Origin of the sequence: Pseudomonas sp. UBA6323, assembly GCF_002439135.1 — a bacterium.
Classification (GTDB): domain Bacteria; phylum Pseudomonadota; class Gammaproteobacteria; order Pseudomonadales; family Pseudomonadaceae; genus Aquipseudomonas.
This window is the reverse complement of sequence record NZ_DJSX01000007.1, coordinates 1-56262: the sequence shown is the minus strand read 5'-3', so window position 1 is coordinate 56262 and position 56262 is coordinate 1. Positions and strand designations below refer to the sequence as shown.

Below are 56262 nucleotides of genomic sequence, written 5' to 3'. Positions count from 1 at the left end.
ACACCTGGATACAGGCTAGAGCCGCTTTACGCATGGGGATTGTCGCTTGTCCCGGGGGATAAGTCTGCGTCGCGACTGGGCCGGCTTCGGGCCAGGCGTTTCCAGAGTTTGCCGAACTGCTGAGCAAGTTCGCCGTTCTCCAGATCGCCTAGCCCTTTGCGGGCGACCACCACGATATCCCAGCCCACCAGATTGTCTTGGTTGAGGCGGAAGGATTCGCGGATTTGACGCTTGATGCGGTTGCGCTCGACGGCGAGCTTGACGCTCTTCTTGCCGATCACCAGACCTAGGCGGGGATGATCAAGCTGGTTATCGCGCGCTAGCAGCAGGACACTTTTGCCCGGAGCTTTGCCGCTTGGGGAGTCGAAGACTGCCTTGAAATGCCGGGGAGTCAGCAGTCGCTTTTCCCGGCCGAAGCCTCGACTCACCACCTGTCTGGATGAATTAGACAGTCAGACGCTTGCGGCCCTTGGCGCGACGACGCGACAGGACGGCACGGCCGTTCTTGGTGGCCATGCGGGCACGGAAACCGTGGGTGCGAGCGCGCTTGATGGTGCTGGGTTGGAAAGTGCGTTTCATGGTGCGTTACCTGGGTGATCGACTAGGGTCGGAATGACCCCGGTTTAAAGAGACCGGCAATTCTAGAGAAAGCCGCGCGGTAGGTCAATTTCCAACCAACCTTATTCGCCAGATAGAAATAGAAAGAAAGAAAAGGGTTTAAAGCTCTTTTCTATGTTTATGTTGATTAGCCTTGCCATGGGTTGTGGACAACCCTCTGTTCGCAGCGTACTCCCTGATCCAGCGCCAAGGATAAGTCTGTCCAAAAGGCGTGCTTCTACTGTGCGCGTCCTGCCTACAAGCTGAGGATGGAATGCTGGTTTACCCACAGCCGGGTTATCCGCACGTTCATCCCCAGAGTTTTGCAGAAGCTTATCGGGCGCTTATCCACAAGGTTCATGACGTCGATTGATAAATCTGATGAATGAAACTAAGGCTTTGATTTTACTTGGCCATCTGCCGCATGTGGTGTGGATAACTTGAACGTTGGCCGCTACAATGACGGCTGTTTTTTTGCACCGCCGCTTGGATAGGGGATAGTCAGTGTCAGTGGAACTATGGCAGCAATGCGTCGAGCTTCTGCGCGATGAATTGCCAGCCCAGCAATTCAACACCTGGATCCGTCCTCTGCAGGTCGAAGCCGAAGGCGACGAGCTGCGTGTGTATGCGCCTAACCGTTTCGTACTCGACTGGGTCAACGAAAAGTACCTGAGCCGTTTGCTCGAGTTACTTGGCGAGCGAGCTGGTGGTCTGGTTCCTGCGCTCTCCTTATTAATAGGTAGCAAGCGTGCAGCCACCGCGCGGGTCGCGCCTACTGCACCGTTGCCTGCTGCCGCGCGTGCTGCTCAGGTTCAGGCTGCCGCTGCGGTAAGCAAGCCTGTTCCTCCGCCGGTGCAGGAGGAGCCCTCGCGAGCCAGTTTCGATTCGATGGCCGGCTCGGCGCCGCAACCACCAACACCTGCCGTGGCGCCTCGTACTGAACGTACCGTGCAGGTCGAAGGTGGGCTCAAGCACACCAGCTACCTCAATCGCACCTTTACCTTCGACAACTTCGTCGAGGGTAAATCGAACCAGTTGGCGCGCGCCGCCGCCTGGCAGGTGGCCGACAACCCCAAGCACGGCTACAACCCGCTGTTCCTGTATGGCGGCGTCGGTCTGGGCAAGACCCACCTGATGCACGCTGTGGGTAATCACCTGCTGGCGAAGAACCCAAACGCCAAGGTGGTGTACCTGCACTCCGAGCGCTTCGTCGCCGATATGGTCAAGGCGTTACAACTCAACGCCATCAACGAGTTCAAGCGTTTCTACCGTTCGGTGGATGCGCTGCTGATCGATGACATCCAGTTCTTCGCCAAGAAGGAGCGCTCCCAGGAGGAGTTCTTCCATACCTTCAACGCACTGCTCGAAGGCGGCCAGCAGGTAATTCTCACCAGCGACCGCTATCCGAAGGAGATCGAAGGCCTGGAAGAGCGGCTGAAGTCGCGCTTCGGCTGGGGCCTGACCGTGGCGGTGGAGCCGCCCGAGCTGGAAACTCGTGTTGCGATCCTGATGAAGAAGGCCGACCAGGCCAAGGTCGATCTGCCGCATGATGCTGCGTTCTTTATCGCTCAGCGTATTCGTTCCAACGTACGTGAGCTGGAAGGCGCATTGAAACGGGTCATCGCTCACTCGCATTTCATGGGCCGCGACATCACCATCGAGCTGATCCGCGAGTCACTCAAGGATCTGCTGGCCCTGCAGGACAAGCTGGTCAGCATCGACAACATTCAGCGCACGACTGCCGAGTACTACAAGATCAAGATCACCGATCTGCTTTCCAAGCGTCGTTCACGCTCGATCGCCCGGCCGCGTCAGGTGGCCATGGCGTTGTCCAAGGAATTGACCAATCACAGCCTGCCGGAAATCGGTGTGGCCTTCGGCGGTCGTGATCACACCACGGTGTTGCACGCTTGCCGTAAGATTGCTGAACTTAGGGGATCCGACGCGGACATCCGCGAGGACTACAAGAACCTGCTGCGTACGCTTACAACCTGATCGCAGCTCCACGAGGCAAGGGACTAGACCATGCATTTCACCATTCAACGCGAAGCCCTGTTGAAACCTCTGCAACTGGTCGCCGGTGTCGTGGAACGACGCCAGACGCTGCCGGTTCTGTCCAACGTCCTGCTGGTGGTCGAAGGCCAGCAGTTGTCGCTGACCGGTACCGATCTCGAAGTCGAGCTGGTTGGCCGCGTCACGCTGGAAGATGCTGCCGAGCCAGGCGAGATCACCGTGCCGGCGCGCAAGCTGATGGATATCTGCAAGAGCCTGCCATCCGATGCGCTGATCGACATCCGCGTCGATGACCAGAAGCTGCTGGTCAAGGCCGGTCGCAGCCGTTTCACCCTGTCGACGCTGCCGGCCAATGACTTCCCCACCGTGGAAGAAGGCCCGGGCTCGCTGACCTTCAACCTTCCGCAAGCCAAGCTGCGTCGCCTGATCGAGCGCACCAGCTTCGCCATGGCTCAGCAGGATGTACGTTACTACCTCAACGGCATGCTGCTGGAAGTACAAAGCGGTCTGCTGCGCGCGGTCGCCACCGATGGGCACCGTCTGGCCATGTGCTCCATGGAAGCGGCCATCCAGCAGGACGGCAAGCACCAGGTCATCGTGCCGCGTAAAGGTATCCTCGAGCTCGCTCGCCTGCTCACAGAGCAGGACGCCGAAGTGAGCATTGTGCTGGGGCAACACCACATCCGTGCCAACACTGGCGAATTCACATTCACCTCCAAGCTGGTGGACGGCAAGTTCCCGGACTACGAGCGTGTGCTGCCGCGTGGTGGAGACAAGCTGGTACTGGCGGATCGTCAGGGCCTGCGTGAAGCGTTCAGCCGTACCGCGATTCTCTCCAACGAAAAGTATCGTGGCATTCGTCTGACCCTGGCTGCCGGCTTGCTGAAAATCCAGGCCAACAACCCGGAGCAGGAAGAGGCCGAGGAAGAGATCGTTGTCGACTACAACGGCAGCGGCCTGGAAATCGGTTTCAACGTCAGCTACCTGCTGGACGTATTGGGTGTGATGGGTACCGAGCAGGTGCGTCTGATTCTCTCCGACTCCAACAGCAGTGCCCTGCTGCAGGAAGCCGATAATGACGATTCGGCTTACGTCGTTATGCCGATGCGTCTGTAATAGCTGTTCAACGGGTAATCGGCGTCAACACAATCAGCTTTGGCATGCTGCGGATTTCATTCCGTAGCATGCCAAGGCTGATTTCGTTTCAGGCAGACCATTTGCCCTCTTCGCCCCGGCTCCGCTCATGTCCCTGACTCGCATCACCCTAACCGCCGTACGCAATTTGCATTCTGCGTCATTGCAGCCTTCGCCACGCATCAACATTCTTTATGGCGCCAACGGCAGCGGCAAGACCAGCGTGCTGGAAGCGATCCATCTGCTCGGTCTCGCCCGCTCCTTCCGCAGCACTCGTCTGCAACCCGTCATCCATTACGAACAACCAGCCTGCACTGTATTTGGTCAGGTGCTGTTGGCCCAGGGCGGCTCGAGCAACCTAGGTATTTCACGTGATCGCCAGGGTGAGTTACAGATTCGTATCGATGGGCAGAATGCGCGTAGCGCTGCGCAGCTCGCTGATCTCTTGCCGTTGCAACTTATCAACCCGGACAGTTTCCGCTTGCTGGAAGGCGCGCCGAAGATTCGCAGGCAATTTCTCGACTGGGGTGTGTTCCACGTGGAACATCGCTTTCTCGGCGCCTGGCAGCGTCTGCAGAAAGCCCTGCGGCAGCGTAACTCGTGGCTGCGACATGGTACACTTGACGGTGCTTCGCAGGCCGCGTGGGACCGCGAATTGTGCAGCGCGAGCGAGGAAATCGATACTTATCGGCGAGCCTACATTCAGGCTCTGAAGCCGGTATTCGAGCGCACCCTTGGTGAGCTGCTGCAACTGGAAGGCTTGACGCTGAGTTATTACCGCGGCTGGGACAAGGACCGTGAGCTGAGCGAAGTGCTCGCCTCTACCCTGCTCCGCGATCAGCAACTGGGTCATACCCAGGCTGGACCGCAGCGTGCCGATTTGCGGCTGCGGCTGGCGGGGCATAACGCGGCGGAAATCCTGTCGCGAGGACAACAGAAGTTGGTGGTGTGTGCATTACGCATCGCCCAGGGCCACCTGGTGAATGAAGCCAAGCGTGGACAATGTATCTATCTGGTGGACGACCTACCGTCGGAGCTGGATGAACAGCATCGTCAGGCACTGTGCCGGTTGCTGGAAGATTTGCACTGCCAGGTATTCATCACCTGTGTGGACCATGAATTGTTGAGCGAAGTCTGGCAGACGGATACGCCGGTTGCCATGTTCCACGTGGAACATGGCCGTATCACCCAGACCATCGAGCATCGGGAGTGAAGGCATGAGCGAGAACCAAACGTACGATTCCTCCAGCATCAAGGTGCTGAAAGGACTGGACGCCGTACGCAAACGTCCCGGGATGTACATCGGTGACACTGACGATGGTAGCGGTCTGCACCACATGGTGTTTGAGGTGGTCGATAACTCGATCGACGAAGCGCTAGCGGGCTACTGCAGCGAAATCACCATCACTATTCACCCGGATGAGTCGATCAGCGTGCGTGACAACGGCCGTGGCATCCCGGTCGACATGCACAAGGAAGAAGGCGTCTCGGCAGCCGAGGTCATCATGACCGTGCTGCACGCCGGCGGTAAGTTCGATGACAACAGCTACAAGGTGTCCGGCGGCCTGCACGGCGTGGGTGTCTCGGTGGTTAACGCCCTCTCCAAGGAGCTGGTGCTGACCATTCGCCGTAGCGGCAAGATCTGGGAACAGACCTACGTTCATGGTGTACCGCAAGCGCCCCTGACCGCTGTCGGCGACACCGACGGCACCGGCACGCAGATCCACTTCAAGCCGTCCGAAGAGACCTTCGCCAATATCCACTTCAGCTGGGACATCCTGGCCAAGCGGCTGCGTGAGCTGTCCTTCCTCAACTCCGGCGTGGGCATCCTGCTGCGTGACGAGCGCACCGGCAAGGAAGAACTGTTCAAGTACGAGGGTGGTCTGAAGGCCTTCGTCGAGTTCCTCAACACCAACAAGACCGTGGTGAATCAGGTGTTCCACTTCAATATCCAGCGCGAGGAAGACGGCGTTGGCGTGGAAGTGGCCCTGCAGTGGAACGACAGCTTCAACGAAAACATCCTCTGCTTCACCAACAACATTCCCCAACGTGACGGTGGTACCCACCTGGCGGGCTTCCGCTCCGCCCTCACCCGCCACCTGAACAACTACATCGAGCAGGAAGGCCTTGCGAAGAAGTTCAAGGTCGCCACCACCGGTGACGATGCCCGTGAAGGCCTGACCGCGATCATCTCGGTGAAGGTGCCGGACCCGAAATTCAGCTCGCAGACCAAGGACAAGCTGGTTTCCAGCGAAGTGAAAACCGCGGTCGAGCAGGAAATGGGCAAGTATTTCGCCGACTTCCTGCTGGAAAACCCGAACGAAGCCAAGGCCGTTGTCGGCAAGATGATCGATGCCGCCCGCGCCCGGGAAGCAGCGCGCAAGGCGCGCGAGATGACCCGCCGCAAGGGTGCTCTGGACATCGCCGGCCTGCCCGGCAAACTGGCCGACTGCCAGGAAAAAGACCCGGCGCTGTCCGAACTCTACATAGTGGAGGGTGACTCCGCGGGCGGTTCTGCCAAGCAGGGCCGTAACCGCAAGACCCAGGCGATCCTGCCGCTCAAGGGCAAGATCCTCAACGTCGAGAAGGCGCGCTTCGACAAGATGCTCTCCTCCCAGGAAGTAGGCACGTTGATCACCGCGCTGGGCTGCGGCATCGGGCGTGAGGAGTACAACATCGACAAGCTGCGTTACCACAACATCATCATCATGACCGATGCTGACGTCGACGGTTCGCACATCCGTACCCTGCTGCTGACCTTCTTCTTCCGTCAGTTGCCGGAGTTGATCGAGCGTGGCTACGTCTACATCGCCCAGCCGCCGCTGTACAAGGTCAAGAAAGGCAAGCAGGAGCAGTACATCAAGGATGACGAGGCCATGGACGAATACATGACCCAGTCAGCCCTGGAAGACGCCAGCCTGCATGTCAACGAGAACGCTCCGGGCCTTTCCGGCGGCGCGCTGGAGAAGCTGGTCGGCGAATACCGCCGTGTGATGAAGACCCTGGATCGCCTGTCGCGCGTATACCCCAAGGAAATTACCGAGCACTTCGTCTACCTGCCAAGCATCGGCCTCGAGCAACTGGCCGACCATGCCGGCATGCAGGCCTGGCTGGAGCGCTTCAGCACGCGCCTGAAGGCGATGGAGAAGTCTGGCCAGACCTACACCGCCAGTCTTCGCGAAGACCGCGAACGCCATGTTTGGCTGCCCGAGGTTGAGGTCAAGGCGCACGGCCTGTCCAGCTACACCACCTTCAACCGCGACTTCTTCGCCAGCAATGATTACAAGACCGTCACTACGCTTGGCGATCAGCTGAACAACCTGCTGGAAGAAGGCGCCTACGTGCAGCGTGGCGAGCGCAAGAAGCCTGTGAGCACCTTCAAGGAAGCGCTGGACTGGCTGATGCACGAAAGCACCAAGCGTCACAGCGTGCAGCGATACAAAGGTCTCGGCGAAATGAATCCGGATCAACTGTGGGAAACCACCATGGACCCGGAAGTGCGCCGCATGCTCAAGGTGACCATCGAGGACGCCATCGCTGCAGACCAGATCTTCAACACTCTGATGGGCGATGCCGTGGAGCCGCGCCGCGACTTCATCGAGTCCAACGCTCTGGCGGTGTCGAATCTGGACTTCTGATGATCAATCGTTCGGTACTTATCGTCGTAGCGGCAGGAGAGGCGCAACCTGCGCGATTCGTGATCGATCTATGTGGCGTGTTTGTGGACGAGTAAAGCTGCCTTCTGATTAGCGTCAGGCTCAGATCATGGTTTTTCGCGAGTGCCGCTATGGCAAAAGGCTTACATGCCGAAGCGCAACGGACCTCTCCCGCCGCGTCCGTGGGCTGGTTAATCTACTCACACCTACCGGGAACTGGATGTCCCGAGTCACGGAAGACAGACCGCGCCAGGAAGGCAAACGACAGGATGTCGGAAGGTCTTAAAAAACCCGCTTCGGCGGGTTTTTTGTTGCCTGCAGAAAAGGCGGGCGACGTTGAACGCTGGTAGCCAGGCATGACTCAGGTCTGCTAGTAATCCGAGCCCCTCCTATCAGTCCGCCGTGGCCAGAACCTGTGTATTACGCCCGGCGTGCTTGGCGCGATAGAGCGCGGTGTCGGCCTTGAGCAGCATGGCGGTGATGTCCTCGGCGACGGAGCTGGTGCTGCCGTAAACACCGGCGCTAAAGCTCAAGGCGATGTGCCTGTCGTCAATCTGTGCCGGGTGCTGGGTCAGGGATTGGCGAAGCTGATCGACCAGCTCCAGCGCGCCGCTGGCGTCGGTGCCGGGCAGGATCAGCAGGAATTCCTCACCACCATAACGGCCGATGCTGTCATTACGCCGCAGCCGTTGCTGCAGATGGTCCGCGCAGTGCCTGAGCACGGCATCGCCGACAAGATGGCCGTGGCTGTCGTTGATCTGCTTGAAGTGATCCAGATCGAGCATGGCGATGGACAGCGGCGTGTGCTGGCGGCGGGCGCGCTCCAGCTCATCGGTGAGTTGTTCGAGTATCGCCAGGCGATTGGGCAATCCGGTAAGCGTGTCGCGCAGGGCGGTCTGGCGCAGCTCCGATTCGATGCGCTCGCGCGACAGCAGCACCAGGCCGAAGGAGAACATGATGATGGTGGCGGCGCCGAGGGCGACCGATACCGTCTGTTTCAGGTTGCTGACGTCGTAGTGCATCTCCGCCGGCGCGCCGCTGAGGATGACCACCACGCGAATACCCAGGCCGAACAGGCTGATGCCTGCACCGATCATCAGGATTCGGTGGGCGCGCCCGCCGAGCACGGCATGGAGGCGGCTCAGGTGCAGAATCACCAGACATTGGCTGAACAGCAGCAGGCAGGCCACCAGTTGTCGGGGTTCCTGGGTATCGATCAGCAGGCTGAGCAGGAAGCCCAGCAGCAGCGGGAAGGCGAAGGCCAGCCGCCAGGGCGGGCGCCTGCCGTGGATCAGCGGCAGGCTGACGGTGTAGAACGCCAGAGCCGTGGACAGCAGCGTGTTGGCCAGTACATAGGTCAGCCACATCGAAGCCAGCCCGAACAGGGTAAAGCCGATATAGGCCAGTGCATGGGATAGCATGCCCAACCCGGTGGTGAGCATGCCGTCGCGATGACGCAGCTGGCCGACCAGGATCAGACAGCTGCCCATGATCACTGCGACCAGTGCGACGGCTCCGAACAGTGTCTGGGTGTGGGCGATCATGTCAGCCTTCTTGTTTTCTGGTCTGAATTGACTCTAGTGCAATCCACAATCCCCGTGCTGGCCTAGGCTCAGGCCCACCAGTAACGCACCATATGGAAGAACACCGGGGCGGCGAAGCACACCGAGTCGAGACGGTCGAGCATACCGCCGTGGCCCTCGATCATATGGCCCCAGTCCTTCACGCCGCGGTCGCGCTTGATCGCCGACATCACCAGGCCGCCGGCGAAGCCGAGCAGGCACACCAGCAGGGCGAACAGCGCGGCCTGCCAGAAGGCGAAGGGGGTGATCCAGCACAGGGTGGCGCCGATCAGCGTTGCCAGGGCCACGCCGCCGATAAAGCCTTCCACGGTTTTCGACGGTGACAGGTTGGGCGCGATCTTATGCTTGCCGAACAGCTTGCCGCATACGTACTGCAGCACGTCGGAGAGCTGCACAACGATGATCAGCCAGGCGATCAGCAGCAGGTTGCGCCCCTCGTAGCCGGGGATGTCCAGGGTCAGCAGCGCCGGTACCGAGGAGATGCAGTACACGGCGATCATCAAGCCCCATTGCACCTTGGCCGCGCGTTCGAGGTAGCGCGTGGTATCACCGCCCAGCGAGGCGAGGATCGGCAGCAGGAGGAACAGGTAGACCGGGATGAAGATGGCGAACAGGCCGTACCAATCCAGGGCGATCAGCAGGTACTGCATCGGCAGGGCGAAATAGAAGGCCGCCACCAGCGCCGGATAGTCGCTGCGCCGGGTCGGTGTCAGCGTCATGAATTCGCGCAGGGCGTAGAAGGACACGAAGTAGAACAGCACGACTACGCCGATGTTGCCGAACAGGAAGGCGATGCCGATTACCAGCACCATCACCCACCAGGCGTTGATCCGCGCGTTGAGGTTGTCGATCACCGGGTTGGGGCGATCGCCACTGCGCCGCTTGAGAACGAAGCCGACCAGACTGGCCAGCAGGAGCAGGGCACCGATACCGGCGAACAGCAGCAGGGTATTGCGATCCATCTCAGGCCTCCTCGGGTGCCAGTGCCAGCAGGGCGTTACGTGCGCGTTCCAGGAAGGCGTCCTTGCCCTCCCCCTCGATGCGTTCCAGCGCGGCGCCGAAGCTCAGGGTGCACAGCAGCGGCAGCGGCAGCGCGCGGCCCTTGGGCATCACCCGATTCAGGTTGGCGATCCACACCGGTACCAGCTCCACGTCGGGGCGTGCCTGGGCCAGGTGATAGAGACCACTCTTGAACGGCAGCAGCGGTTCGTCGCCGAGGTTGCGCGTGCCCTCGGGGAAGATGATCAGCGAGTCGCCGCCATCCAGCGCATCGAGCATCGCCTGCAGTGGGTTGGCGCCTTCCTTGCGCTCGCGGTCGACCAGCACGCCGTTGAATACGTTATTGATCAGGAAGCTGCGCACGCCCGGCTTCTGCCAGTAGTCGGCGCCGGCCACCGGCCGGGTACGTTTGCGCAGTTCCGGCGGCAGCGACGCCCAGAGCAGGACGAAATCGCCATGGCTGCTGTGGTTGGCGTAGTACAGGCGTTGCGTCGCCTGCGCGGTGCTGCCAAGCCACAGGGCTCGGGCACCGGTCAGCAGGCGAGCTGCCGAGGTGATGGCGAAAGCGGTCAATGCAGCGAGCATGGCGACTCCTTAAGCGAAAACGATGAAGATTCCGAGCACAACGATTGCGACCTGCAGCAGCAGACACAGCGCCTGTTTGCGCAGCAGGCCGAGCGCACCCTGAGCGCGCAGGCTCCAGTCGCGGCCAGGCTGCTGCGCATTCTGCAGGCCCAGATTCTGTAGCGCCTGATCCAGGGCGTGAGTCTGGCTGTCGAGCTGTTCGCCGGATTCGGCCAGGCGCTGAAACAGTTCGGCATCCAGCGCTACGCGCAGCGCCCAGTATTTCTCGGCCAGGCCGGCAATCAGCAGCGCTGCGCAGATGAGCGCCAACATCAGACTTGGCGGGGAGCCGAGCCAAGGCGCCAGGCCGAAAGCCACGGCGACCAGACTCAGCGCGCTGGAAAAGTGATCGAGGCTGCGCCCACGGCGCAAAAAGGCCGCAACCAATAGCAGATCAGCCTGCATGGGCGACCTCCAGTTCAGCGCCCACGTCGAGCATGGCCTGCAGCGCAGCCAGATGCTGTGGCCCGAGCACGACCTGTGGCCGCGCCTGGCGGATCAGCTCTACGGCGGACTCGACGCTCTGGCAGCGGCCGCTATGTAGCAGCCAGGCGGCCACGGCTGTGGCACTGCGCGAATAACCCAGGGCGCAGCACACCAACAGCGGGCCGCTCTGGCGCAGGCGTTCGATGGCCTCGGCGGCGCGCTGGCAGGTCAGCGCATCGGGCGCCACCAGGTCCAGCGAGGGCAGGCTGCAGTAGGCGCTCGGTGTGTGCAGCAGCGGCAGTTCGGCGCACAGATCGACCACGGCGGCGTAGCCATCGAGATCACCCGGGCCCGGCAGGCGGCCGAGGTCGATGCCCTCCACGACCTGGCTCGGCGCTGGCTGGCGGTATGTCCATAGCCTTGAATTGATCCAGGCACCGAGCAGATAGGGTGCGAGCAACACCGTCGCGGCCGGGCTGAGGCGCCCGTCGGCCTGCTTCTGGAAGCCGCCAGCGCCGAACAGCAGGTAGTTGAGCGCGACCATGACCAGGGCAACGAACGGCCAGAACAGCCACAGCCAGGCGCCGCCCAGCTTGACTGCCAGCACGGCGCATAGCGTTGCGCCAAGCCCATAGCGCAGCGCCAGGCGCCAACGCCGGGGATCGCTGGCCAGGCGCATCTGCTTCAGCGGCGTATCGCCCTGCAGCGGCAGCAGCCACAGGCAGAAGAAGCCCGCCAGCGCCCCGGTGGGCAGGTCGATGAAGTGATGCTGCCAGGTGGTCAGCACGGAGATGCCGATCAGCGCCATCCACCCGTGCAGCAGGCCACGCCAGAACAGCCCGCGGGTGTGATTGGCGAACATCGCCCAGATGATCACCAGCAGGGTGATATGCAGCGAAGGCGCCTGGTTGAAGGGTTTGTCGAAGCCCATCAGTACGTCGAACATCAGGCCGAAGGTGCCGTCCAGCGGCGGCCGCTCGAAGGTGAAGCGCAGCGGCCAGAGCAGGAAGCAGGCCACGCAGATGACCTGCGCGGCGAGCAGGCGCAGGGCGTGGCGATCCATTTCGCGGCGGCAGGCTGGCAGCAGGAAGGACAGGCCGTAGAGCAGGTCGATCGACCAGTACGGCACGATGGTCCGAAGCGGGCAATGTCGCCCAGGCCCTTCTGCTCGATCAGCGCGTTGCCGTCACGCACGTTGATGTCGCTATAGTCGCGCAGCAGGATCGAATCGGGGCGCTGCTGCTGGCCCTCCAGCGATTCGAGGATGTAGCGGCCGTGGCCGGCGGCGATATCGACGATGCGCACCGCCCTGCCCGTCTCGCGCAGCCGGGCCATGGCCAGGCGCAACAACTCTTCGGCGTGCAGCTTGCGTTGGCGGATGCCACGCCAGCCGATGGAATCCAGGTAGTTCGCATCGATCAGCCGGCCCAGTGCGCCCTTGCCGGTCGGTTGGTTGCGGTAGACATAATCGAGCGTACTGCCGGAATCGAAGCCGGTGTCGAAGCCCAGTTTCACCCCGGCCGACAGCGTGCTGCCCAGGCGCATGCCGGCACGGGTGGCGCGCCAGTAGAGGTCGCGCAGCGAGTTTCTCGGCAGTGGCGCGGCCAGTTCCTCGGCTTCGGCGCAGGTGGCGCCCAGGCGATCAGCATCGAGCAGCGAGGGGCGCGTCACCGGCTCCTCGAAGTTGCGCAGGATGAAACGCCGCGCGCGGCTCAGGGCATGGGCGCGGTCGCGCTCGCCAAGAGTGTCGTGGAAGAAGCCGGGCAGCAGGTGCTTTTCCTTGCGCAGGCTGCCGAGGCGCTCGAAGAAGTCTTCCTGCGGTTTGCGATGGACGACGAAGTCGGCGCCGGAGATCAGCAGCTGGGTCGGAACCTGAATCGCCTGAGCGTCGGCGACGACGCGCTCGGCCGCCTCGTACAGGCCGAGCAGCATGGTCACCGAGATTGGCCGGGCGATCAGCGCGTCGTTTTCGAAAGAGGCGATGCGCTCGGGATCGTGGCTGAGGAACCTCGCCTTCACGTAGCTGTTGACGAAGAAATTGCCGCGCCAGGCATGCAGCAGTTTCAGGCCGGGTCGGGCGAAGGGCACGTAGAGCTTGACCTTGAAGGCCGGCGAGGCGAGCACCAGGCAGCGCACCTTGGGCGCGTAGTCATGGGCCCAGGTGGAGACGATCACCGCGCCGACGCTCTGCGCCACCACCGCCAGGTCCTCTTCGGCGATGCCGTGTTGCGCGCCGATATGCTCGATAAAGGTCTGCACGTCGCGCACGCTGGTGGCGAAGCTCGGGCTGTCGCCGCGCGCGCCAGGCGAGAGGCCATGGCCACGGGCATCCCAGGCGAAGAAGTCGCAGTGCGGCAGCTCCAGCTCGTCCACCAGATGGGCCATGCGCCCGCCATGCTCATGGCCGCGATGGAACAGCACCACCGCCTGGCGAGAGCCGTCTGCGGGCACCGTCGCCGGCCAGTGGCGATAGCTCAGCTCGACGCCGTCGTGGGTGGCAAAGGTATGCAGTTGGACGGGGCGCATGGAATCTCCTTATTCCTTGAATGGGTCAGGCCGTTTCGGCCAGCCCGAGGCGAACGCGGTTGTAGAGGGTATAGAGCAGCAGGGCGAGGATCAGCGCCAGCGCCAGGTTGATCCACAAGACAGGCAGCAGGCCCGTGGCGACGCCTGCACCGATCACACCGAAGCAGAAGGCGCGGTCGCTCTTGCCCATCGGCCCGTCATAGCGGCGGGAGGCGCCGACCATGGGCCCGAGCACGCCGGCGTATTCGCTGATCACGGCCATCACCACCACCAGGACCACCAGCAGCGGCGAGACGCCAGGCAGCAGGGCGAAGGGCAGATACAGGGCGCTGTCGGCAATCACGTCGCAGAGCTCGTTGAGGTAGGCGCCGAGCTTCGACTGCTGGCCGAACTCGCGCGCGAGCATGCCGTCGACGGCATTGAGCGCCATGCGCAGCAGCATCCACACAGGAATCAGTGCGAACAGCCAGATGATATGGCTAAAGGCGGCGAGCAGGGCGCCGAGCAGCACCGAGACGAGCGCGGCGGCCAGGGTCACCTGGTTGGCGGTGACGCCGCGCGCATACAAACGCTCGACACCGGGGCGCAGCAGGTTCTGGAAGGCGGGTTTGAGCTGGTAGATCGACGGCATGGCAGTGAATTCCCTTTACTGATCCAATCATCGGCCATCGTCGCGAGCGAGACTGTGCGCGCGTCGAGGCTTATATCAATGCGTGCCGGGGGCTGATGCGTTCTGGCATACGTACCTCGGCGGAGGTGAGCCCCGTTGGGTTCTCGACAGAAGCGCCACGCGACAACTTATACCCTGTTGAGGATTTTTCCTAGCACGGCTATTTCGCCTTAAAAATCAGCTAGATAAAATCAGTGATGGCGCTTTGATTGTATTTGATGCACAGCTTATCCACAGATCAGGCCATTTCGCCCAGGCGGCTCAGCTGAGGCTCTTCACCGCGCAGTTCGGTCTGCTGCTGGCAGACCCACTGGAAGGCGCGCTCGTTGAGTTCGGCAATGGCACGAGGCCCCTCGCCTTCGGCATACATCGGTGCGCCGATGATCACTTCGATGGTGCCCGAGCGCTTGCCCCAGCCGGCCTTGGGCCAGAATTCGCCGGCGTTGTGCGCGATGGGCAGCACTGGCAGGCCGGCATTCACCGCCAGTGCCGTGCCGCCACGGGAGAACTTGCCGATCTGCCCCGGTGGAATGCGCGTGCCTTCGGGAAACACCAGCACCCAGGCGCCCTGCTTGAGGCGCTCATCGCCCTGCTTGGCCAGTTGCTTGAGCGCAGCCTTGGGGTTGCTGCGGTCAATGGCGATGGGCTTGAGCAGCGCCATGCCCCAGCCAAAGAACGGCACGCGTAGCAACTCGCGCTTGACCACCTGGCTGAGTGGTTCGAAATAGGCGGAGAGGAAGAAGGTCTCCCAGGTGCTCTGGTGGTTGGCGAGGATCACGCAGGGGCGCTGCGGGATATTCTCCAACCCGCGCACTTCATAGCGGATGCCGACGATCACCCTGGCCAGCCACACCGCGCAGCTGCACCAGGCCTGGACGACGAAGCGGTAGCGTTGGCGGAACGGCAGCAAGGGGGCGACCACCAGGCTGATCAGGCACCAGAAGAACGAGCTGGACGACAGCAGCAGGTAGAAAAGCGTGACTCTTAAAGCCTGCAGGATCGCCATGAAGCTTCGCACCTTATGAGAGCAGTCGATCGGCGACAGCCGCCAGATCGTCGAATACCAGGGTTCCTGGCGGCAACGGCTTGGCCAGGGTACGTTCGCCCTTGCCGGTTTTTACCAGCACAGGCTGACAATCGACGGCCAGTGCAGCCTGCAGGTCACCGCTGCTGTCGCCGACGAACCAGATTCCTTTCAGATCCGTGGCGTAGTGCGCAGCGATCTGTTCGAGCATGCCAGCCTTTGGCTTGCGGCACTCGCAGCCGTCATCCGGCCCGTGCGGGCAGTGGACGATCAGGCCGATTTCGCCGCCCTGCTCGGCCACCAGCTGGCGCAGGCGCGCGTGCATCGACTCCAGGGTCGCCAGGTCGTAATAGCCACGTGCGATGCCGGACTGGTTGGTGGCCACGGCCACCGTCCAGCCTGCTTGCGACAGGCGTGCAATGGCGGCGATCGACGACGGGATCGGAATCCACTCGTCGAGCGCCTTGATATAGGCGTCGGAGTCTTCGTTGATGACACCGTCGCGGTCGAGGATGAGTAACTTCATAGCGGCAAGCTCCAAGCCGCAAGCTACAAGTCAACAGCGGCCTGCTTGCCGCTTGAAGCTTGTAGCTTGCCGCTGCTGTGCGTCAGCCCAGCACCGAGATATCCGCAACGCCGAGGAACAGCCCGCGCAGACGGGCCAGCAGGGCGTAACGGTTGGCGCGCACACGCGCGTCTTCGGCATTGACCAGCACCGCCTCGAAGAAGGCGTCCACCGGCTCGCGCAGGCTGGCCAGCTTGGCCAGCGCCTCGTCGTACTGACGGACGGCGGCCAGCGGTTGTACCGCATGGTCGGCCTGCTGGATGGCGGCGTGCAGGGCGAACTCGCTGGGGTTGTCGAAGTAGTGCGCCTCGACCTGGGCGGCGACGCCACCTTCGGCCTTGCTCAGCAGGTTCGACACGCGCTTGTTGGCGGCGGCCAGGGCAGCGGCCTGCGGCAGCTTGCGAAAGGCCTGTACGGCCTGCACGCGCTGGTCGAAGTCCAGCGGCGAGGTCGGATTGACCGCACGCACGGCCTGGTACACGGCGACTTCAATGCCTTCGTCCTCGTAGCGCGCACGCAGGCGATCGAAGATGAACTCCAGCACCTGGGCGGCCAGGCCGTCGGTCTTGATCTTGCCGGCGTACTGGGCGACGGCGAAGTCGACTGCAGCGGCCAGGTTCAGGTCCAGGCCCTTCTCGATCAGGATGCGCAGCACGCCGAGGGCGGCGCGGCGCAGGGCGTAGGGGTCCTTCGAGCCGGTCGGCAGCATGCCGATGCCGAAGATGCCGACCAGGGTGTCGAGCTTGTCGGCCACGGCCACTGCGGCACCGGTCAGGGTGCTCGGCAGCTCAGCGCCGGCACCGCGCGGCATGTACTGCTCGTTCAGGGCCAGGGCGACATCTTGCGGCTCACCGTCGTTGAGCGCGTAGTAGTAACCGGCGATGCCCTGCATCTCGGGGAATTCGCCGACCATCTCGGTGGCCAGGTCGCATTTGGACAGCAGGCCGGCACGGGCGGCGCGCTGGGCGTCGCCACCGACTTCGCGGGCGATGAAGCCGGCCAGGGCAGAGACGCGCTGGGCCTTGTCGAATACCGAACCGAGCTGGGCCTGAAACACCACGTTGGCCAGGCGCTGGTTGAAGCCTTCGAGCTTCTGCTTCTTGTCCTGCTTGAAGAAGAACTCGGCGTCGGTAAGGCGCGGACGCACGACCTTCTCGTTGCCGGAGACGATCTGCGCCGGGTCCTTGGACTCGACGTTGGCCACTGTGATGAAGCGCGGCAGCAGCTTGCCGTTCGCATCGAGCAGGCAGAAGTACTTCTGGTTGTCCTGCATGGTGCTGATCAGCGCCTCCTGCGGCACTTCGAGGAAACGTTCCTCGAACGAGCAGACCAGCGGCACCGGCCATTCGACCAGGGCGGTGACTTCATCCAGCAGCGCTGGCGGCACGATAGCCGTGCCCTGCTCGGCGGCGGCCAGTTCGTCGACGCGGCGGCTGATGATCTCGCGGCGCTCGGCGAAGTCGGCCAGCACATAGGCGCTGCGCAGGTCTTCGGCGTAGTTCGCCGGGCTGCTGATGCGCACTTCGCGGTTGGCATGGAAGCGATGGCCACGGGACACGCGATCGGCCTTCTGCGCGAGGATTTCGCAGTCGACCACAGCGTCGCCGAACAGCATCACCAGCCACTGGGTCGGGCGCACGAACTCGTCGCGCCGGGCGGCCCAGCGCATGCGCTTGGGAATCGGCAGGTCGTTCAGCGAGTCCTGCACGATGGTCGGCAGCAGCTTCACCGCTGGCTGGCCGGGGATGTGCTGGGCGAAGCGCAGTTTCGGGCCGCTGCGGTCAATCTCGGCGATATCCACCCCGCACTTGCGGGCGAAGCCCAAGGCGGCCTGGGTCGGGTTGCCGTCGGCATCGAAGGCGGCCTGCAGGGGCGGGCCGTCGAGGTTCATGCTGCGGTCGGCCTGTTGTTCTTCGAGTTGCTCGATCAGCACTGCCAGGCGGCGCGGCGCGGCGTATACGCGGCTGGCGGTGTAGCCCAGGCCGGCGGTCTTGAGACCTTTCTCGATGCCTTTGAGGAAGGCCTCACCGAGGCTTTTCAGGGCTTTGGGTGGCAGCTCTTCGGTGCCCAGTTCGACCAGGAAATCTTGTGCACTCATGCTTGCGCCTCCAGCTTGGCCAGTACTTCTTCACGCAGTTCGGGGGTGGCCATGGGGAAGCCGAGCTTGGCGCGTGCCTGCAGGTAGCTCTGCGCTACGGCGCGCGCCAGGGTGCGTACGCGCAGGATGTACTGCTGGCGCGCGGTCACCGAGATGGCGCGGCGGGCGTCGAGCAGGTTGAAGGTGTGCGAGGCCTTGAGCACCATCTCGTAGGTCGGCAGCGGCAGCTCCAACTCGATCAGGCGGTTGGCTTCGCTCTCGTAGAAGTCGAACAGTTCGAACAGCTTCTCGACGTTGGCGTGTTCGAAGTTGTAGGTGGACTGCTCCACCTCGTTCTGATGGAACACGTCGCCGTAGGTCACGGTGCCGAACGGGCCGTCGGTCCAGATCAGGTCGTAGACCGAATCAACGCCCTGCAGGTACATGGCCAGGCGCTCCAGGCCGTAGGTGATCTCGCCGGTCACCGGGTAGCACTCGATGCCACCAACCTGCTGGAAGTAGGTGAACTGGGTGACTTCCATGCCGTTGAGCCAGATTTCCCAGCCCAGGCCCCAGGCGCCGAGGGTCGGCGATTCCCAGTTGTCCTCGACGAAGCGGATGTCGTGCACTTCCGGGTCGAGGCCGATGGCCTTGAGCGAACCCAGGTACAGCTCCTGGAAGTTCTCCGGGTTGGGCTTGAGGACCACCTGGAACTGGTAATAGTGCTGCAGGCGGTTGGGGTTTTCGCCATAGCGGCCATCGGTCGGGCGACGCGAAGGCTGCACGTAGGCGGCGTTCCAGGTCTCCGGGCCGATGGCGCGCAGGAAGGTGGCGGTGTGGAAGGTGCCGGCGCCCACTTCCATGTCGTAGGGTTGCAGCACCACGCAGCCCTGCTCGGCCCAGTAGTTCTGCAGGGCCAGGATCAGGTCCTGGAAGGTGCGCACGGCAGGCTTGTTCTGGCTCACGAAAAAATCACCTGTGGAGGCTTGCGAGGGAAAGCCGGGGAGTATATCGAAACTCGGCGCAGGTCGCAGGGTACGGCTAGCGCGCGCGTGGCTGAGGCAGGAGCGAATTCATTCGCGATGGATAGCACCGCACCGTCCAGATTCGCGAATGAGTTCGCGCCTGCAAGGGCAGGCGGCATTCGTCATGGCTGTATTTATATACAGCCGTGGTTATAGTCACCGCTTCATCCTGACCGAGGCTTGCTGCCATGCCCCGCTGCTTCTGGTGTACCGACGATCCGCTGTACCAGGCCTACCACGACGAGGAATGGGGCGTGCCGCAACGCGATGCCCGCCAACTGTTCGAGATGCTGCTGCTCGAAGGCGCGCAGGCCGGTCTGTCGTGGATCACCGTACTGAAGAAGCGCGAGCGCTATCGGCAGGTATTGCACGGCTTCGATCCCGAGCGTCTGGCCCGTCTCACTGATGAAGAGATCGAGGTGCTGATGCAGGACCCCGGCATCATCCGCAATCGCCTCAAGCTCAAGGCCGTGCGGCAGAACGCCCAGGCCTGGCTGAAGTTGGAAGACCCGGTCACCTGGCTCTGGTCGTTCGTCGGTGGCGCGCCGAAGATCAACCATTTCAGCGACCGCAGCCAGATGCTGGCGGTGACGCCCGAAGCCGAGGCGATGAGCAAGGCATTGCGCAAGGCCGGCTTCAACTTCGTCGGGCCGACCATCTGCTATGCCTTCATGCAGGCCACGGGTATGGTGATGGACCACACCACCGACTGCGACCGCTACGCGCAACTGAAGGGCTCATGATCACCATCACCACCCTCGACGAACTGCAGGCCGTATACGGCGACAGCCACGAGCGCTCGCGGCGCAAGGAGCTGCCGCGACTGATCGAACCCTACCGCGCGCTGATCCAGGCCTCGCCCTTCGTGGTGCTGGCCAGCGCCGGGCCGGATGGCCTGGATTGTTCGCCGCGTGGCGATGCGCCGGGCTTCGTGCACATACTCGACGACCAGACCCTGCTGCTGCCGGATCGCCCCGGCAACAACCGCATCGACAGCCTACGCAACATCGTCCTGAACCCGCAGGTGGCGCTGTTGTTCCTGATTCCGGGCGTCGGCGAGAGTCTGCGGGTCAATGGTCGCGCCGAGATTTCCCTCGATTCCGAGCTGCTCGAATTGGGCCGTGCCCAGGGCAAGCTGCCGCGTAGCGTGCTGCGCATCCATATAGAGACGTGCTACTTCCAGTGCTCCAAGGCGGCGGCGCGCTCGGGGCTGTGGGATGCCTCGCGCCAGGTGGAGCGCGCCAGCCTGCCGAGTGCTGGCGATATTTTCCGCCACATCTACGACGAGTTCGATGTCGAAGCCTACGAGCGTGACCTGCAGCAGCGGCTTCGGACGAGCCTTTACTGACTGCGCGGTCGCCCAACGCTACAATTGGCGCTTTTGTGAGCGGTTGGAGTCTGTTGTGGAAAAACTCAAGGGCGCCCTGGTGGTGGGTTTTCTGCGCCTGTTCGCACTGCTGCCCTGGCGTGTCGTGCAGGCCGTGGGCAATGCCATTGGCTGGCTGATGTGGAAATTACCGAACGGCTCACGCGACGTAGTGCGCATCAACCTGAGCAAGTGCTTCCCTAAGCTGAATGAGTCAGAGTTGGACGAGCTGGTTGGGCAGAGCCTCAAGGACATCGGCAAGACCCTGACCGAAAGCGCCTGCGCCTGGATCTGGCCGGCACAGAAATCCCTCGCTCTGGTCCGCGAAGTGGAAGGCCTGGAGGTGCTGCAACAGGCGCTGGCCTCCGGCAAGGGCGTGGTCGGCATCACCAGCCATCTGGGCAACTGGGAAGTGCTCAACCACTTCTACTGCAACCAGTGCAAACCGATCATTTTCTACCGCCCGCCCAAGCTCAAGGCCGTTGATGAACTGCTGCAGCAGCAGCGCGTGCAGATGGGCAACCGCGTCGCGCCGTCGACCAAGGAAGGCATCCTCAGCGTCATCAAGGAAGTGCGCAAGGGCGGCGCCATGGGCATTCCGGCCGACCCTGAGCCGAGCCGTTCGTCGGGCATTTTCGTGCCGTTCCTTGGCACCACTGCGCTGACCAGCAAGTTCGTGCCCGGCATGCTGGCTGGCGGCAAGGCGGTCGGCGTGTTCCTGCATGCGCTGCGCCTGCCTGACGGCAGTGGCTACAAGGTGATCCTCGAGGCGGCGCCGGAAGGCATGTACAGCGAGAATGTCGAAGAAGGTGTGGCGGCCATGAGTGATGTGGTGGCGCGCTACGTGCGCACCTACCCGAGCCAGTACATGTGGAGCATGAAACGCTTCAAGAATCGTCCGGACGGCGAGGACAGATGGTACTGACGTGCCGTCACCGAGCATGATGAAGGAAGGCGCCTCGATGGCGCCTTTTTTCCGCCACGCGCTGGGCGCCTGCGCGCTAATGCGCTATTAAAGGCGAAATCGCTTGTCCAACCATGGAGCTGTCATGCCGAACCAGCGTCAGCAGGTGCGTACCCCGATGAAGTGCCGGATCAAGATCAGCCACCCCAGCTTCGGTGAGCTGCTGGCACAGACCCGTGACCTGTCCGATAGCGGCGTCTATGTGAAACACCCGGACATGGCCGCCCTGGCGGTCGGCACCGAGGTCACCGGTCAGGTGCAGGATCTGCCATTTCCCGCCCCAGTTCTGAAGATGGAAGTGATGCGCGTGGACGCCGAAGGGGCCGGCCTGCGCTTTCTCGGCGAGGCGTGAGCGACGGCAACTCTATTCTCTGTCTGCTTGACCGACATGAGATGAATCCAGGCGCGTCAGCAGAGAACGCCTTGGGTCGGGTTGCCGTTCGTCAGTCATCAACAGAAAAAATGAACTGGTGTTCGCTTCGGTAGTCCGTCACCGGGACGGGCAGGAAGCATCGTCTCCGATGCAAGGCCTTGATGGGGGTAAGGTTTCCGCTTGAAGGCCAGTTACCAAGGTCACTGGGTTTGAATAAGTTTTTCATGTCATTTTGCCTGGGAGGCGCTCTTTTACTGGGAATCTGTACCCAAGCCTCCGCCACCTTTCGCGTCTACACCGTTCCCGCCACTTCGCAAGCGGCCAAGCCCAAACCAGCCGGGGAAGTGATCGACCGCGCCCTCGGCGCGCTGGGCACTCCCTATCGCTGGGGCGGTACCAGCCTGAGCCACGGCTTCGACTGCAGCGGTCTGGTGCAGTACGCCTTCAAGACCCAGGATGACCTCGAACTGCCGCGCACCTCACGCGCCTTGTCGCGTGTGGATGCGCCCACGGTGAAACGCAGCGACCTGCAGCCGGGCGATCTGCTGTTCTTCCGTATCCGCAGCCGCTCGGTGGATCACGTCGCCATCTACATCGGTGAGGGTCGCTTCGTCCACGCGCCACGCCGCGGCACCAAGGTGCGTATCGACCGCCTCAACAATGCCTACTGGCAGCGTCATTTCCAGTCGGCCAAGCGCGTGGTGCCGACCGCCTGATCAGGCCCTGAAGGTTTCCAGGCGCTGTTTCTGCTGGCCGTCTGCGGCGAAGTTGTTGGCTGCCAGCCAGCGCTCGAAGGCCTCTCGGCGCGCGGGCCATTCGCCGTCGATGATGGCGAACCAGGCGGTGTCGCGGTTTCTGCCCTTGCGCACCATGTGCTGGCGAAAGAGCCCTTCATGGACGAAGCCGAAGCGCTCGGCGGCGCGCCTGGAACGCGTGTTGGCGTTGTCGCACTTCCACTCCAGGCGGCGATAGCCGAGATCGTCGAAGGCGTGGCGAGCCAGCAGGTAAACCGCCTCGGTAGCGCCTGGCGTGCGCTGCATCGACGCGCCGAAGACCACGTGGCCGATCTCGATGCTACCGTCCTGCGGGGTGATGCGCAGGTAGCTGAACAGCCCCAGGGCGCGACCCGAGCCCTGCTCCAGCACCGTGTAGAACAGCGGATCGCGACTGCCGGCATTTGCGGTGAGCCAGGCATCGAAAGCGCTGCGTTCGTTGAACGGGCCGTAAGGCAGATAGTCCCACAGTGCCGGGTCCGGTCCCTGCAGAGCGGCCCACAGGTCATCGCCGTGGCGTGTGGCGTCGAGGGCCTCCAGGCGTACGAAACGGCCCTGAAGCGTGCGCTGATCCGGCGTCGGGCGAGGTTGCCAGTGGCTGAGGTCCTGTGTCATCAAAACAGCTTCCTGTACTGGATGAAGCCGGTGCGGTCGGCGATGCGGTCGTAGAGCTGGCGTGCGCGGTAGTTGGTTTCCTGAGTCAGCCAGTGTACGCGGCTGGCGCCGGCTGACCGAGCCTGCGCGTAGACATGCTCGATCAGCGCCCGACCGATGCCGCTGCCGCGGATGTTCTCGGCCACGTACAGGTCCTGCAGGTAGCAGTAGTCGCCCTCGGTCCAGCAACTGCGATGGTAGATGAAGTGCACCAGGCCGACGGCTGCGCCATCGACCCAGGCAAGCGCGGCATGCATGGGTTCGGTCGGGTCGAGGAAACGCTGCCAGGTCAGTGCGCTGGTCGCGCTGGCAATTTCGGCCTGGTAGAAGCGCTGGTAGCCGTGCCACAGCGGCAGCCAGGCGGCGTGGTCGTCGGCGGTGATCGGGCGGATTTCGAGCATGGCGGTGTTCCTGTCAGTCGAGGGTGGACATACGGGCGGCGAGTTCGTGGCTGCGTGCGTCGCGCAAGGCGCTCAGCCCTGCGCGTACGCCAGCCTGATCGGCAGCCGAACGGTTCTGGCTGAGCTTCCATTTGCCCTCCAGTCGGCGAATCGGCAGAGCGAAGCCAACGATGGCGCGCAGCATGGCGTCGAGGTACTCGCGGGGGGCATCGCTTGTCGCCCAGGGCTGCGCCTGCTGGCGTTCATGGCGATCGCTCAGACGGCTGACCAGTTGCAGCAGACGTTCGGGGTCTTCGAACACCTCGGCCTGGCCCCAGGCGTGCACGGCGATATAGTTCCAGGTTGGCACCACCTTGCCGTGCTCGGCTTTGGCCGGATACCAGCCCGGGTGGATGTAGGCGTCCGGGCCGCTGAACACCAACAGCGCCTCGGCGCCGCTGGCGAGGTCGCGCCAGTGCGGGTTGGCACGGGCGAAGTGGCCGTACAGCGTGCCGAACTCACCTTCGCCCGGCTCCAGCAACACTGGCAGGTGGCTGGCTTGCAGACCCTGTTCGCCAGCGCTGGTCAGTACGGCCAGGCCACTGGAATCGATCTGTGCATGCAGGGTGGCCAGGTCGTCCTGGCGGAAGGCGGCGGGGCGGTACATGGTGCGTCTCCTGGCGTGATGGGCTCATGCTAGGCAGGATATTGGTTCCCTGTAAGATCCATTTTCAGGCAGTTTCATGGAGCCAATCATGCCCGCTACGCCACCTCTGCCAGTCGACCTTTCCGGCATTCGCCTCGACCCTGCCGCCGGCCTGGCGCGCCAGCTCTACCAGTCGCTGCGCGAGCGTATTCTCGATGGTCGCCTGCCAGGCAATACGCGTCTGCCGGCCAGCCGCGATCTGGCGAGTCTGCTGTCTATCTCGCGCAATACGGTGACCCGCGCCTTCGACCAGCTCTACGCGGAGGGCTATATCGAAGGTCGGGTGGGCGATGGCACTTATGTGGCGGACCTGGCCCTGGCGCGGCCGGCAATGCCAGCACCTCATTGCGCTCCGGCTGCGAGCGCTGCGCTGCAGCGCCAGGCTTTGCCCATGCCGGTGGCGGGTGCGCCGCGAGCCTTTCGCATCGGCGTGCCGGCTTTCGACCTGTTTCCCTTCGAGACCTGGGCACGCTTGCAGGCGCGCTTCTGGCGCCGTCCGTCGCCGGCCCGGCTGGGTTATGGTGACCCGGCCGGCGACCGCACATTGCGCGAACTGGTCGCCGCTTACCTGCGTAACGGCCGGGGGCTGGCCTGTGATCCGCGGCAGATCGTCATCACTTGCGGCGCGCAGCAGGCCATCAGCCTCTGCGCGCAGTTGCTGGTGCGGCCCGGTGAGCGGGTGGCGGTGGAGAACCCCGGCTATCGCGCCGCTGCCCATGCCTTTGCCGCCGCCGGGGCCGATTTGCGTGGCGTACCGCTCGATGGCGAGGGCCTGGATACCAGAGCGCTGTCTGCCATCGAGGGCTGTCGCCTGGCCTACGTGACGCCGTCGCACCAGTACCCGACCGGCGTGACTCTGTCGCTGGCGCGACGCCTGGAGCTGCTGGAATGGGCCGAGCGCCAGGCCGGCTGGATCGTCGAGGACGACTACGATGGCGAGTATCGCTACAGCGGCACGCCGTTGGCGCCTTTGGCCGCGCTGGATCGACAGGGTCGTGTGCTGTACGTCGGCACCTTCTGCAAGATCGCCTTTCCGGCGTTGCGCCTGGGCTACCTGGTGCTGCCGCCCGCTCTGGCGGAAGCCTTCGCCCAGCGCCAGGCGGTGGAGATGCGCCATTCGGAGATCGGCAATCAGGCGGTGATGGCTGAGTTCATCGCTGCCGGGCATTTTCAGCGTCATGTACGACGCATGCGCCAGGCGGCGCGGCAGCGTCGCGATGCCCTGGTAGAGGCTTGGCCACAGGCGATACCAGGCTGCGCGCCATTGCCGTGCGTGGAAGCCGGGCTGCACCTGAGCGTGCGGGTCGACAGCCTGGCCCGCGAGCGCGAACTGGTCAGCGCCGCGCGGGCTGCCGGGGTGGAGATGAACGCGCTCAGTGATTACTGGCTGGAGCACAGCACCGAACCGGGCGATGCACGCGCCGGCCTGGTGCTGGGCTTCGCAGCGGTGCCCGAAGCGCAGATCGTCGAAGCGGTGCAGGTCCTGCGGCGGGCCTGGCGTCTGCTCAATGAGCGATAGGGCCGGTTGCTGTGACCTTCATCTGTATGACAATGCACGCCCTTATTTCCCCTCCGCGAGCCGCGCATGACTGACAGATACACCGATCAGGGTTTTCACCTTCTGCATTGGGCGGAGCAAATCGAGGCGTTGTGTCCACAATGCAGCCAGCCTGGACTGATCATCGGTAATCCGCATTGGCGGAACTGGAGCGCGGCGTTTCATTGCCCAAGCTGCACGCACGCGATGATGACCGCCGATGATTCCTGGCGTGGCCCCGTGTTGGGGAGCGGGCGCAGGCCGTGCGGTGCCTGCGGGCAGCAATGGGTGACCTTCTGCAGCATTTTCCACGAGGCCAGCCAGGCGCCGAGCGTCGGCCGAACCAACTGCCAACACTGCGCTGCCGAGAACGAGGTCACACTGACCTTCAGCCGTGCCGAGCCGGTGGACCATGCCATCGATCCCTTCTTCGGCCTGGAGCTGGCGCTCAAGGAAGAGACCCGGCATGGCACGATCTGGGCCTATAACGCCGAGCATCTGTACGAGCAGGAGCAGTTCATCGCTGCCCGGCTGCGTGAGAACAGCACCAGCAAGTGGTCCTACTTCGCCCGGTTGCCGAGCTGGGTGAAGTCGGCAAAAAACCGCGAAATGGTGCTCAAAGCCATCGCCCGGCTGCAAAGACGCTCGATCACGAAACCGGCAGCTTCGTCGGAAAACCTATCCCGGAAGTCAACAACAGGCTAGAATGCGCGCCGCTCGCGGCCATGTCGGCTGCGGCAGTGGGTTCCCTCACCCCACTCTATGAAAAAGGACATAGACATGACCCTGATTCCCGCGTCGGTCAGTCGGCCCGTGCTGGCCGGCCTGATCGCCTTCCACATTCTCATCATCATCGCCAGCAACTACCTGGTGCAGCTGCCGATCACCCTGTTCGGCTGGCATACCACCTGGGGCGCGTTCAGCTTTCCGTTCATTTTTCTGGCCACCGACCTTACCGTGCGCCTGATCGGCAAACAGGCTGCGCGCGTGGTGATCGCCCGTGTCATGCTGCCGGCGCTGGTGGCTTCGTACGTGGTGTCGGTGCTGTTCCATCAGGGCGTGTTCGGCGGTCTGGCAACGCTGGGCGAATTCAATCTGTTCGTCTTTCGCATCGCTGTGGCTAGTTTCCTCGCCTATGCCTTCGGCCAGTTGCTGGATATCCAGGTGTTCGACCGCCTGCGCAAGATGCGTCAGTGGTGGGTCGCGCCGACGGCCTCGACCATCTTTGGCAACCTGCTCGATACCTTCCTGTTCTTCTCGGTGGCCTTCTGGCACAGCGACGATCCGTTCATGGCCGCCAACTGGGTGGAGATCGCCACGGTGGACTACGTAATCAAACTGGCGATCAGCCTGATCCTCTTCGTGCCGCTGTACGGCATGCTGCTCAGCGCGATTGTCCGCGCCCTGCCGCAGCGTACTGCCACCGCCTGAGTCGGCCGCAAAAAGCTCGCCGCTGAAGCGCCTCCCACGGGGTCGCACTGAACTTGTGGGAGGGGCTTTAGCCGCGATTGCTCCCCTGCTTGTCCAGCTTGCGCAGAAACACCGACATTTCCTTCTCGGCCTGCTTGTCGCCCTTGGCCTGGGCTGCAGCGACCCCCTGCTGCCAGGCCTGGCGTGCACTTTCGGCGTCGCCCTTGGCCTGCAGCGCCTTGCCCAGCAGCTTCCAGGCGGCGGAATAGCTCGGGTCGAACTCGACGCAGCGTTGCAGGTGTTCGGCGGCCTGCGCCGCGTCGCCGCCATCGAGATGGGCCTTGCCCAGGCCGAAGCGCAGCAGGGCGTTGTCCATGCCCTTGGCCAGCATCTTTTCCAGTGCTTCGGTACTCATGAGGTCTCCTTCGTCGCCACGCTCGTGTCGATTGTAGGAGCGAGCTCTGCTCGCGAATCTCAGACGCGCGAAAAGCTTCGCGAGCAGAGCTCGCTCCTACGAGATTTGTCTTCTCCGGCTTAGAAGAACGTCAGGCCGGCCTGGAACAGGCGTTCGACGTCGCGGATGTGCTTCTTGTCGACGAGGAACAGGATCACGTGGTCGCCAGACTCGATCACCGTGTTGTCGTGGGCGATCAGCACCTGCTCGTCGCGGATGATGGCGCCGATGGTGGTGCTCGGCGGCAGGGCGATGCCTTCGATGGCGCGACCGATGACCTTGCTCGACTTGGCATCGCCATGGGCGATCACTTCCAGCGCTTCCGCCGCGCCACGGCGCAGGCTGTGCACGCTTTCGATATCGCCGCGGCGCACGTGGGTCAGCAGGGTGCCGATGGTGGCCAGCTGCGGGCTGATGGCGATGTCGATCTCGCCACCCTGGACCAAATCGACATAGGCCGGATTGTTGATGATGGTCATCACCTTGCGCGCGCCCAGGCGTTTGGCCAGCAGCGACGACATGATGTTAGCCTCGTCGTCGTTGGTCAGGGCGAGGAAGATGTCGGCATCGTTGATGTTCTCTTCCACCAGCAGGTCGCGATCCGAGGCACTGCCCTGCAGCACGATGGTGCTGTCGAGGTTCTCCGACAGGTAGCGGCAGCGCGCCGGGTTCATCTCGATGATCTTCACCTGGTAGCGGCTTTCGATGGCCTCGGCCAGGCGTTCGCCGATGTTGCCGCCGCCAGCGATCACCACGCGTTTGTAGCTGTCCTCGAGGCGACGCATCTCGCTCATCACCGCACGAATATGCGCCTTGGCGGCGATGAAGAACACCTCGTCATCGGCCTCGATGACGGTATCGCCCTTGGGCATGATCGGCCGGTTGCGGCGGAAGATGGCCGCCACGCGGGTGTCGACGTTGGGCATGTGCTGGCGCAGCTGGCGCAGTTGCTGGCCCACCAGCGGGCCGCCGTAGTAGGCCTTGACCGCCACCAGCTGGGCCTTGCCCTCGGCGAAGTCGATTACCTGCAGGGCGCCGGGGTACTCGATCAGGCGCTTGATGTAATTGGTCACCACCTGCTCGGGGCTTATCAGCACGTCGACCGGGATCGCTTCGTTGTCGAACAGCGCCTCGCGGGTCAGGTAGGCCGCTTCGCGCACGCGGGCGATCTTGGTCGGCGTGTGGAACAGGGTATAAGCCACCTGACAGGCGATCATGTTGACTTCATCGCTGTTGGTCACTGCCACCAGCATGTCGGCATCATCGGCGCCGGCCTGGCGCAGCACGGTGGGGAAGGAACCCTTGCCCTGCACGGTGCGAATGTCCAGGCGGTCGCCAAGGTCGCGCAGGCGATCACCGTCGGTGTCGACCACGGTGATGTCGTTGGCCTCGCTGGCCAGGTGTTCCGCCAGGGTGCCGCCCACCTGGCCGGCGCCGAGAATGATGATTTTCACTGATCGCTCCGTTAGCTGTGGCTGGTCACAGCGGTCTTTATCAGCTTGGCATAGTAGAAGCCGTCATGGCCGTCCAGCTGCGGCAGCAACTGGCGACCGTGGGCGGTCTGCAGGCCGAAATCGCCCTCGATGGCGACTTCCCGCGCTTCGGGCGTGCGCGCCAGGAACGCGGCGATGGTGTCGCTGTTTTCCGTCGGCAGTACTGAGCAGGTGGCATAAAGCAGGATGCCGCCGGGCGCGAGGGTCGGCCACAGGGCATCGAGCAGTTCGCCTTGAAGTTGCGCCAGGGCGGGAATGTCTTCGGGCTTGCGCGTTAGCTTGATGTCCGGGTGGCGGCGAATCACGCCGGTGGCCGAACAGGGCGCATCGAGCAGAATGCGCTGGAACGGCTGGCCGTCCCACCAGGCCGCGGTGTCGCGGCCATCGGCGGCGATCAGCGTGGCTTCCAGCTGCAAGCGCTCGAGGTTCTCGCGCACGCGTGCCAGGCGCTTGGCTTCCAGATCGACGGCGACCACTTCGCTGAGGCCCGGCTCGACTTCCAGCAGGTGGCAGGTCTTGCCACCCGGTGCCGCGCAGGCATCCAGCACGCGCTGGTCCGGCGCCAGTTCGAGCAGGTCGGCGGCGAGTTGCGCGGCCTCGTCCTGCACGCTGACGCGGCCGCCCCTGAAACCGGGCAGTGTGGTCACGTCGCAGGGCTGCAGCAGACGCACACCGTCACGGCTGAAGGTGCATGGCTCGGCGGCGATGCCGGCTTCGTGCAGCTCATTGAGGTAGGCGTCGCGACTGCCGTGACGGCGATTGACCCGCAGGATCAACGGCGGATGCGCATTGTTGGCGGCGCAGATGGCCTGCCAGTGCTCGGGCCAGTGCGCCTTGAGCGCCTTCTGTAGCCAGCGTGGATGCGCGGTGTGCAGTACCGGGTCGCGATCAAGTTCAGCGTACAGCGCCTCGTGCTCGCGCTGGGCGCGGCGCAGTATGGCATTGAGCAGACCCTTGGCCCAGGGCTTTTTCAGCGCGCCGGCGCAGCCCACCGTCTCGCCGATGGCGGCGTGCTCGGGAATGCGGCTGTGCAGCAACTGGTAGAGGCCGATTAGCAGGAGCGCTTCCACGTCCTTGTCGGCGGCCTTGAAGGGTTTCTCCAGCAGCTTCTCGGCCAGCAATTGCAGGCGCGGCTGCCAGCGCGCGGCGCCGAATGCCAGGTCCTGCGCCAGGGCGCGGTCGTGGTGCTCGACCTTATCCAGCTGCGGCGGCAGGCTGCTGCCCAGCGAAGCCTTGCCCGAGAGCACGGCCGTCAGGGCGCGCGCGGCCGCCAGGCGAGGGTTCATTGGCCGAGCACCAGGCCGGGCGCGAACTGCTCGCGGCGGCTGTTATAAAGGTCGGCGAAGGCCAGCGGCTTGCCGCCGGGCAACTGCAGGCGAGTCAGACGCAGCGCACCTTCGCCACAGGCGACGGTCAGGCCGTGCTTGTCGGCGGCGAGAATGCTGCCCGGTGTGCCACTGCCTTCGCCGATCTCGGCTGCATGCACTTTCAGCGCCTCGCCAGCCAGCGTGCTGTGGCAGATCGGCCAGGGATGGAAGGCGCGGATCAGGCGTTCCAGCTCCACGGCCGGGCGGCTGAAGTCCAGGCGCGCCTCGTCCTTGTTCAGCTTGTGTGCATAGTTGGCCAGAGCGTCGTCCTGCACCTCACCGACGAGCGTGCCGGCAGCCAGGCCGTCGATGGCCTGCAGCACTGCCTGTGGGCCAAGCTGGGCGAGGCGGTCGTGCAGGCTGCCGCCGGTGTCGCTAGCGCTGATCGGCGTGCTCACCTTGAGCAGCATGGGGCCGGTGTCGAGGCCGGCTTCCATCTGCATCACGGTGACGCCACTCTCGGCATCGCCGGCCTGTACAGCGCGCTGAATCGGCGCGGCACCGCGCCAGCGCGGTAGCAAGGAGGCGTGGCTGTTGATGCAGCCCAGGCGCGGAGTGTCGAGCACCACTTGCGGCAGGATCAGGCCATAGGCGACCACCACCATCAGGTCCGGCTGCAGTGCGGCCAATTCGGCCTGCGCCTCTTCATTGCGCAAGCTGGCCGGCTGAAAGACCGGGATGCCGTGCTCGACGGCGAGTTGCTTGACCGGGCTCGGCATCAGCTTCTGGCCGCGACCGGCCGGGCGATCCGGCTGGGTGTAGACGGCCACGATCTCGTGCTGGCTGGCCAGCAGGGCCTTGAGGTGTTCGGCGGCGAATTCCGGGGTGCCGGCAAAGACGATACGCATAGGGCAGTCACCAAAGAAAAAGGCTTGCCGTGGCAAGCCTTTCGGGTAGTCGGAGGTCAGGCGCGCTGGCGATGCTGTTTTTCCAGCTTCTTCTTGATCCGGTCGCGCTTGAGGTTGGACAGGTAATCGACGAACAGCTTGCCGTTGAGGTGATCGCACTCGTGCTGAATGCACACGGCGAGCAAGCCTTCGGCGATCAGCTCATAAGGCTGGCCATCGCGGTCCAGAGCCTTGATCTTCACCTTCTGCGGACGGTCGACGTTCTCGTAGAAGCCGGGCACCGACAGGCAGCCTTCCTGATACTGGTCCATCTCGTCGGTCAGCGACTCGAACTCGGGATTGATGAAAACGCGCGGCTCGGACTTGTCCTCGGACAGGTCCATGACCACCACGCGCTTGTGCACGTTGACCTGCGTCGCGGCCAGGCCGATACCGGGTGCGTCATACATGGTCTCGAACATGTCGTCGACCAGTTGACGGATGGAGTCGTCCACGACGTCCACCGGTTTGGCGATGGTACGCAGGCGTGGATCAGGAAATTCGAGGATATTCAGGATCGCCATATGCGTTTGTGATGCACTTGTGGAATAAAGTCAAAATCCGCTGCTAAGATGATGAACAGCATTGAAAAACGGCTTCACGCCGCGTATTCAGCGGGTTTGGACGCGGCGCTAGGGCGCTTCACGTGAAGGCACATAATAAAGGGATTCACCGCATGAGGAAATCACTACTCGCCCTGCTCGCAGCCGGCGGAATGGCCCTGACCTGTCTGGCTCAGGCCGCAGTGCAACTCAAGGACGGTCATCCGGACCGTTACACCGTGGTCAAAGGCGATACGCTCTGGGATATCTCCGGTAAATTCCTCAGCCAGCCGTGGAAGTGGCCGGAAATCTGGCACGCCAATCCACAGGTCGCCAACCCGCACCTGATCTACCCCGGTGACACCCTCAATCTGGTCTATGTCGACGGTCAACCACGCCTGATGCTCAACCGCGGTGAATCGCGCGGCACCATCAAGCTGTCGCCGCAGGTGCGCAGCACGCCGATGGCCGAGGCGATCCCGACCATCCCGCTGGAGGCGATCAACAGCTTCCTGCTGAGCAACCGCATCGTCGACACCCCGGAAGAATTCAACGGCAAGCCCTATATCGTCGCCGGCAACGCCGAGCGCGTGGTCAGCGGCGCCGGTGATCGTATCTACGCGCGTGGCCAGTTCGACGAGCAACATCCTATCTACGGCGTATTCCGCCAGGGCAAGACGTATACCGACCCCGAAACCAAGGAGTTCCTTGGTATCAACGCCGACGATATCGGTACCGGCGAGATCGTCGCCGAGGAAGGCGATATCGGTACCCTGTTGCTCAGCCGCTCGACTCAAGAGGTTCGTCTGGGTGACCGCCTGTTCCCCACCGAGGAGCGTGCGATCAACTCCACCTTCATGCCCAGCGAGCCAGCCGGTGAGATCAAGGGCGTTATTCTCGACGTGCCGCGTGGCGTGAATCAGATTGGCCAGTTCGACGTGGTCACCCTGAACAAGGGCGCCCGCGACGGCCTGGAGATTGGCAACGTGCTGGCGGTGTACAAGACCGGCGAAACCGTGCGCGACCGTGTCACCGGCGAGAGCGTGAAGATCCCGGACGAGCGCTCCGGCCTGCTGATGGTGTTCCGCACCTACGACAAGCTCAGCTACGGCCTGGTGTTGCAGGCCAGCCGCCAACTGGCCGTGATGGACAAGGTCCGCAACCCGTAATGCCCAACGAGCCCCGCAAATGCGGGGCTCGTGCTTTCTGGTCGCCAGGATGGCGGCGCAACGCATCAGGGAAGAATCGTCATGCCTACATCCTCCTCGCTGTTCCCCGCAATTTCTCCTGCCGAGCTTGAAGCCCGTCTGCGCCTGCACCTGCTGCCGGAGCTGGGGCCGCGACGTTTTCGCAAGCTGCTGAGTGCCTTCGAGACCGCCTCGGCTGCGCTGAGCGCGCCGGCCAGTGCCTGGCGGGCTCTGGGGCTGCCGGCCGCCTGCGCCGAGCCGCGGCGCAGTGAAGATATTCGCGAGCGAGCGCGTGCTGCACTGCAGTGGCTGGAGCAGCCCGGTCAGCAGGTGCTGATGTGGGACGATCCAAGCTACCCGGCGCTGCTGGCCGAACTGGCGGATGCGCCGCCGCTGTTGTTCGTGGCGGGCGAGCCGAGTGTGCTGGAGTCGCCACAACTGGCCATGGTCGGCAGCCGGCGCGCCTCGCAGCCCGGCCTGGACAATGCACGGGTCTTCGCCCGCAGCCTGGCTGGTGGTGGCTTCGTCATCACCAGCGGGCTGGCGTTGGGCATCGATGGCGCCGCGCATCTGGGCGCGCTGGAGGGCGATGGTAAAACGATAGCCGTGCTGGGTACCGGCTTGCAGTGCCTGTATCCGCGGCGACATGTGGGGCTGGCGGCACGGATCATCGAGCAGGGCGGCGCGCTGGTTTCCGAACTGCCGCTGGACTGCCCGCCGCAGGCCAGCAACTTCCCGCGGCGCAACAGAATCATCAGCGGCCTGTCGCTGGGTGTGCTGGTGGTCGAGGCCAGCCCTTCGAGCGGTTCGCTGATCACCGCGCGGCTGGCCGCCGAACAGGGGCGTGAGGTCTACGCCATTCCCGGTTCCATCCATCATCCCGGCGCGCGCGGCTGTCACCAGCTGATTCGCGATGGCGCCACGCTGGTGGAGAGCATCGAGCACATCCTCGAAGCCCTGCGCGGTTGGCAGACGCAGGCTGTAGCACCCGTGCCCAAGGCAACGTCGGAACAGGCCGAGCATCCGCTACTGGCCTTGCTGCATGCCGCGCCGCACAGTACCGAGGCACTGGTGCAGACCAGTGGCTGGCCATTGGCGCAGGTGCTGGCGGCCTTGACCGAGCTGGAGCTCGATGGCCAGGTGTGCAACGAGGCCGGGCGCTGGCTGGCGCGACCTCGCTGAACGCTTGTCTGCCCTCTCCCGCAAATGGGAGAGAGTAGGCCGTGCCTCCCTATGCACATAGGCTCTACAGTCGTATGGCCGTCTTGGATAGACTGCCGCCCATTGATTCACTGGGAGACGGTCGATGGCCAGCAACTGGCAGATACAGCAAACGGCGCGAGTGGTGCGTGAGGGGGGCGTGATCGCCTATCCGACCGAGGCGGTCTGGGGTCTTGGCTGCGACCCGTGGAACGAAGAGGCGGTGGATCGCCTGCTGGCGCTCAAGGAGCGGCCGATGCGCAAGGGCCTGATCGTGGTCGCCGACGACATCGAGCAGTTCGACTTCCTCCTCGAAGACCTGCCCGAAGTCTGGCAGGAGCGCCTGGCCGGCAGCTGGCCAGGCCCGAATACCTGGCTGGTGCCGCACCAGAATCGTCTGCCCGAGTGGGTCACCGGCGAGCACGACAGCGTCGCCCTGCGCGTCAGCGATCACCCGCTGGTGCGTGCACTATGCCGTTACACCGGCCCGCTGATCTCCACCTCGGCCAACCCGGCCGGGCGCCCGTCGGCACGTTCGCGTCTGCGCGTCGAGCAGTACTTTCCGGGGGAGTTGGACAAGGTTCTGGGTGGGGCACTGGGCGGACGCAAGAACCCCAGCCTGATTCGTGATCTGCGTACGGGCGATGTGATTCGCCCGTCCTGACGCGCTTGAACGCTCGCGGCTAAAGCCCCTCCCACGATTGTGGCGGCTGTGGGAGGGGCTTTAGCCGCGACTGTTTTACGGCAGCAAGATGGTCGAGCCGGTGGTCTGCCGCGAGCTCAGCGCGTCCTGGGCGGCGGCGGCGTCCTTGAGCGCGTAGCGGTTGCTGATTTCCACCTGCAGCTTGCCGCTGCTGATCATCGCGAACAGCTCGTCGGCCATGGTCTGCAGGCGCTGCGCGCTGGTGGCGTAGCCGGCCAGGGTCGGGCGGGTGACGTACAGCGAACCCTTCTGCGCCAGGATGCCCAGATTGACTCCGGTAACCGCGCCCGAGGCGTTGCCGAAGCTGACCAGCAGGCCGCGCGGTGCCACGCAGTCCAGCGAGGTTTCCCAGGTGTCCTTGCCGACGCCGTCGTAGACCACCGGGCACTTGGCGCCGTCGGTCAGCTCCAGCACGCGCTGCACCACGTTCTCATGGCTGTAGTCGATGGTCGCCCAGGCGCCCTGCTCCCTGGCGCGCGCGGCCTTTTCCGCCGAGCTGACGGTGCCGATCAGCTTGACGCCCAACGCCCTCGCCCATTGGCAGGCAAAGGAGCCGACGCCGCCAGCCGCAGCGTGGAACAGGATGGTTTCGCCGCCCTTTAGCTCATAGGTCTGGCGCAGCAGGTACTGCACCGTCAGGCCCTTGAGCATTACCGCGGCGGCCTGCTCGAAGCTGATGCTGTCCGGCAGTTTCACCAGCTTGTCGGCTGGCAGCACGTGCAGTTCGCTGTAGGAGCCCAGCGGGCCGGTGGCGTAGGCGACGCGATCACCCACGGCAAAGCCTTCGACCTCGCTGCCGACTGCCTCGACCACGCCGGCACCTTCGGTGCCCAGGCTCGAAGGCAGCGCGGGCGGCTGGTACAGGCCACTGCGGAAATAGGTGTCGATGAAGTTCAGGCCGATGGCGTGGTTGGCCACGCGAACCTCGCGCGGGCCCGGTACTGCCGGCTGGTAATCGCGGTATTGCAGCACGTCGCTGCCGCCGTGCTGGCTGAACTCAATACGCTTGGCCATCTCGGATTCCTTCTGCTCGAGCCGTCGAAGCGGCGAAAAAGGGTCTATCCAATCCTCTCGATTGACCGACGTCAACTGCGGATGTGCCTGGGTGAATGCTATGCTGCCCGCCGATTCCGCCCTGCTCTCTGTTCAAGGTGCCGCCGTGACTGACCGTACCGAGGCCGTGAAGGCCTATCTGCTCGACCTGCAAGATCGCATCTGTTCCGCCCTGCAAGCCGAAGACGGCCAGGCCGTGTTCGCCGAGGACGCCTGGCAGCGCCCGGCCGGTGGTGGCGGTCGCACGCGGGTGATCGAGAACGGCGCACTGATCGAAAAGGGCGGGGTGAATTTCTCCCACGTATTCGGCGACAGCCTGCCGCCGTCGGCCAGTGCCCATCGCCCCGAGCTGGCCGGGCGCGGTTTCCAGGCCCTCGGCGTGTCGCTGGTGATTCACCCGGAAAACCCCTACGTGCCCACCTCGCACGCCAACGTGCGCTTCTTCAGCGCCGAGAAGGAAGGCGAGGAGCCGGTGTGGTGGTTCGGCGGCGGCTTCGACCTCACGCCCTACTACGCCAATGAAGAGGACTGCGTGCACTGGCACCAGGTCGCCCATGATGCCTGCGCGCCGTTCGGCCCCGAGGTCTATGCGAAGTTCAAGGCCTGGTGCGACCGCTACTTCCACCTCAAGCACCGCGGCGAGCCGCGGGGTATCGGCGGGCTGTTCTTCGACGACCTCAACGAGTGGGACTTCAACACCAGCTTCGCCTTCATACGCGCCATCGGTGACGCCTACATCGACGCCTACCTGCCCATCGTCCAGCGCCGCAAGGCCATGCCCTTCGGCGAGCGCGAACGTGAGTTCCAGGCTTTCCGTCGTGGGCGCTACGTGGAATTCAACCTGGTGTTCGACCGCGGCACCCTGTTCGGCCTGCAGTCCGGCGGGCGTACCGAGTCGATCCTCATGTCGCTGCCGCCGCAGGTGCGCTGGGGCTACGACTGGAAGCCGGAGCCGGGCAGCGAGGAAGCGCGCCTGACCGAGTACTTCCTTACCGATCGCGACTGGCTCCAGGCGGCGCCGTGACCCCGTAGCCCGGATGCAATCCGGGGCATTGACCAGACATCCCCGGATCTCATCCGGGCTACGATCTGTTGCTCACCACCGAGAAATTCCATGGACCGCTACTGCGTCTTCGGCAACCCCATCGGCCACAGCAAATCACCGCTGATCCATCGTCTGTTCGCCGAGCAGACCGGCCAGGCATTGACCTACGACGCGCGTCTGGCGCCGCTGGATGACTTCGTGGGCGACGCCCGCGCCTTTTTCGCCGACGGTCTGGGCGGCAACGTTACCGTGCCGTTCAAGGAAGAGGCCTTTCGCCTGACCGATGAACTGACCGAGCGCGCCCGCCGCGCCGGTGCGGTGAATACCCTGAAGAAGCTGGCCGACGGCCGCCTGCTCGGCGACAACACCGACGGCGCCGGCCTGACCCGCGACCTGCAGAACAACGCCGGTTTCAGCCTGGCCGGCAAGCGCATCCTTATTCTCGGAGCCGGCGGTGCCGTGCGCGGCGTGCTCGAACCCTTCCTGGCGCAGAAGCCGGCCGTGCTGGTGATCGCCAACCGCACCGTGGCCAAGGCCGAGCAACTGGTGCGCGAATTCGCCGATCTCGGCCCACTGGTCGCCGCCGGTTTCGACTGGATCGATGCGCCAGTCGACCTGATCGTCAACGGCACCTCGGCCAGCCTCGGCGGCGAGTTGCCGCCGATTGCGCCAAGCCTGATCCAGCCTGGGCATACGGTCTGCTACGACATGATGTACGGCCGCGAGGCGACCGCCTTCAATCGCTGGGCCGCCGAGCACGGGGCAGCGCGTTGCCTGGATGGGTTGGGCATGCTGGTCGAGCAGGCGGCCGAGGCATTCGAGCTCTGGCGTGGGGTGCGCCCAGATACGGCGCCGGTGCTGGCCGAGCTGCGCCGTCAGCTGGCAGGCTAGCGCATGGACGAGCAAGTGCTGCCTCGTATCAGCGGCTACCACGCCCACGTCTATTTCGACGCCGGCAGCGTCGATCAGGCGCGTACGTTGTGCGAAGAAGCCGCGCGGCGTTTTCCGCTGAAGATGGGCCGGGTGCACGAGCGTCCGGTCGGTCCGCATCCATGCTGGAGTTGCCAGCTGGCCTTCCGCGCCGAACTGTTCGCCGACGTCGTGCCCTGGCTGATGCTCCGCCGCGGTGGCCTGGACGTCTTGCTGCACCCGATCACCGGTAACGAACTGCGTGACCATCGCGACTGTGCGATGTGGATCGGTCGCTCGCACGTGCTGGATCTGAGCGTGCTCGATGACGCCGAGGACTGAAATCCAGCTGCGTAGGGTGATTAGGCGCATATCGCCAATTCAGATGCCCAGCGCATGTTTAGCCGCGCCGTAACCCACCATTGGTGTCACGCGGGAAGATCGCCCGGTGGATTACGCGGCGCGCTATCGCCGCGCGGTCAGGTCGTTCGTGGATTGTGCCGCCCACCCTACGGGTTCGACGCCGCCTCGCTCAGTCTTCGAACTGCACCGGGCAATGCTCGGCGCCTTCCAGCTTGAGAATCTCCTCCACCACCTGTGGTCGTGCCTGGCGTAGCACCAGGCTGCGCTGCAACGCCTGCAGGCGGCGTGCTTCCTGATGCAGCATCTCCACACCGGCATAGTCGATGAAGTTGATGTGCCGTGCATCGATTATCAGGCGCTGGCCGCGGCTGCGCTGCAGCAGTTGCTGGATGTACTGGCAGGCACCGAAGAAGATCGAGCCGTCGATGCGCAGCACCTCGTCGTCGCCGTCGTGCCACAGGCGTACGCGCGGCTGCGAGGTGCGCTTGAGGTAGAAGAACAGCGAAGCCAGCACGCCGGCATAGATCGCCGTCTGCAGCTCCAGCACCAGAGTGGCGGTGAAAGTCAGTAGCATCACCACGAACTCGGAGCGGCTCACCTTGCGCAGCGCGCGGATCGCCGGCAGATCCACCAGACCCCAGCAGATCAGCAGGATGCCGGCGGCCATCACCGGCAGCGGAATATGCGTCAGCAGCGCCGTGCCGAACACCGCGAACAGCGCCACCAGCAGCGCCGAGAACACCCCGGCCAGCGGCGTGCGCGCGCCGGCCTGCAGGTTCAGCGCCGAGCGGGTGAACGACCCGGCCGACAGCGAGCCGGAGAACCACGGCCCGATCATGTTCGACAGGCCCTGAGCGCGCACCTCCTGGTTGGCGTCGAGGAACTGGTGCGATTTCACCGCCAGGGCGCGGGCGATGGACAGGCTGGTGACCAGTCCGAGCATGCCGCAGGCCACCGCTGCCGGTAGCAGGCGCAACACGTCGTCGAGGTCGAAACTCAGCAGGGTCAGAGGCGGCAGGCCGCCGTCGAACGGTGCCACCAGGGCGATGTCAGCGGTGAAACGTGCCGGTAGCAGCCACGCCAGCAGGCTGCCGCAGACCAGGCCGATCAACAGTGCGGGCGCCTTTGGCCAGAGTTTGCGCACGGCCACGCTGAGCAGCAGGGTAACGGCGGCCAGGGTCAGGCTGGGCCAGTGCGCCTCGGGCAGGTGTTGGCCGATCTGCAGCAGGCTGGTCAGGGCCGTGGGTTGGCTGGCGACCTCGACGCCGAGCAGGTTGGGCATCTGGCCGATGGCGATCACCAGGGCCGCGCCGAGGGTGAAGCCGAGCACCACCGACTGCGAGACGAAGTTCACCAGCGCGCCGAAGCGCAGCAGGCCGAGCAGCCATTGGAACAGCCCGGCGAGAAAGGTCAGCAGCAGGATCAGGGCGATGAACTCATCGCTGCCCAAGCGCGCCATGGGCGTGACGCTGGTGAACAGGACGATGGAAATGGCAGCGGTCGGCCCGCAGATCAGGTGCCAGGACGAGCCCCACAGGCAGGCGATGATCACCGGGACGATGGCCGCGTACAGACCGTATTCGGCAGGCAGGCCGGCGATCAGCGCGTAGGCCAGCGATTGCGGCAGAGCCAGGATAGCCCCCGACAGGCCCACCAGCAGATCGTTGCCGAGGGTGCCGCGGCGAGTGCCGGGCAGCCAGCGCAGGAAAGGCAACAGGGTCTGAAGATTGGGTAACGGCATCGTCTGCTGGTTTGCTTCGTCCAGGAAAGTGAAGTGTAAACGACGTGCCAGTTGGCCGCTGGCGGAGCAGCTCGTGTTCCGCCTGCGGTCGCTGCAGGCCGCGCCCGGTAGGCGCAGATTTATCCGCGATCAGGGTCGGGCCCCGCGCCAAGCCCTGTCGCGAATAAATTCGCTTCTACCGGATGAAAGCGCTCACAGCCGTGCCTTCACCGCCGCCAGACCGTCGCCACCGTCGCGCGTGGTGACGCCCTGCAACCAGCCATCGAGCACCTGCGGGTTGGCCTTGAGCCAGGCCTTGATCGCCTCGTCGTTGCTGGCCTGCTTGCTCAGCACCTGATCCATGATGCTGTTCTCCATGTCCTGAGTGAAGCGCAGGTTGCTAAGCAGCTTGCCGACGTTCGGGCACTGCGCGGCATAGCCTTTGCGCGCCAGCGTGTTGACCTGGCCGCTGTCGCCGAAATACTTCTCGCCGCCCTTGAGGTACTTCATGTCGTACTGCACGTTCATCGGGTGCGGCGTCCAGCCGAGGAAGACGACGAACTGATCGCGCTTCACCGCACGCCCCACTTGCACCAGCATCGCCTGCTCGCTGGACTCCACCAGTTTCCAGTCGCCCAGGCCGAACTCGTCGGCGTCGATCATCTGCTTTATCGAATCGTTACCCGGCGAGCCGGAAGCGATGCCGTAGAGCTTGTTGCCGAACTTGTCGGCGTGCTTGTCGAGGTCGGCAAAGGTCTTTACCCCTGCCTCGTAGGCATAGGCTGGCACCGCAAGGGTGTATTCGGTGCCTTCGAGGTTCTGCGCCAGCTTGTCCACCTCGCCGCTGGCGACGAACTTGTCGTAGTTGCTCTGCTGCGCCGGCATCCAGTTGCCGAGGAACACGTCGACCTGCCCTTTCTGCAGCCCGGCAAAAATGATCGGCACGGCCAGGGTCTGGCTTTGCGTCTTGTAGCCCAGGCCGTCGAGCAGGAAGCTGGCGATGCCGTTGGTCACGGCGATGTCGCTCCAGCCGGGGTCACCCAACTTGACCGTGGCACAGGCGGCATCTTCGGCCCAGACATTGCCGGCGCTGGTGAGCGCGGTGGCGAGTAACAGCACACTGAATCGGTTCATGGCGTCTCTCCTTTTTTCTTCTGGTTTTCGCGATTGGCAGCTTGCAAGGCTCAGGCCCGTGGCGCGGAGCAAAGGTTCAACCGACGACCGGAAAACGCGCGCGGCGCTCCAGGTCGTCGAGGTCGATATGGTTGCGCATGTATTGCTGGCTGGCGTCGACCATTGGCTGATGGTCCCAACTGGTCAGTTTGCCCTGGCTCAGGGCTTCGGCCACCAGCCGGCGGCGGCGCTGGCTGGCCAGGGTGGCGGTGTGAATGGCCGGGACGTCCCATCGCTCGCGGGCCTCGGCGACGAAGCCTGCTACCGTAGTGCGGTGCTCGGCGGACCCGGCCAGGTTGCGCTGCTCCAGCGGGTCATCGTGCAGATTGAACAGCAGCAACGGGTCCTGCTCGGAATAGACGAATTTCCAAGGCCCGCGGCGGATCATCATCAGCGGGCTGAGCGTGCCTTCGGCCATGTATTCGCCGAGCACTTCGTCATGCCCGCCTTCACTCTTGAGGTGCGGCAGCAGTGAGTGACCATCCAACTCCAGGCCCTGCTCGACCTGGCCGCCGGCCAGTTCCACCAGGGTCGGCAGCAGATCGAGCGTGGAGACCGACTGGCTGACCCGATGCGCGGCGAAGCGACTCGGCGCGTGCACCAGCAGCGGCACGCGGGCGGACATCTCGAACCAGTGCATCTTGTACCAGAGGCCACGCTCGCCGAGCATGTCACCGTGGTCGCCGGAGAAGACGATCAGGGTGTCGCCTGCCAGGCCGCATTCTTCCAGGGTCTTCAGCAACTTACCGATGTTGTCGTCGATATAGCTGCAGGCGCCGAAGTAGGCGCGTCGCGCATCGCGGACCTTGTCCTCGGGCAATGGCTTGTCCCACAGGTCGATGACCTTGAGCAGGCGCTGCGAGTGCGGGTCCTGCTCGGTCTGCTCGACGTGCTGGCGCGGCATGGGGATGTCCACGCCCTCATAGCGGTCCCAGTATTCGCGGGGAATGGTGTAGGGGTCGTGCGGGTGGGTCATCGACACGGTCAGGCAGAACGGCTGCTCGGGCGTCAGGCGCACGTGGTCGTAGAGGTACTGGCGCGCCTTGAACACCACCTCCTCGTCGAAATCCAGCTGGTTGCTGCGCACGCAGGGGCCGGCCTGCAGCACCGAGGACATGTTGTGGTACCAGCTGGCGCGCACGTCCGGCTCGTCCCAGTTCACCGCCCAGCCGTAGTCGGCCGGATAGATATCGCTGGTCAGGCGTTCCTCGTAGCCGTGCAGCTGGTCCGGGCCGCAGAAGTGCATCTTGCCCGACAGCGCGGTGCGATAGCCGAGGCGGCGCAGGTAGTGGGCGTAGGTCGGCACGTCGGCGGGAAAATCCGCGGCGTTGTCGTAGGCGCCGATCTTCGACGGCAGCCGCCCGCTGACCAGGGTGAAGCGCGACGGCGCACAGAGCGGGCTGTTGCAGTAGGCTGAGTCGAACACCACGGCCTGTTCGGCCAGCTTCATCAGGTTGGGCATCTGCACCGGCGAGGCGGCATCGTGCAGCGGCATGATCGGCGCGGCCATCTGGTCGGCCATGATGAAGAGGATGTTCGGGCGCTTCATGGTGGCGATATTCCATACTGTGGGTTTATGCGACAGTGCAGTGCCATAATTCCGGCTGAACGCTGGTAGGGTAAACCCGGCTGCGACACATGCCTCGGATAAGTAAAGCTTATGTTTAAAGTTATCGATGGGCTGTCGCTCGACGCGCTGCGGGTGTTCGAGTCGGCGGCACGCCAGCTCAGTTTCACCGCTGCCGCCAATGAGCTGGGCAGCAGCCAGCCGGCCGTCAGCCAGCAGATCAAGCGCCTCGAACAGCAACTGGCTACGCGTCTGTTCGACCGCGTCTATCGCGGCATTGTGCTGACCGAAGCCGGCGAGTTGCTGCTGGCCCATGTGCAGGAAGGGCTGGCGGCCCTCGATGCGGGGCTGGCTGCTGTCACCGCGCGGCAGCAGCACGAAGTGCTGCAGGTGGCCACCGACTTCGCATTCGCCGCCTACTGGCTGATGCCGCGTCTGCAGCGTTTCAATCGCCTGTACCCGGAGGTCGATGTCAGCCTGATCACCAGCGAGCGTGACCCGGCCACGGTACCCAGTGACATCGACGTGGCGATCCGCTTCGGCGATGGTCGTTTCAAGCACGGCGAAGCACACCTGCTGTTTCGCGAAGAGGTGTTCCCGGTGTGCAGCCCGCGCCTGCTCGGCACACGTCAGCCTCCGCTGCCGACCGAGGCGCTGACCGAACTGCCGCTGCTGCACCTGCGCCCGGAACACCGCTCGCGCTGGTTCGACTGGGAAGGGTTGTTCCGCGCCCTCGGCATCGCCAGCCAGCCGACGCCCGGCGCCCTGCGCTTCGACAACTACACCCTGCTGATCCAGGCCGCCATCGCCGGCCAGGGCGTGGCCATCGGCTGGCGCCATCTGGTGGACGAACTGCTCGCTCAGGGCCTGCTCTGCCGCCTGGGTGAAGCCGAGGCGCAGTCGGCGCTCGGTTATTACCTGGTGCTGCCCGAGCGCAAGCGCCGCCAGCGCCTGACCGCGCGTTTCGTCGACTGGCTGCAGGCCGAGCTGGATTTGCCAGCAGCGAGCGTTTGATCGGGCCATACTGCAAGCGCAAGCGCTGAGTCCTATACTGAGCGCCACCGCACACCGCGACCCTCGTGAAATGTGCTTGCGGTCCCTCCACTCCAACCGGTGAAGTGAATCTTGAAACTCCGTCATTCGATTTTGGGCCTGCTGCTGTGCGGCAGCCTTGTTGTTTCGGACCTCCAGGCCGCGCCGGTCCAGCCCAAGCAGCAGCTGGCCGCCGGCAGCGCATTGCTTATCGACCTGAATACCGACCAGGAGCGGTATTCCAGCAACCCGGACCTGCGCCTGCCGGTCGCCTCGGTCACCAAGCTGATGACCGCCATGGTGGTGCTCGATGCCAAGCTGCCGCTGGACGAGGTGCTGCCGATCACCATCCGCGATACCCAGGAAATGCAGGGCGTGTTCTCCCGCGTGCGCATCGGCAGCGAGATCACCCGCCGCGAGATGCTGCACCTGGCGCTGATGTCCTCGGAGAACCGTGCCGCCGCCAGCCTCGCCCACCATTACCCGGGTGGCCACGCCGCCTTCATCGCGGCCATGAACGCCAAGGCCAAGGCGCTGGGCATGCACCACAGCCATTTCGTCGAGCCTACCGGCCTGTCCGAGCACAACGTCGCCACCGCCCGTGACCTGGCGCTGATGGTCAAGGCGGCCAACCAGTATCCGCTGATCCACCAGTTCAGCACCGACTCCGAGGCCACCGTAGCCTTCCGCAAGCCCAACTACACCCTGGGCTTTCGCAATACCAACGCGCTGGTGCGCAAGGCGGACTGGAACATCAACCTGAGCAAGACCGGCTTCACCAATGCCGCCGGCCGCTGCCTGGTGATGGCCACCACCATCGCCAACCGTCCGGTGGCCTTCGTGGTGCTCGGCGCCTTCGGCAAGTACACCCACATGGCCGATGCCAACCGCCTCAAGCGCTGGATGGAGACCGGCAAGGTCACCCCGGTGCCGGCAGCCGCGCTCAGCTACAAGCAGCAGAAGCTGGCCGAATGGAGCCTGCAGGCCGCGCAGTGATCTGCAGCGACATGCAAAAAAGGGCGACTCCATGAGTCGCCCTTTTTCGTTTTACCTGCCGTAGCCCGAATGCAATCCGGGGAAACCACGGCTCAGGCCCCGGATTGCATCCGGGCTACGGTTGTTGCGTCTCAGGCCGGGCAGCCGAGTCGCTCGCTGAGGAAATCGAGAAAGCAGGTGATGCGCGATGCCAGCGCGGTGTTGCGGTAGTACACCGCGTTGATTGGCTGGCGCACCTCCACGCGCTGCTCGGCCAGCACCTCCACCAGCGCGCCGCTGGCGCGGGCGGCATCGGTCATGAAGTCGGACAGGCACACCAGGCCCTCGCCGGCCAGGGCCAGTGCGAGGATGGTGTCGCCGCTGGAGGCGCGCAGGCTCGGCGTGATGCGCCAGCGCTCGCCAAGGGCATGACGCAGCGGCCAGTCGTTGAGGCTGTCGGGCTCGGTGAAGCCGATCAGGCTGTGGCCGGGCAAATCCTCGGTGCGCGCCGGTGTGCCATGCCGGCGCAGGTATTCGGGGCTGGCCAGCACGCGGCGATAGCTGTGGCACAGCGGCCGGGCGTACAGGCTGGAGTCCGGCAGGTTGCCGATGCGGATGGCCAGGTCGGTACGCCGCTCCAGCAGGTCGATGATGCGGTCGTCGCTGTTCAGCTCCAACTCGATCTGCGGGTAAAGCGCGCGAAACTCGCCGATCAGCGGCACGATCGCGTGCAGCATAAAGGGCGAGGCGGTGTTGATCCGCAAACGTCCGGCCGGTGCCTGGCGGCGCAGGGTCATCTGCTCCTCGGCTTGCTCGACGCTGGCCAGGATGCGCCGCGCCTGAGCCAGGAACACCTCGCCCTCCTCGGTCAGCTCCAGGCGCCGAGTGGTGCGGCGCAGCAGGGTGACGCCGAGCTTTTCCTCCAGTCGACTCAGCGCGCGGCTGACGCCCGACGCGGTTTGCTCCAGTTGCTCGGCCGCGGCGCTGATCGAACCGCTGTCGACCACGCTGACGAAAGCGAGCATTTCTTCCAGGCTGGTCTTCATCGTTGACCTTCAGTCAAAAGTGTTTGTTAGGTTGACCGCTATTTCCGCATGAGTCTGACGCGGATACTGCTTCCTCTCCACCCGGCCCGCCAAGGGCCTGCAACTTTTGCGCGATCAATGGGGCCGAAACTTCCGTACCCGTTCCGGCCCGATACTCGGCCAGCGCTGCGTAACCCATGAGGAATTCTGTATGAAATTCATTCCACCCTTCGGTCTTGGCACCTTCCGCCTCAAGGATCAGATCGCCATCGACTCGGTGCGCACCGGCCTCGAGCTGGGCTACCGGCATATCGACACGGCGCAGATCTACGGCAACGAGGCCGAGGTTGGCCAGGCCATCGCCGACAGCAGCGTGGCGCGTGACGAGTTGTTCGTCACCACCAAGATCTGGACCGAGAACCTCGGCAGTGGCCAGGTCATCGCCAGCTTGCAGGAGAGCCTGCAGCGCCTGGGCCTGGAGCGGGTCGACCTGACCCTGATCCACTGGCCGTCGCCGAATGACGAGATTCCCGTGGCGCAGTACCTGGGCGAACTGCTCGAGGCCAAGCGCCAGGGTCTGACCGCGGCCATCGGTGTGTCCAACTTCACTATCGCCCATTTGCGCCAGGCCATCGAGGCCGTTGGTGTGGAGGAGATCGCAACCAACCAGGTGGAAATCCATCCGCTGTTGCAGAACCGCAAGCTGGTGGATTTCGCCCGGCAGCAGGGCATCCATCTGACCGCCTACATGCCGCTGGCCTACGGCAAGGTGCTGGCCGAGCCGGAAATCCAGCGCATCGCCGCTGCTCATGGCGTCAGCCCGGCGCAAGTCGCCCTGGCCTGGTCGCTGCAGCAGGGCTATACGGTGATCCCCTCCTCGACCAAGCGCGAGAATCTGGCCGCCAACCTGGCTGCTGCCGAGCTGCGCCTGAGCACCGAAGACATGACAGCCATCGAGGCGCTGGATCGTGGCGAACGCGTTGCCAATCCAGGCTTCGCGCCGCGCTGGGATTGAGCCCGGCGCTGATCACGGACACCCGGCAGATCCGGGCCAGTGACGGCATGACCGCTACTGCTCAGAATCTCGCGCTCAGGGTCAGTTGCAGGTTGCGCGGCTCGCCATACCAGAGCTGGCTGTAGAAACCGATCTGCTCCAGGTACTTCTTGTCGAAAGCGTTGTTGAGGTTGGCGGTCGCCGCGATATTTTCGCTGATCTGGTACTTGGCCATCAGGTCGACCAGGGCGTAGCTGCCGGCGCTTACGTCCACCGGGCCGTTGGGGCTGCCGGTGTTGGCGCGTGAGATACCGCTGCGCCAGGTGGTGCCTGCGCCCAGGGTCAGGTCTCTCAATGCACCGTCCAGCCGGTAGGTGGTGAACAGCTTGAATTGCGTGCGCGGGTGGGTGGTGTTGATCGCCTTGCCTTCGGCATTGCGGGCAATGAAGTGGGTGTAGCTGGTGGACAGGTTCCATGCGTCAGTCAACGCGCCGCTCAGCTCCAGGTCGAAGCCATCGACTACCGCGCCCTTGCCCGACTTGTAAGCCTGCTGGCTGGGGTCGGCAATCAGGAAGGTATCGGGAATGGCTTCGGCCAAGCCCTCCTGTTTGGTGCGATAGACCGACAGGGCGGCATTGAGCTGACCGTCCAGATAGCCGGCCTTGATCCCGGCTTCGTAGCTGTCGCCGGTGACCGGGTCGAGGAAGCTGCCATCCGGCGCCCTTTGCGTCTGGTTCTTGAAGATGCTGGTGTAGCTCGTGTACAGGCTGTAGGTCTGATCGAGGTCGTAGACCAGGCCGGCATAGGGCGTGACCTCATCGCTATAGCGATAGTTGCGCTGGGTGCCGAAGTAGTTCTGTTCGATTTTCCAGGTGCTGACGCGAGCGCCCAGAATCAGATGCAGCGGGTCGGCCAGCGACAGGCGTGTCACCGCGTAGGCGCCAGTCTGACGAATATCGGTTCGGTCACCGTTGGCCCGAACGTTCGACCAGACGGGTTCGGCGATGTCGCCGTTGGTCCAGTCCAGTCTCGAGTCGGCAATCGGCGCGGTGCCTGGTACCGGCAGGTACTGGTCCATCTGCAGATCGTCGTCGATGCTCATCCAGCCGAACGCGGCTTCGTGAGTGCGCCCCAGCAGCTCGAACGGCCCGCTGCTGGTCAGGTGCCAGTCGTCGCGGGTGCGCTCACCGTCGTACTTGAGGAAGCTGGCGCTCATGCCGGCGTTGTCCCGGTCTGGATATCCGCCGCGGAACAGGTAGCGCATGGCGTAATCTGCCTCGGTACGACTGTAGGCCGCGCGCAGCTTCCAATCGTTGTCCAGCTGGTGCTCGAGATCGACGAAGGCGCTGTTCGACTCGGTGCCGAAGTACGACCACTTGGTGTTGTTGGCCGTGGAGCGACCAAAGTTAGTGCGCGATCCGTCGGCGTAGAACATTGGAACGCCGGCGCCCATGCCGTCGGTATCGTTCTTCTGGTGTTCGAGGCTCAAGGTCAGCTGCGTGCTTGGGGTCAGCTCCGCGCTGATCACGCCGTACAGCGTTTCACTGTCGTAACTCTGATGGTCGATGAAGGTGTCGCGCTCGGAGTAGGCCGCTACCACCCGGGCTGCGATTCGACCGTCAGCGCTGAGCGGGGTGGAGATATCGATATCGCCACGGCGCTGATGCCAACGTCCGATGCCGAGCGAGCCGCCGATGGCGAACTCCGGCAATGGGCGCTTGCGTATGAAGTTGACCGCGGCCGAGGGGTTGCCGGCGCCGGTCAGCAACCCCGTCGAGCCGCGCACCACCTCGACGCGATCATAGATCGCCGAATCGATATCGGTGGCGCCGAAGTTCCAGAAGTTGTTGATCGGCGAAGCCAATCCATCGAACTGGAAGTTGTCGATATCGAACCCGCGTGCGGAAAACGACACCCGATTGCTGTCGCTGCGGCTCATCGAGATACCCGGAGCGCTGGCGAGGACCGCCGCCGTGTCACGCAGGCCGCGATCTTCGATCTGTTGGCGGGTGACGACGCTCACCGATTGTGGCGTCTCGCGTATCGACAGCGGCAGGCCTACGGCGGTGGACATGCTGCCGGTGGTGTAGCTGCCCGTGCCCTCGGTTCCCGACTGCGGCAGCTGCTTGCCATGCACATTCATCGCCGGCAGCGTCAGGCTGGACTCGCTCGCGCCGTTGTCATCGAAATCCCCTTGTGACGCTGCCCCGGCTGTCAGGGGTGCCATTGCCGTGGCCAGCAATGTGCTGCATATCACCGAGGCTAGCGGCGTGAGGGGGAAGATCGAACACTTCGACATGGCAGGACCTCTTGGGAATAATTTCTTCGTGCGAATTATTCACATTTACTTGAAGGTCCACTTTTGCCGGATGCCAGTGTTCCTATGCTGGATGCCAGGGCGGGAACGACGGTGTTGGGGTGATGTCCTGCTAGATCGACTCGCGGGGAGAAACACCGAAATGGTGCCGGTACGCGGTGGCGAAATTGCTGGCGTGGCGATAGCCAACGTAGTGGGCGGCGTCCTGAACGCGCCAACCCTGTTCGAGGTATTGCCTGGCCAGCTCCATGCGGCGCCGACGCAGGTAGGTCATGACGCTGACGCCGTAGGCTTGCTGGAACTTCTGGCGTAGAGAGCTGGGGCTCATGCACGCCAGTTGTGCCAGCTGGTGCAGGCTGTGCTCGGCTCCAGGCTCTTGATGCAGGTAATCGCGAACCCGTTCCAGCAGGGCCCGGTCACGTGGATTGAGCGAGGGAGCGTCGCGCTCATTGGTGCCAATGGCGCTCAAGCCGTGCGCCAACAGTTGCAGTGCCAGGCCCTCGTTCAAGAGCCGTTGCAGGCAGCCTTGCGCCTGTTCGCAGGCCAGGGCCTGCAACCCCTGTTGCAGGCTTGCGGGAATGGTCCAGCGTTGGGTGTAGGCGCTGCGGCGTTGCAGGTTGCCACGTAGCTGATCCGCCAGGTTCTCGTCTGCCAGGTCATCGATGTTGCCGATGGACAGGTTGAGGCCGCGCAAGTTGTGATGAGCGTGATGCCGAGCCGTCTGAGCGGGCCCTTCCTGGCTGAGCAGGATGACGCCATGACCAGGCGTGAGGGTGATGGAGGCGGGGCCGGCGAGCTGAGCCTGTCCCTCCAGCAGGACGATCATGGTCAGGCTGGGAGAGGTGAATGACTGAGCCTGGTAGCCCTGGAAGGTTTGCACCTGAGAGCTGACCAGCGTCATGCCCAGGCTGGTTTCCTGCTCGTTGATGTAGCCCTGCATCACGCACGGATTATCCTCGTGCTGTGCGCCAATCAGGCTGTAATGCACATGATGACGCCGGCCCAACTGGCGGAGATCCTCCAGCGAATACCGACATGGGGCAGGTTGGGGCTGAACCAAGAGAAGCACCAGATTGTTCAAAACGCAGATAATAGCATTGCTTCTCATTTGCGCATTGGTGCTGGTTGGCGGATCGCCTGGTACATGCTCTCCCGCTATGAGGGCGCGGCAGAGCGATATTCCGGCTTCGCTCGACGTCCCTTCGTTGAGGGCTAGCGCCCGCCAGCGATATCGATCAACGCGCCGGTGGTATAGCTGGCCTTGTCGTCGAGTAGCCAGACGATCGCCTCTGCGACTTCCTCGGCACGCCCGGCGCGGCCCAGCGGCGTGGTCTTGCCGAGACGCTCGGCGCGATCCGGCTGGCCGCCGCTGGCGTGGATCTCGGTGTCGATCAACCCCGGGCGCACGGCATTGACCCGCACGCCTTCGCCACCCAGCTCCTTGGCCAGGCCGCGGGTCAGCACGTCCATGGCGCCTTTCGCCCCGGCGTAGTCGACGTATTCGAAGGAGGCGCCGAGGCTGGCGGCGATGGACGACACCAGCACCATCGAACCGCCCTCGCCGCCGCGGCTGCGCGCCATACGCCGGGCACCCTCGCGCGCGGTCAGGTAGCTGCCCAGCACGTTGACGTCGAACATGTGCCGCAGGCGCTCGCCGCTCATCTCCAGCAGCGGCATGGGCGGCGCGACGATGCCGGCGTTGACCACCAGCCCATGCAGCGGGCCGAGCTTGTCCATGGCGGCGAACAGGTGTTGTACGTCCGCTTCGACCGCCACATCACCGGGCAGGGCGATGGCCTTGCCGCCCGCGGCTTCGATCTGCTCCACCACCTCAGCGGCGGCGTCGCGGTCGTTGCGGTAGTTCACCCCGACCGTCCAGCCGCCAGCGGCGGCCAGCAGGGCGGTGGCACGGCCGATGCCGCGACTGGCACCGGTTATCAGCAGGTTCTTGCTCATGGCTGGGCTCCCTTGTCGTTTTGGTCTTCAGGTTGCCGAATGTATCCCACGGCCGCCATAGGTGTATCGATGCTAGGCATGACGCTCGGGTATTCAGGCGCTACCATGCGCGCCTCTTTTCGTTCCGCCGCCATCGTCCGGTTCTGCCGGCTTGCCGAGACACCATGAAACCCGCATCCCTTCGCGCCGACCTGCTGGCCGGCCTGACCTCGTCCTTCGCCCTGGTGCCCGAGTGCATCGCCTTCGCCCTGGTGGCCCAGGTCAACCCACTGATGGGCCTGTACGGCGCTTTCATCATCTGCACCCTAACCGCCCTGTTTGGCGGCCGGCCGGGCATGATCTCCGGTGCGGCCGGCTCGATGGCCGTGGTGATCGTCGCGCTGGTGGTGCAACACGGCGTGCAGTACTTGCTGGCCACGGTGCTGCTCGGTGGTCTGATCATGCTGGCGTTCGGCCTGCTGCGCCTGGGTAAGCTGATCCGCATGGTGCCGCACCCGGTGATGCTCGGCTTCGTCAATGGCCTGGCGATCATCATCGCCCTGGCTCAGCTCGAGCATTTCCAGCACGACGGCCACTGGCTGCAGGGTAACGCGCTGTACCTGATGCTCGGCCTGGTGGCGCTGACCATGGTCATCGTCTACCTGCTGCCGCGACTGACTCGCGCGGTGCCGCCGGCGTTGGTGGCGATCCTCGGCATTGGCGCGCTGGTCTACCTGCTGGACCTGCCGACCCACACCCTCGGCGACATGGCGCAGATCGCTGGTGGCCTGCCGAACCTGATACTGCCGGACATTCCCTGGAATCTGGAAACCCTCTCCATCATCGCCCCTTACGCGGTGTTGATGGCGCTGGTCGGCCTGCTGGAAACCCTGCTGACGCTGAACCTCACCGACGAGATTACCGCCACCCGTGGCCACCCGGATCGCGAGTGCGTGGCGCTCGGTGTGGCCAACATGACCTCCGGCCTGTTCGGCGGCATGGGCGGCTGCGCGATGATTGGTCAGACGGTAATCAACCTCAGCTCCGGCGGGCGCGGGCGACTGTCCGGCGTGGTCGCCGGGGTGATGATCCTGCTCTTCGTGCTGTTCCTCTCGCCGCTGATCGAGAGCATCCCGCTGGCGGCGCTGGTCGGGGTGATGTTCGTGGTGGCGCAGCAGACCTTCGCCTGGGGCTCGCTGCGCGTGGCCGGCAAGGTGCCGATCAACGACGTGCTGGTGATCGTCGCGGTGACTGCCATCACCGTCGCCACCGATTTGGCCACGGCGGTGCTCTGCGGCATCGTCATCGCCGCGCTTAACTTCGCCTGGCAGCATGCCCGCGAGCTGTATGCCGACAGTGACATGCAGGCCGACGGCAGCAAGCTCTACCGTGTGCATGGCACCTTGTTCTTCGCCTCCTGTACCGCCTTTCTAGCCCAGTTCGAGCCGGCCGACGACCCGCAGCAGGTGACCCTGGACTGCCGCCACCTGAGCTTCGTCGACTACTCCGCCATCGCCGCGCTGAAGACCCTGCGCGAACGCTACGAGCGCGCCGGCAAGCACCTGCGTGTCGTGCATTTGTCCGAGCGTTGCAAGCAGTTGCTCAAGCGCGCTGGCGAGTAGACGGCTGACGCTGTAATGAAAAAACCGCTGCCCTGTCGCCAGGTGCAGCGGTTTTTTTGGGGGGATCGAAAGCGATCAGCGGCGCGCGCCGCGTACCCCTTCAGCCAGTTCGCGGCACAGGCCGAGCACGCCGTCGATGGCTTGCTGCGGGCTCTTCGCCTCGGCGATCTTGTCGATCAGCGCCGAGCCGACCACCGCGCCCTCGGCGCGCTTGGCCACTTCGGCGGCGTGTTCGGGGGTGCGGATGCCGAAGCCGATGCACAGGGGCAGGTCGGTGTGGCGGCGCAGGCGCGCTACGGCTTCCTCGACGTGATCCATGGTCGCCGCGCCGGCGCCGGTCACGCCGGCCACCGACACGTAGTAGACGAAGCCGGAGCTGCCGGCCAGCACGGTGGGCAGGCGGTCGTCGTCGGTGGTCGGCGTGGTCAGGCGGATGAAGTCCATGCCTGCGCTCTGCGCCGGCTCGCACAGCTCGTCGTTGTGCTCCGGCGGCAGGTCGACCACGATCAGGCCATCTACGCCAGCGGCTTTGGCATCGGCGATGAAGCGCTCCACGCCGTAGACGAAGATGGGGTTGTAGTAGCCCATCAATACCAGCGGCGTGCTCTGGTTGCCTTGTCGGAATTCACGAACCATCTGCAGCGTTTGCTGCATGCCCTGCTTGCCGGCCAGCGCACGGATGTTGGCGAGCTGAATGGCCGGGCCGTCGGCCATCGGGTCGGTGAAGGGCATGCCCAGCTCGATCACGTCGGCACCGGCGTCCGGCAGGCCCTTGAGGATGCTCAGCGAGGTGGCGTAGTCGGGGTCGCCGGCGGTGACGAAGGTGACCAGCGCGGCGCGGTTTTCCTGCTTGAGTTCGGCGAAACGGTTCTGCAGGCGGCTCATGCGTGTTTCTCCTGTTCGCCCATGTGGTGCATCACGGTTTGCATGTCCTTGTCGCCACGACCGGACAGGTTGATCACCATCAGGTGATCCTTGGGCAGCTTCGGCGCACGTTTGAAGGCTTCGGCCAGTGCGTGGGCGCTTTCCAGGGCCGGGATGATGCCTTCCAGGCGGCAGCAGTGATGGAAGGCTTCGAGGGCTTCGTCATCGCTGATCGGCACGTATTCGACGCGCTTGATCTCGTGCAACCAGGCGTGTTCCGGGCCGACGCCGGGGTAGTCGAGGCCGGCGGAAATCGAGTGGGCATCGGTGATCTGGCCGTCCTCGTCCTGCAGCAGGAAGGTGCGGTTGCCGTGCAGCACGCCCGGCGCGCCGCCAGCCATGCTCGCCGCATGCTTGCCGGTGTCGATGCCGTGGCCCGCAGCCTCGACGCCGACGATCTGCACGCCCAGGTCATCAAGGAAAGGGTGGAACAGGCCGATGGCGTTGGAGCCGCCGCCGATGCAGGCCACCAGCGAGTCGGGCAGGCGCCCTTCCTTGTCCAGGATCTGTTCGCGTACTTCGTTGCCGATCACCGACTGGAAATCGCGGACCATGGCCGGATACGGGTGCGGGCCGGCAGCGGTGCCGATCAGGTAGAAAGTGTTGTGGACGTTGGTCACCCAGTCGCGCAGGGCTTCGTTCATGGCGTCCTTGAGGGTGCCGGTGCCGGCGGTGACCGGGATCACCTCGGCGCCGAGCAGCTTCATGCGGAAGACGTTGGCCTGCTGACGATCGATGTCGGTGGTGCCCATGTACACCACGCACTGCATGCCGAAGCGCGCGGCCACGGTGGCGGTGGCCACGCCGTGCATGCCGGCGCCGGTCTCGGCGATGATGCGCTGCTTGCCCATGCGCTTGGCCAGGAGGATCTGGCCGATGCAGTTGTTGATCTTGTGCGCGCCGGTGTGGTTCAGGTCTTCACGCTTGAGATAGATCTTCGCTCCGCCGAAGTGCTCGGAGAGGCGCTCGGCGTAGTACAGCGGGCTGGCGCGGCCGATATAGTCGCGCTGGAAGTAGGCGAGCTCTTCGAGGAAGGCCGGATCGTTCTTGGCCTGCTCGTATTCGGCGGCCAGCGAGTTGATCAGCGGCATCAGGGTTTCGGCGACGAACTGACCACCGAAGCGGCCGAACAGGCCGCGAGCGTCGGGACCGGTACGAAATGAGGTCATGGCGTGCTCCTTGTCGACAGCGCGGGGCTGGCAGGGCGAGTGGTTGACGGAGCCATTCTACCGCCGGCTGAGTGAGATAAAAGCGATTAGATCGAACCGATTCGTCAGGAAAACTCACAGGTCTAACGACGCCAGGCGCTCATTTCGATGGGCGGTGCAGAACTCGGTAACGCTTGGCCAGTCTCAGCAGCGGCGGCTGCTCAGCCGTTCTTCCAGGGAGAAAGGGAATGCACAAGGTATTGGCGGTAGGCGTGGTGGTTGCGGCGTGGCTGAGTACGGCCCAGGCACAGACACTGGAGCTGGACGGCATCGGCGTTTCGCGCGATGTGCCATGCAACGGACTCGACGTGATCATCACCGGAAATGGCAACCAGTTTCGCCTCGCCGGTGACTGTGGCCAGATCGAGGTGGGTGGCTCCGAACAGCAGGTCAGTTTCGGCGAGGCCAGCAGCTTGGTGGTGACCGGGGCGAACAATCGCGTCGAGGCCGAGCGTGTCGGCGGGCTTGATGTCAGCGGCAGCGAACACCGTATCGACAGTCAGGTGCAGGGTAGCGGTCAGCCGGCACAGGTCGCCTTATACGGCGAAGGCCACGTGCTCGATCTGGACTTGAGCGGCCCCGTGCAGATCGAAGTCAACGGCATCGGCCAGCAACTGACTTGGCGTGGCGACGAGCCGCAGATCGAAACCAGCGGCGTCGAGCACCACATCGAGCGCGACTGATCCATCCGGCAGGTTGGCGGCCCGTCGGGAACGTGATTAGATGCCCTGACTCGTCAGGAAAAATCACCTCTCCCATGAGCCGAGACCTGCCCCCACTCAATGCCCTGCGCGCCTTCGAAGCCGCAGCCCGCCTGCAGAGCGTAAGCAAGGCAGGCGAAGAGCTGCACGTTACCCATGGGGCCATCAGCCGGCAGATTCGTGCGCTGGAAGAACAGCTCGGCGTCAGCCTGTTCCACAAGGAAGGGCGCGGAGTGAAACTCACAGATGCCGGCCTACGCCTGCGCGATGTCGCCTCCGAGAGCTTCGAGCGCCTGAGTAGCGTTTGTACCGATCTGCGTCGGCAGCAGGCGGAGCGCCCCTTCGTGCTCGGCTGCCCCGGCAGCCTGCTGGCGCGCTGGTTCATCCCGCGTCTGGATCGTCTGCAGCGCGAGTTGCCGGAGCTCAACCTGCAACTGTCGGCCAGCGAGGGCGAGCTGGACCCGCGCCGCCCGGGTATCGACGCCACGCTGCTGTTCGCCGAGCCGCCCTGGCCGGCCGACATGCAGGTGTACGCGCTTGCGCCCGAGCGCATCGGGCCGGTGCTCAGCCCGCGTTATGCGCGGCATGCCGAGCTGGCCGGGCAGGCACCTGCGGCGCTGCTCGGCGAGCCCTTGCTGCACACCGCTTCGCGCCCTCAGGCCTGGCCGCAGTGGGCGCATGCGCAAGGGTTGGCACCGGCTGCGCTCAGGCATGGGCAGGGCTTCGAGCACCTTTACTACCTGCTCGAAGCGGCCGCTGCCGGCCTCGGCGTGGCCATCGCGCC

The 56262-nt window shown here is 64.2% G+C and carries 54 protein-coding genes and 2 pseudogenes (1 of these 56 only partly in view); 24 read left to right on the top strand and 32 right to left on the bottom strand.

Features of this window, described 5'->3' with window-relative positions; all coding sequences use genetic code 11:
* The 3 genes in view from yidD to rpmH are tightly spaced (at most 16 nt apart) and all read right to left on the bottom strand, a layout consistent with a single transcriptional unit that may run on beyond the window.
* Positions 1-34, bottom strand: the 5' portion of a protein-coding gene (gene yidD, locus B3P22_RS01720; protein ID WP_013717990.1) for a membrane protein insertion efficiency factor YidD. The gene continues 212 nt to the left of window position 1, outside the view; only the first 34 of its 246 coding nucleotides appear in the window; it begins with the start codon at positions 32-34; the stop codon falls past the left edge of the window.
* A complete protein-coding gene (gene rnpA, locus B3P22_RS01715) occupies positions 27-428 on the bottom strand; it encodes a ribonuclease P protein component (RefSeq protein WP_296269626.1) in 402 nt (133 codons plus the stop codon). Before rnpA ends, yidD begins: the two co-directional genes overlap by 8 nt.
* Before the next feature lie 16 nt (positions 429-444).
* Entirely contained in the window at positions 445-579 is a 135-nt protein-coding gene (rpmH, locus tag B3P22_RS01710; protein WP_003246698.1) for a 50S ribosomal protein L34, read from the bottom strand.
* Between the two features lie 522 nt (positions 580-1101).
* Between rpmH and dnaA the strand changes: the two genes are divergently transcribed.
* The 4 genes from dnaA to gyrB all read left to right on the top strand — a co-directional run bounded on the left by dnaA (position 1102) and on the right by gyrB (position 7382).
* Positions 1102-2592: a chromosomal replication initiator protein DnaA gene (dnaA, locus tag B3P22_RS01705; protein WP_115290324.1), complete on the top strand. Its 1491-nt coding sequence runs from the start codon at positions 1102-1104 to the stop codon at positions 2590-2592.
* A gap of 30 nt (positions 2593-2622) precedes the next feature.
* On the top strand, positions 2623-3726 hold the full coding sequence (gene dnaN, locus B3P22_RS01700; protein WP_197858701.1) for a DNA polymerase III subunit beta: 1104 nt from the start codon (positions 2623-2625) through the stop codon (positions 3724-3726).
* A 127-nt stretch (positions 3727-3853) separates the two neighbouring features.
* On the top strand, positions 3854-4957 hold the full coding sequence (gene recF / locus B3P22_RS01695; RefSeq protein WP_296269625.1) for a DNA replication/repair protein RecF: 1104 nt from the start codon (positions 3854-3856) through the stop codon (positions 4955-4957).
* Positions 4958-4961: 4 nt separating this feature from the next.
* On the top strand, positions 4962-7382 hold the full coding sequence (gene gyrB / locus B3P22_RS01690) for a DNA topoisomerase (ATP-hydrolyzing) subunit B (RefSeq protein WP_197858703.1): 2421 nt from the start codon (positions 4962-4964) through the stop codon (positions 7380-7382).
* A 410-nt stretch (positions 7383-7792) separates the two neighbouring features.
* Here gyrB and B3P22_RS01685 read toward each other — a convergent pair whose 3' ends face one another.
* From B3P22_RS01685 to glyQ, 11 genes and pseudogenes are all read right to left on the bottom strand, one after another.
* Complete coding sequence (locus B3P22_RS01685) at positions 7793-8944, bottom strand: GGDEF domain-containing protein (protein WP_296269624.1); 1152 nt, start codon at positions 8942-8944, stop codon at positions 7793-7795.
* A 68-nt stretch (positions 8945-9012) separates the two neighbouring features.
* The gene (locus tag B3P22_RS01680; RefSeq protein ID WP_296269623.1) at positions 9013-9945 is read right to left on the bottom strand and encodes a phosphatidate cytidylyltransferase; all 933 of its coding nucleotides are present in this window, start codon (positions 9943-9945) and stop codon (positions 9013-9015) included.
* A 1-nt stretch (position 9946) separates the two neighbouring features.
* Entirely contained in the window at positions 9947-10567 is a 621-nt protein-coding gene (locus tag B3P22_RS01675) for a lysophospholipid acyltransferase family protein (RefSeq protein ID WP_197858736.1), read from the bottom strand.
* A gap of 9 nt (positions 10568-10576) precedes the next feature.
* The gene (locus tag B3P22_RS01670) at positions 10577-11011 is read right to left on the bottom strand and encodes a hypothetical protein (RefSeq protein ID WP_296269622.1); all 435 of its coding nucleotides are present in this window, start codon (positions 11009-11011) and stop codon (positions 10577-10579) included.
* A pseudogene (locus B3P22_RS01665) lies at positions 11001-12167 on the bottom strand (phosphatase PAP2/dual specificity phosphatase family protein); the annotation flags it as partial. The gene B3P22_RS01670 and the pseudogene B3P22_RS01665, both read right to left, overlap by 11 nt.
* Before the next feature lie 2 nt (positions 12168-12169).
* A pseudogene (locus tag B3P22_RS01660) lies at positions 12170-13558 on the bottom strand (bifunctional alpha/beta hydrolase/class I SAM-dependent methyltransferase); the annotation flags it as partial.
* A gap of 25 nt (positions 13559-13583) precedes the next feature.
* Positions 13584-14189, bottom strand: coding sequence for a CDP-alcohol phosphatidyltransferase family protein (locus tag B3P22_RS01655; RefSeq protein ID WP_296269621.1), 606 nt, complete (start codon positions 14187-14189; stop codon positions 13584-13586).
* 277 nt (positions 14190-14466) lie between these two features.
* Positions 14467-15234 carry a lysophospholipid acyltransferase family protein gene (locus B3P22_RS01650; RefSeq protein ID WP_197858741.1) on the bottom strand — a complete coding sequence of 256 codons (768 nt, stop codon included), beginning with the start codon at positions 15232-15234 and terminating at the stop codon, positions 14467-14469.
* A 13-nt stretch (positions 15235-15247) separates the two neighbouring features.
* On the bottom strand, positions 15248-15778 hold the full coding sequence (gene gmhB, locus B3P22_RS01645) for a D-glycero-beta-D-manno-heptose 1,7-bisphosphate 7-phosphatase (protein ID WP_197858742.1): 531 nt from the start codon (positions 15776-15778) through the stop codon (positions 15248-15250).
* Positions 15779-15860: 82 nt separating this feature from the next.
* Complete coding sequence (gene glyS / locus B3P22_RS01640; protein WP_275546467.1) at positions 15861-17915, bottom strand: glycine--tRNA ligase subunit beta; 2055 nt, start codon at positions 17913-17915, stop codon at positions 15861-15863.
* Entirely contained in the window at positions 17912-18859 is a 948-nt protein-coding gene (gene glyQ / locus B3P22_RS01635; RefSeq protein ID WP_197858744.1) for a glycine--tRNA ligase subunit alpha, read from the bottom strand. Before glyQ ends, glyS begins: the two co-directional genes overlap by 4 nt.
* 248 nt (positions 18860-19107) lie before the next feature.
* On the opposite strand from glyQ, the gene B3P22_RS01630 reads away from it, so the two are divergent.
* The 5 genes from B3P22_RS01630 to B3P22_RS01610 all read left to right on the top strand — a co-directional run bounded on the left by B3P22_RS01630 (position 19108) and on the right by B3P22_RS01610 (position 22338).
* On the top strand, positions 19108-19662 hold the full coding sequence (locus B3P22_RS01630; protein WP_197858745.1) for a DNA-3-methyladenine glycosylase I: 555 nt from the start codon (positions 19108-19110) through the stop codon (positions 19660-19662).
* Positions 19659-20267 (top strand): pyridoxamine 5'-phosphate oxidase family protein, encoded by a 609-nt coding sequence (locus tag B3P22_RS01625; RefSeq protein ID WP_275546468.1) that lies wholly within the window; start codon positions 19659-19661, stop codon positions 20265-20267. Before B3P22_RS01630 ends, B3P22_RS01625 begins: the two co-directional genes overlap by 4 nt.
* Positions 20268-20322: 55 nt before the next feature.
* Positions 20323-21210, top strand: coding sequence for a lysophospholipid acyltransferase (locus B3P22_RS01620; protein WP_296269620.1), 888 nt, complete (start codon positions 20323-20325; stop codon positions 21208-21210).
* A gap of 124 nt (positions 21211-21334) precedes the next feature.
* Positions 21335-21601 carry a PilZ domain-containing protein gene (locus B3P22_RS01615; protein ID WP_275546471.1) on the top strand — a complete coding sequence of 89 codons (267 nt, stop codon included), beginning with the start codon at positions 21335-21337 and terminating at the stop codon, positions 21599-21601.
* Between the two features lie 365 nt (positions 21602-21966).
* On the top strand, positions 21967-22338 hold the full coding sequence (locus B3P22_RS01610) for a C40 family peptidase (protein ID WP_197858749.1): 372 nt from the start codon (positions 21967-21969) through the stop codon (positions 22336-22338).
* On the opposite strand, the gene B3P22_RS01605 is transcribed toward B3P22_RS01610, so the two are convergent.
* Genes B3P22_RS01605 through B3P22_RS01595 form a run of 3 tightly spaced genes read right to left on the bottom strand, consistent with a single transcriptional unit; the run spans position 22339 to position 24096 of the window.
* A complete protein-coding gene (locus tag B3P22_RS01605; protein WP_296269619.1) occupies positions 22339-23010 on the bottom strand; it encodes a GNAT family N-acetyltransferase in 672 nt (223 codons plus the stop codon).
* On the bottom strand, positions 23010-23450 hold the full coding sequence (locus B3P22_RS01600) for a GNAT family N-acetyltransferase (RefSeq protein ID WP_296269618.1): 441 nt from the start codon (positions 23448-23450) through the stop codon (positions 23010-23012). The genes B3P22_RS01605 and B3P22_RS01600 overlap by 1 nt, the downstream gene beginning before the upstream one ends.
* 13 nt (positions 23451-23463) lie before the next feature.
* Positions 23464-24096, bottom strand: a complete 633-nt coding sequence (locus B3P22_RS01595) for an FMN-binding negative transcriptional regulator (RefSeq protein WP_296269617.1) — start codon at positions 24094-24096, stop codon at positions 23464-23466.
* An 88-nt stretch (positions 24097-24184) separates the two neighbouring features.
* Here B3P22_RS01595 and B3P22_RS01590 point away from each other — a divergent pair, with 88 nt between their 5' ends.
* From B3P22_RS01590 to B3P22_RS01580, 3 genes are all read left to right on the top strand, one after another.
* Positions 24185-25654: a PLP-dependent aminotransferase family protein gene (locus B3P22_RS01590; protein ID WP_296269616.1), complete on the top strand. Its 1470-nt coding sequence runs from the start codon at positions 24185-24187 to the stop codon at positions 25652-25654.
* Between the two features lie 66 nt (positions 25655-25720).
* Entirely contained in the window at positions 25721-26377 is a 657-nt protein-coding gene (locus B3P22_RS01585) for a hypothetical protein (RefSeq protein ID WP_275546476.1), read from the top strand.
* A gap of 75 nt (positions 26378-26452) precedes the next feature.
* Complete coding sequence (locus B3P22_RS01580; protein WP_275546477.1) at positions 26453-27103, top strand: 7-cyano-7-deazaguanine/7-aminomethyl-7-deazaguanine transporter; 651 nt, start codon at positions 26453-26455, stop codon at positions 27101-27103.
* Between the two features lie 67 nt (positions 27104-27170).
* Here B3P22_RS01580 and B3P22_RS01575 read toward each other — a convergent pair whose 3' ends face one another.
* The 5 genes from B3P22_RS01575 to def form a co-directional block, all read right to left on the bottom strand.
* On the bottom strand, positions 27171-27497 hold the full coding sequence (locus tag B3P22_RS01575; protein ID WP_275546478.1) for a tetratricopeptide repeat protein: 327 nt from the start codon (positions 27495-27497) through the stop codon (positions 27171-27173).
* Between the two features lie 119 nt (positions 27498-27616).
* Positions 27617-28990 carry a Trk system potassium transporter TrkA gene (trkA, locus tag B3P22_RS01570; RefSeq protein ID WP_275546479.1) on the bottom strand — a complete coding sequence of 458 codons (1374 nt, stop codon included), beginning with the start codon at positions 28988-28990 and terminating at the stop codon, positions 27617-27619.
* 11 nt (positions 28991-29001) lie between these two features.
* On the bottom strand, positions 29002-30315 hold the full coding sequence (rsmB, locus tag B3P22_RS01565; RefSeq protein WP_296269615.1) for a 16S rRNA (cytosine(967)-C(5))-methyltransferase RsmB: 1314 nt from the start codon (positions 30313-30315) through the stop codon (positions 29002-29004).
* The gene (gene fmt / locus B3P22_RS01560) at positions 30312-31244 is read right to left on the bottom strand and encodes a methionyl-tRNA formyltransferase (RefSeq protein WP_275546481.1); all 933 of its coding nucleotides are present in this window, start codon (positions 31242-31244) and stop codon (positions 30312-30314) included. The genes rsmB and fmt overlap by 4 nt, the downstream gene beginning before the upstream one ends.
* Before the next feature lie 56 nt (positions 31245-31300).
* Positions 31301-31807 carry a peptide deformylase gene (gene def, locus B3P22_RS01555; protein WP_013713230.1) on the bottom strand — a complete coding sequence of 169 codons (507 nt, stop codon included), beginning with the start codon at positions 31805-31807 and terminating at the stop codon, positions 31301-31303.
* 152 nt (positions 31808-31959) lie between these two features.
* Between def and B3P22_RS01550 the strand changes: the two genes are divergently transcribed.
* The 3 genes from B3P22_RS01550 to B3P22_RS01540 all read left to right on the top strand — a co-directional run bounded on the left by B3P22_RS01550 (position 31960) and on the right by B3P22_RS01540 (position 34876).
* Positions 31960-32994 (top strand): LysM peptidoglycan-binding domain-containing protein, encoded by a 1035-nt coding sequence (locus B3P22_RS01550; protein WP_275546482.1) that lies wholly within the window; start codon positions 31960-31962, stop codon positions 32992-32994.
* Positions 32995-33075: 81 nt separating this feature from the next.
* On the top strand, positions 33076-34194 hold the full coding sequence (gene dprA / locus B3P22_RS01545; protein ID WP_296269614.1) for a DNA-processing protein DprA: 1119 nt from the start codon (positions 33076-33078) through the stop codon (positions 34192-34194).
* Between the two features lie 124 nt (positions 34195-34318).
* The gene (locus tag B3P22_RS01540) at positions 34319-34876 is read left to right on the top strand and encodes an L-threonylcarbamoyladenylate synthase (protein WP_197858761.1); all 558 of its coding nucleotides are present in this window, start codon (positions 34319-34321) and stop codon (positions 34874-34876) included.
* A gap of 75 nt (positions 34877-34951) precedes the next feature.
* Here B3P22_RS01540 and B3P22_RS01535 read toward each other — a convergent pair whose 3' ends face one another.
* The gene (locus B3P22_RS01535; RefSeq protein ID WP_275546484.1) at positions 34952-35929 is read right to left on the bottom strand and encodes an NADPH:quinone reductase; all 978 of its coding nucleotides are present in this window, start codon (positions 35927-35929) and stop codon (positions 34952-34954) included.
* A 145-nt stretch (positions 35930-36074) separates the two neighbouring features.
* Between B3P22_RS01535 and hemF the strand changes: the two genes are divergently transcribed.
* The 3 genes from hemF to B3P22_RS01520 all read left to right on the top strand — a co-directional run bounded on the left by hemF (position 36075) and on the right by B3P22_RS01520 (position 38264).
* A complete protein-coding gene (gene hemF / locus B3P22_RS01530; protein ID WP_275546485.1) occupies positions 36075-36992 on the top strand; it encodes an oxygen-dependent coproporphyrinogen oxidase in 918 nt (305 codons plus the stop codon).
* 90 nt (positions 36993-37082) lie between these two features.
* Positions 37083-37904, top strand: coding sequence for a shikimate dehydrogenase (gene aroE / locus B3P22_RS01525; protein WP_275546486.1), 822 nt, complete (start codon positions 37083-37085; stop codon positions 37902-37904).
* Positions 37905-37907: 3 nt separating this feature from the next.
* Positions 37908-38264: a DOPA 4,5-dioxygenase family protein gene (locus tag B3P22_RS01520; protein WP_275546487.1), complete on the top strand. Its 357-nt coding sequence runs from the start codon at positions 37908-37910 to the stop codon at positions 38262-38264.
* 190 nt (positions 38265-38454) lie between these two features.
* Here the strand turns inward: B3P22_RS01520 and B3P22_RS01515 are convergent, their stop codons facing one another.
* The 3 genes from B3P22_RS01515 to betC form a co-directional block, all read right to left on the bottom strand.
* Complete coding sequence (locus B3P22_RS01515) at positions 38455-40026, bottom strand: SulP family inorganic anion transporter (RefSeq protein ID WP_275546488.1); 1572 nt, start codon at positions 40024-40026, stop codon at positions 38455-38457.
* Positions 40027-40218: 192 nt separating this feature from the next.
* On the bottom strand, positions 40219-41139 hold the full coding sequence (locus B3P22_RS01510; protein ID WP_275546489.1) for a choline ABC transporter substrate-binding protein: 921 nt from the start codon (positions 41137-41139) through the stop codon (positions 40219-40221).
* A 76-nt stretch (positions 41140-41215) separates the two neighbouring features.
* Positions 41216-42727 carry a choline-sulfatase gene (gene betC, locus B3P22_RS01505; protein WP_275546490.1) on the bottom strand — a complete coding sequence of 504 codons (1512 nt, stop codon included), beginning with the start codon at positions 42725-42727 and terminating at the stop codon, positions 41216-41218.
* Positions 42728-42838: 111 nt separating this feature from the next.
* On the opposite strand from betC, the gene B3P22_RS01500 reads away from it, so the two are divergent.
* Both B3P22_RS01500 and pbpG read left to right on the top strand, forming a co-directional pair.
* Positions 42839-43759 carry a choline sulfate utilization transcriptional regulator gene (locus B3P22_RS01500; RefSeq protein WP_275546491.1) on the top strand — a complete coding sequence of 307 codons (921 nt, stop codon included), beginning with the start codon at positions 42839-42841 and terminating at the stop codon, positions 43757-43759.
* Positions 43760-43870: 111 nt separating this feature from the next.
* Positions 43871-44773: a D-alanyl-D-alanine endopeptidase gene (gene pbpG / locus B3P22_RS01495; RefSeq protein WP_296269613.1), complete on the top strand. Its 903-nt coding sequence runs from the start codon at positions 43871-43873 to the stop codon at positions 44771-44773.
* A 131-nt stretch (positions 44774-44904) separates the two neighbouring features.
* On the opposite strand, the gene B3P22_RS01490 is transcribed toward pbpG, so the two are convergent.
* On the bottom strand, positions 44905-45798 hold the full coding sequence (locus B3P22_RS01490; protein ID WP_296269612.1) for a LysR substrate-binding domain-containing protein: 894 nt from the start codon (positions 45796-45798) through the stop codon (positions 44905-44907).
* Positions 45799-45988: 190 nt separating this feature from the next.
* Here B3P22_RS01490 and dkgB point away from each other — a divergent pair, with 190 nt between their 5' ends.
* On the top strand, positions 45989-46792 hold the full coding sequence (gene dkgB, locus B3P22_RS01485) for a 2,5-didehydrogluconate reductase DkgB (RefSeq protein WP_296269611.1): 804 nt from the start codon (positions 45989-45991) through the stop codon (positions 46790-46792).
* Between the two features lie 61 nt (positions 46793-46853).
* Here dkgB and fauA read toward each other — a convergent pair whose 3' ends face one another.
* From fauA to B3P22_RS01470, 3 genes are all read right to left on the bottom strand, one after another.
* Positions 46854-48998 (bottom strand): TonB-dependent alcaligin siderophore receptor FauA, encoded by a 2145-nt coding sequence (gene fauA, locus B3P22_RS01480; RefSeq protein ID WP_296269610.1) that lies wholly within the window; start codon positions 48996-48998, stop codon positions 46854-46856.
* Positions 48999-49200: 202 nt separating this feature from the next.
* Positions 49201-50076 (bottom strand): AraC family transcriptional regulator, encoded by an 876-nt coding sequence (locus B3P22_RS01475; RefSeq protein WP_296269609.1) that lies wholly within the window; start codon positions 50074-50076, stop codon positions 49201-49203.
* 224 nt (positions 50077-50300) lie between these two features.
* Positions 50301-51044: an SDR family oxidoreductase gene (locus B3P22_RS01470; RefSeq protein WP_296269608.1), complete on the bottom strand. Its 744-nt coding sequence runs from the start codon at positions 51042-51044 to the stop codon at positions 50301-50303.
* Positions 51045-51208: 164 nt separating this feature from the next.
* Here B3P22_RS01470 and B3P22_RS01465 point away from each other — a divergent pair, with 164 nt between their 5' ends.
* Positions 51209-52645, top strand: a complete 1437-nt coding sequence (locus B3P22_RS01465) for a SulP family inorganic anion transporter (RefSeq protein ID WP_296269607.1) — start codon at positions 51209-51211, stop codon at positions 52643-52645.
* A gap of 75 nt (positions 52646-52720) precedes the next feature.
* Here B3P22_RS01465 and trpA read toward each other — a convergent pair whose 3' ends face one another.
* Together trpA and trpB are read right to left on the bottom strand one after the other, a co-directional pair.
* Positions 52721-53530 (bottom strand): tryptophan synthase subunit alpha, encoded by an 810-nt coding sequence (gene trpA / locus B3P22_RS01460; RefSeq protein ID WP_296269606.1) that lies wholly within the window; start codon positions 53528-53530, stop codon positions 52721-52723.
* A complete protein-coding gene (gene trpB, locus B3P22_RS01455) occupies positions 53527-54738 on the bottom strand; it encodes a tryptophan synthase subunit beta (RefSeq protein WP_296269605.1) in 1212 nt (403 codons plus the stop codon). The genes trpA and trpB overlap by 4 nt, the downstream gene beginning before the upstream one ends.
* Positions 54739-54965: 227 nt before the next feature.
* On the opposite strand from trpB, the gene B3P22_RS01450 reads away from it, so the two are divergent.
* Complete coding sequence (locus B3P22_RS01450; protein ID WP_296269604.1) at positions 54966-55460, top strand: DUF3060 domain-containing protein; 495 nt, start codon at positions 54966-54968, stop codon at positions 55458-55460.
* Positions 55461-55534: 74 nt separating this feature from the next.
* Positions 55535-56262 (top strand): LysR family transcriptional regulator (locus tag B3P22_RS01445; RefSeq protein WP_296269603.1); only part of this gene is annotated, 728 nt, incomplete at its 3' end.

Coding starts and splice junctions, on each gene's coding strand:
- rpmH (WP_003246698.1), bottom strand. CDS start 579: ATGAAACGCACTTTCCAACCCAGCACCATCAAGCGCGCTCGCACCCAC.
- dnaN (WP_197858701.1), top strand. CDS start 2,623: ATGCATTTCACCATTCAACGCGAAGCCCTGTTGAAACCTCTGCAACTG.
- recF (WP_296269625.1), top strand. CDS start 3,854: ATGTCCCTGACTCGCATCACCCTAACCGCCGTACGCAATTTGCATTCT.
- gyrB (WP_197858703.1), top strand. CDS start 4,962: ATGAGCGAGAACCAAACGTACGATTCCTCCAGCATCAAGGTGCTGAAA.
- B3P22_RS01685 (WP_296269624.1), bottom strand. CDS start 8,944: ATGATCGCCCACACCCAGACACTGTTCGGAGCCGTCGCACTGGTCGCA.
- B3P22_RS01680 (WP_296269623.1), bottom strand. CDS start 9,945: ATGGATCGCAATACCCTGCTGCTGTTCGCCGGTATCGGTGCCCTGCTC.
- B3P22_RS01675 (WP_197858736.1), bottom strand. CDS start 10,567: ATGCTCGCTGCATTGACCGCTTTCGCCATCACCTCGGCAGCTCGCCTG.
- B3P22_RS01670 (WP_296269622.1), bottom strand. CDS start 11,011: ATGCAGGCTGATCTGCTATTGGTTGCGGCCTTTTTGCGCCGTGGGCGC.
- B3P22_RS01655 (WP_296269621.1), bottom strand. CDS start 14,189: ATGCCGTCGATCTACCAGCTCAAACCCGCCTTCCAGAACCTGCTGCGC.
- B3P22_RS01650 (WP_197858741.1), bottom strand. CDS start 15,234: ATGGCGATCCTGCAGGCTTTAAGAGTCACGCTTTTCTACCTGCTGCTG.
- gmhB (WP_197858742.1), bottom strand. CDS start 15,778: ATGAAGTTACTCATCCTCGACCGCGACGGTGTCATCAACGAAGACTCC.
- glyS (WP_275546467.1), bottom strand. CDS start 17,915: ATGAGTGCACAAGATTTCCTGGTCGAACTGGGCACCGAAGAGCTGCCA.
- B3P22_RS01630 (WP_197858745.1), top strand. CDS start 19,108: ATGCCCCGCTGCTTCTGGTGTACCGACGATCCGCTGTACCAGGCCTAC.
- B3P22_RS01625 (WP_275546468.1), top strand. CDS start 19,659: ATGATCACCATCACCACCCTCGACGAACTGCAGGCCGTATACGGCGAC.
- B3P22_RS01615 (WP_275546471.1), top strand. CDS start 21,335: ATGCCGAACCAGCGTCAGCAGGTGCGTACCCCGATGAAGTGCCGGATC.
- B3P22_RS01605 (WP_296269619.1), bottom strand. CDS start 23,010: ATGACACAGGACCTCAGCCACTGGCAACCTCGCCCGACGCCGGATCAG.
- B3P22_RS01600 (WP_296269618.1), bottom strand. CDS start 23,450: ATGCTCGAAATCCGCCCGATCACCGCCGACGACCACGCCGCCTGGCTG.
- B3P22_RS01595 (WP_296269617.1), bottom strand. CDS start 24,096: ATGTACCGCCCCGCCGCCTTCCGCCAGGACGACCTGGCCACCCTGCAT.
- B3P22_RS01590 (WP_296269616.1), top strand. CDS start 24,185: ATGCCCGCTACGCCACCTCTGCCAGTCGACCTTTCCGGCATTCGCCTC.
- B3P22_RS01585 (WP_275546476.1), top strand. CDS start 25,721: ATGACTGACAGATACACCGATCAGGGTTTTCACCTTCTGCATTGGGCG.
- B3P22_RS01580 (WP_275546477.1), top strand. CDS start 26,453: ATGACCCTGATTCCCGCGTCGGTCAGTCGGCCCGTGCTGGCCGGCCTG.
- B3P22_RS01575 (WP_275546478.1), bottom strand. CDS start 27,497: ATGAGTACCGAAGCACTGGAAAAGATGCTGGCCAAGGGCATGGACAAC.
- rsmB (WP_296269615.1), bottom strand. CDS start 30,315: ATGAACCCTCGCCTGGCGGCCGCGCGCGCCCTGACGGCCGTGCTCTCG.
- fmt (WP_275546481.1), bottom strand. CDS start 31,244: ATGCGTATCGTCTTTGCCGGCACCCCGGAATTCGCCGCCGAACACCTC.
- def (WP_013713230.1), bottom strand. CDS start 31,807: ATGGCGATCCTGAATATCCTCGAATTTCCTGATCCACGCCTGCGTACC.
- B3P22_RS01550 (WP_275546482.1), top strand. CDS start 31,960: ATGAGGAAATCACTACTCGCCCTGCTCGCAGCCGGCGGAATGGCCCTG.
- dprA (WP_296269614.1), top strand. CDS start 33,076: ATGCCTACATCCTCCTCGCTGTTCCCCGCAATTTCTCCTGCCGAGCTT.
- B3P22_RS01540 (WP_197858761.1), top strand. CDS start 34,319: ATGGCCAGCAACTGGCAGATACAGCAAACGGCGCGAGTGGTGCGTGAG.
- B3P22_RS01535 (WP_275546484.1), bottom strand. CDS start 35,929: ATGGCCAAGCGTATTGAGTTCAGCCAGCACGGCGGCAGCGACGTGCTG.
- aroE (WP_275546486.1), top strand. CDS start 37,083: ATGGACCGCTACTGCGTCTTCGGCAACCCCATCGGCCACAGCAAATCA.
- B3P22_RS01520 (WP_275546487.1), top strand. CDS start 37,908: ATGGACGAGCAAGTGCTGCCTCGTATCAGCGGCTACCACGCCCACGTC.
- B3P22_RS01515 (WP_275546488.1), bottom strand. CDS start 40,026: ATGCCGTTACCCAATCTTCAGACCCTGTTGCCTTTCCTGCGCTGGCTG.
- B3P22_RS01510 (WP_275546489.1), bottom strand. CDS start 41,139: ATGAACCGATTCAGTGTGCTGTTACTCGCCACCGCGCTCACCAGCGCC.
- betC (WP_275546490.1), bottom strand. CDS start 42,727: ATGAAGCGCCCGAACATCCTCTTCATCATGGCCGACCAGATGGCCGCG.
- B3P22_RS01500 (WP_275546491.1), top strand. CDS start 42,839: ATGTTTAAAGTTATCGATGGGCTGTCGCTCGACGCGCTGCGGGTGTTC.
- B3P22_RS01490 (WP_296269612.1), bottom strand. CDS start 45,798: ATGAAGACCAGCCTGGAAGAAATGCTCGCTTTCGTCAGCGTGGTCGAC.
- dkgB (WP_296269611.1), top strand. CDS start 45,989: ATGAAATTCATTCCACCCTTCGGTCTTGGCACCTTCCGCCTCAAGGAT.
- fauA (WP_296269610.1), bottom strand. CDS start 48,998: ATGGCACCCCTGACAGCCGGGGCAGCGTCACAAGGGGATTTCGATGAC.
- B3P22_RS01470 (WP_296269608.1), bottom strand. CDS start 51,044: ATGAGCAAGAACCTGCTGATAACCGGTGCCAGTCGCGGCATCGGCCGT.
- B3P22_RS01465 (WP_296269607.1), top strand. CDS start 51,209: ATGAAACCCGCATCCCTTCGCGCCGACCTGCTGGCCGGCCTGACCTCG.
- trpA (WP_296269606.1), bottom strand. CDS start 53,530: ATGAGCCGCCTGCAGAACCGTTTCGCCGAACTCAAGCAGGAAAACCGC.
- trpB (WP_296269605.1), bottom strand. CDS start 54,738: ATGACCTCATTTCGTACCGGTCCCGACGCTCGCGGCCTGTTCGGCCGC.
- B3P22_RS01450 (WP_296269604.1), top strand. CDS start 54,966: ATGCACAAGGTATTGGCGGTAGGCGTGGTGGTTGCGGCGTGGCTGAGT.